We start from the raw sequence: 57,671 nt of genomic DNA on the forward strand, positions 1-57,671 counted from the left end.
TGGGTTTGCCTGGGTTGGAGCGTTTTGGTTGTTCCGGGGGGGGGGGCGGGGGGGGGGGGGCGGGGGGGGGGGGGGGGGCGGGGGGGGGGGGGGGGGGGGGGGGGGGGCCGCGGCCCGGCGCGGCCGGCCCCCGACGGGTCACTTGGCGAGCTTGAGCCCGCGGTCCTCGATGCCCGACTCCGCCTTGCGCTGGCCGGCGACGACGCCGCCGCTGAAGCCGCTCCTGGCCGAGGCGTCCTGCACCGCCGTGTAGACGTCCATCTGGTTCGGGCCCCAGGTCCAGCCGGGGACGATGGTGTCGACCTGCTCGGAGGCGAGCTTGTAGATGTCCTGCCCGTTGAAGTACGCGGTGTCGAACTGCGCGGCGGCGACCTCACGCATCTCCGGGTTGGCCGGCAGGGCGCTGCTGGGGGACTTCTTGTCGCTCAGCCGGGCCTTGACCGCGGCGCCGTCGGTGGTGACCCACTTGATGAACTCGGCCGCCGCCTCGGTGTGCTTGCTGCCCTTGAGGACGCCGTAGGAGGTGCCGCCGTAGTTGCCGCTGGCGGCGGTGCCCCAGTTGGGCATGGGCGCCGCGGCCCACTTGCCCTCGAGGTCGGGCAGGGAGGTCTTCATGCCGCCCGCGGACCAGGAGGCGCCGAGGAAGCTGAGGGTCTTGCCCTCGATCCGGGCCTTGGTCTCCTCCGGGCTCCATCCGGTGAAGGTCTGCACGAGGTCGTTCTTGATCAGCCCGTCCCAGTAGGCGGCGACCTTCTTGGAGCCGGCGTCGTCGACGGCGGGCTTCCACGCCTCACCCTTGATGGAGAACCACTTGCTGTCGGCCTGCCAGGCAAGTGCGGCGAGCAGGGCGGGGTCCGACTTGGGCATCGAGGCCAGTCGGACGCTCTTGTCCTGCTGCTTGACCTTGGCGGCGGCCGTCTCGAACTCGTCCCAGGTCTTGGGGACTTCGATGCCGTACTTCTTGAACAGGTCGGTGCGGTAGTAGTACAGCTGCGGCGCGGCGTCGAAGGGGACCGTCCAGGTCCTGCCGCCGAAGTTGACCAGGTCCTGGATGGGCTGGGGGAACTTCTCCTTGACGGTGTCGCCGGCGAGTTCGGTGAGGTCGACCAGGTTTCCCTGGCTGGCGAACTCCGGGACCATCTGGTACTCGATGGTGGCCACGTCGGGCGCGTTGCCCGCCTTCACGGCGTTGGCCAGCTTGCTGTAGCCCTCGGCGGAGCTCGGGATCTCCGTGAACTTGACCTGGATGTCCTTGTGGGTCCGGTTGAACTCCTCCGCGGTCGCCTTGGCGCCCAGGGTCCAGGTCCAGTAGTTGATGGTGACCGGCTTGCCGTCCGAACCGGCTTCGGTCGAGCCGTTGTCCCCGCCGCAGGCTGTGGCGAGCAGCCCCAGAGCGGCGAGGGAGGACACGGCGGCTATACGGAACGAACGTGAAGTGCGCGGCATTGCACGGCTCCTACGAGACCTCGTACGGGCGAGAGGCGAACGAGGAACATCATTTGCGCAACATCGATCACAGTCAAGAGAGAACGCACACAACAATCAAATCGATCAGGCAACGATCACTTCGATGCTTGCTTCGTCCCTTCGCTTGCTCCGCAGGAGGCCCTGACCCTCAACTCGGGCAGCAGATCGAGGTGCTGGCGCGGCGTCGGTGTCCGGCCCGACGAGCGCTCGGCCAGCCGCTGCAGGAGGAGCTTCGCCGCCAGCTCACCCACCGCGCGGGTCGGTGGCGCGACCGCGGTCAACGGCACGTCGGACAGCCCGGCCACCTCGTCGTCGTACGCGATGATGGCCAGGTCGGAGGGGATGGCGATGCCGCGCGCCTGCAAGCGCGGCACGAGCACGACCGCGTCCTCGTCGCTGTGGACGAGTACCGCGGTGACCCCCCTGTTCTCCACCGCGTCGACCAGGTAGTCCGCCATCTCGTCGTACTCGCCGTGCCCCCTGGTGGCCGGCGATCCGGGCACGGGCGTCAGCCCGAGCGCCTCCACGGCGGCCAGGTACCCGGCAGTGATCTGCGCGGCGTGCGGACCTTCCTGGAGTACGGCGGCGACCGCGCGGTGGCCGAGTTGCGCGAAGTGACCGACGGCTTCCGCCGCACCGTGGGAACGGTCGGTGCGCACCCGGTCGAGGACCGCGGCGGGGTTGCCCGCCGGCGCCGAGCGCTCGATGAGGACAGCCGGGACGGAGCACTCCAGCAGCCATTTCTCCTGGCCGTCGGCCGGCACACCGCCGAACCAGCTGGGAGCGATGAGCAGGCCCTCGGCCCCGCCCGCCAGGAGGTGTTCGGCCTGCACCGGGTCCTCGGTGTCCACGTAGCCGGACATCCCGAGCACCAGGCGGCCCCCCTGCGCCTCAACGGTCTCGCGGGCCCCCCGCACGATGTCGGCGAAGATCAGCGTGGTGGTCGGCACGATCATTCCGATCACGACGCCCTCGGCGGCCGGCGGCTGCGGCACCGCCTCGGCGGGGGCCTGCTCCGTCGGCCACACCACGGCCCCGTGCAGACGCTGCACCCTCCCCTGGGCCGCCAGCGTCTCCACGTCCCGTCGCAGGGTCACCGCGGAGACCCCGAGCTCGGACGCCAGTTCGGCAACCCTGAGGCTGCCACGTTCCCGGACGAGTTCGAGCACCCGCTCGTGGCGCTGGTCGACGTGCAGACGCATGGGTTCCCCCTGGGGCAAGGCCGGGACGAAAGCGGAGAGTGCCTCCGCGCAGGTCACTGTATGTCGAATAGCGTATCGAACGTTTGCGTTCAATACGATCGTTCCGGTGCGCGGCTCCGTCGCTTCATCGAGCCGGCCCGTACGGTCCCGGAGACGGGCCGCGCGCTTGCCGGCAGACCTGGCCGAAGGCCTGACGTGCCTCGATGTACACGACGGCGGCCGCGGGACACGGGACGGAGCGGTTCACAGCGGGGGGCCGCCCGGCGACCCGCTCCGGGGCTGTCCGGCTCAGCCGGACCGACAGGGCGGTGAGAATTTACCAGCAGTGGTGATCAGGACCCACGCGCCCGGCCGGGTCGGGCTCCTAGCGTGGACGCAGGGCGGGACCGATCAAGGGCCCCGACCGACCCGCGGGTGCGGCACCGCGCCCGAAACACTCGTCCCGCCCGCTCCTTCCACGAGAGAGTCACCGTGCCCATTCGCCCCACCGCCGCGCAACTGGCCTGGCAGCAGGACGGCTTCGGGCTGTTCCTCCACTTCGGGATCAACACCTTCAACGGGAAGGAGTGGAGCGACGGTTCGCTCGACCCCGCCACGTTCGATCCGACGGGACTCGACGCCCGGCAGTGGGTCGGGACGGCGGTCGCGGCAGGCGCCGCGTACGTCGTCCTGACCGCCAAGCATCACGACGGCTTCTGTCTCTGGCCGACCGGCACCACGGACTACTCCGTCGCCGCGTCGCCCTGGCGCGAGGGCAGGGGCGACGTGGTCGCCGAGCTGGCCGAGGCGTGCCGCGAGGCAGGCATCGGCCTCGGGCTGTACCTCTCGCCGTGGGACCGCCATGCCGACTGCTACGACGATCCGGAGGCCTACGACGCCTTCTACCTGCGGCAGCTGACCGAACTCTGCACCGGCTACGGCCCGCTGTACGAACTGTGGTTCGACGGTGCGGGCTCCGAGGGGCGTACGTACGACTGGGACGCCGTCATGGCCGTCGTCGACGAGCACCAGCCGGACGCCATGGTCTTCAACATGGGCCGCCCGACGATCCGGTGGGTCGGCAACGAGGACGGGCTCGCCGCCGATCCGTGCCGGTACACGGTCGATGCGACGGGAATCAGTGTGTACGACGACGGGACGACCCGACTGGACGAGCTCCAGTACCTGCCGCCCGAATGCGACGTACCGATCCGCCGGAACTGGTTCTGGCAGCCGGACGACCTGGACACGCTCAAGAGCCTCGACCACCTGCTGGCCATCTGGTACCACTCGGTCGGACTGGGCGCCGGACTGCTCCTGAACGTTCCGCCCGACCGCAGCGGACGGATCGACCCCGCGGACCGGCAACGGCTGCTGGAGCTTCGCGAAGAGCTGGGGCGCCGGTTCGCACGGCCGGAGACCGCCACGCTGGTGGCCGGGGCGGACGGCACGGTGGTGGCCCGCTTCCCGGAGCCGGTGGTTCTGGACCATCTGGAGCTGCGGGAGGACCTGTCCGACGGGCAGCGAATCGACGGGCACGAGGTATGCGCCGACGACCGCGTCCTTGCCTCAGGCCACAGCGTGGGTGTGCGTCGGCTCCATGCCTTCCCCGCCGTCGAGGTCTCTGAGCTCCGTATCCGGTTGGCGGGAGCGCACGCACGCCTGCTCGCCGTCCACGGCTTCCGCACGGGCTACGGCACCGATCCCGTTCGACCGGAGCCGCACACACCCGTGGAGAAGCTGGACGCCGGACGTCCCAGCTGAAAGCCTCACGGCCGGGGCACGGAGAGCACGGCGACAGAGCCATATCCTGCTGAAGCACCGGACCGCGGCCGACGAGGAGGACACGATCGACACTGCCGAAATGGGCCGGCACCCGCTGGACTCCGCCAGCATCATGAACGCGAGGAACACCCTCCTTGAACTCCTGGGCCGCGCGGGAGTCTTCCGGGACGAGGCCGAGGAACTGATCGCGCTCGTCGAGGCCGGCGCGATCGCGGACGCGCACCACGAGGTCGGGAAGGCGGAGGGCCTCCCGGACGAGAAGGGTGAGCCGTACGACGTCGGCCGGCACGACGGCGCCCGGGCCGTCCGTGACGAACTCGCGCGCATCGCCGAGCGGGCCCTCGATCGTGCCATCGGCCCGGCGATGTCCGGTTCCGAAGGGGGCACCGTACGGGGCCATCACCCCGTCGGGCAGGTGGACGTGGAGCGTGCGAAGGTCGCCGTGACGCCGCTCAGTCGCTCCTTCAGCGATGTCTCGGGCCTCGACCCCGAGGTGTCGGACGAGGTCCTCACCGCGGTGCTCGGCACGATGAGCGTCGTGGGACGGGTCGGGTACGCGGGACAACTGGAGCAGTTCACCGAGTCCCATCGGGGGCGGCTCGCCCAGGTGTACGCGCAGTACGGGCCCGGCAGCCGCATCGCCGTCCACGGTCGCTACTCCCTCCTCCACTCCCCCACGAGCATCGCCGTACTCGAACGCCTCACCGCCGCGCCGGCAGCGCTCCGGGCGGAGTGGGACCACGCGGAACTGCCCCCGGCGTGGCTGGAGGGACTCGCGACCGCCTGGCACGCATCACAGGCCCCGCCGGGATGACGCCGCCGCCCCGGGGCCGGCGGCGTCCCGGTTCAGGGGTTCAGATCAGGTCGGCCTGCGCGGGGGTGTCGTCCAGGAAGCCGCCCGACTGGTGCTGCCACAGCTTCGCGTAGGTGCCGTCGGACGCGAGCAGCTCCTGGTGCGTGCCCTGCTCGACGATCCGCCCTCGGTCCAGGACGACGAGCCGGTCCATGGTGGCGACCGTGCTGAGCCGGTGCGCCACCACGAGTGCTGTCCTTCCCTCCATGAGGTGCCACAACGCCTTCTGGACGAGGACCTCGCTCTCGGAGTCCAGGGCGCTGGTCGCCTCGTCGAGCAGCAGGATCGGCGCGTCGCGCAGGATCGCCCTGGCGAGGGCGACCCGCTGCCGCTGCCCGCCGGACAGCTTGACGCCCCGCTCGCCCACCATGGTGTCGAAGCCGTCCGCCAGGGCGTCGGCGAACTCCGTGACGTGGGCCGCCTCGGCCGCGCGGCGGATCTCGGCTTCGGTGGCGTCGGGCCGGGCGAACGCGATGTTGTCCCGCAGCGTGCGGTGGAACATCGCCGGGTCCTGCGGCACGTAGGCGATCAGGCTGCGCAGATCGGCCTGGCGCAGCTTGGTGATGTCCTGCCCGCCGATCAGGATCCGGCCGGAGTCGATGTCCGTCATGCGCAGCAGCAGTCTTCCGAGCGTCGTCTTGCCGCCGCCGGACCGGCCGACGAGTCCGGTCTTCGCGCCACTGCTCACATCGAGGTCGAGGCGCTCGAAGAGCGGCTTCGCGCCCGCGTGGGCGAAGGTCACCTGCTCGAAGCGGACATCTGCGGCCTTCGACAACAGCGGTTCCGGCGACGGCGGGTCGAGCACGACGGGCTGTTCCAGCAGCAGTTCGGTGAACTGCCCGGCCTCCGTCATCGAGCTCTCGAGGCGGCGGTAGATCTGGTTGAACTCGAACATGATCCGCGTCGCGTTGGTGTAGTACGTGAAGGCGACGACGACCGCCTCCACGCCGTGCCCGCCCCCGCCGAGAGTGACCGCGAGCAGCAGGCCCATCGCGTTGGTCAGCACGGACATCGGAGCGACGAGCGTGTCGATGCGCAGGTTGCCGTAGTCCCAGGACCGCAAGGTGAGCCGGCGCGACTTCGCGACGCGTGAGCGGTGCTCGGCGGCCTCGCGCTGCTCGGCGCCGAAGGCCCGGACGGTGTCCATGTTCATGAGGCTGTCGGCGACGTGGCCCGAGACCTGGGCGATCGCCTCCTCGCGCTGGTCCACGAGCGCCTGCCGGCGGCGGATGAGGGGCATCACGCACAGGGCGGTGAGCACGATCATCGCCAGGAGACCTACGACGAGCAGCGGTTCGTAGCTCCACAGCACGACCGACCCGAACAGCAGCGGCACGAAGCTGCCCACGACCGAGAAGGTCAGCGTGTCGACGAACTCCTCGAAGCGGGAGGCGAAACTGAGGACCCGCTTGGTCAGCGACCCGGCGAAGTTCTCATGGAAGAACGTGGCGTCCTTGGCGAACAGTTCGTCCATGCCGATCACGTAGAGGTGCTCGATGCCGCGGGCGTCGAGGCGGTTCAGGAAGTGCAGACCGATGCGCCAGAACGCCTCCGCGAGCAGCAGTACACCGGCGAAGCCGAGCACGTAGGGCATCATCGAGGTGACGGTGGTGCCGCCGCCGTCGGCGATGTGGCCGACGAGTTTCGCGACGATCAGCGGCGCGATGTAGTTGATGCCGATGTTGCCCAGTGCCGGCGACAGCATGGCGGGTGCCGTGAGCCACCGGAGCCGGACCAACTCCCTTCCGTAGTAACGCAGTGCCAGGAGCACGGACCCCTTGCCCGGCGATTCCTCGTGTGCTTCGGTCAGTCCCATTGCCACCCTGTGCGGTCGTGCGGCGGGCCCGCCCACGCGCCTCGGGGGAGGCGTCGTCGCGGTGCCGGCCGCGGGGCGATCGGGTTCGGCTGCATGCCTCGGCGGGATCGCCTTCCGACCGAGCAGGGCATGGCTGCGGAGCCCCCACACGGCTCGCGGTGATGTGTCCGCGCGAGTACGGAGGGCCAGGAATCGCAGTCTCCCGCGTCGGCGTCGGGGCGGTCCACGCGTTTTTCTCGGCCACGGGCGACGCCGCAATCGGGTCAGCGCCACCTCTGTCGACGGGGCGCGGAGCGGTGATTCAGCACCGGGACATGCGGAGCCGACGGGACTGGGCAGGCAGCGACGCACGGGGTGCACCGGTTCGGGGGTGCACCGGTTCGGGGGTGCACCGGTTCGGGGGTGCACCGGTTCGGGGGTGCACCGGTTCGCCCTGTCCGGGGAGCGGGCGCCGGTGCCCGGTGGCACGCTGCTTGTGTACGAGGTGCGTGACCTTTCATAACCCTCCGTGACTGTCCGCGCCGTCCCTCGCGACCCTAGGAACCACCGTGATCACTACTGACTTCGTTCCCGGCTCCCCGTGCTGGCTCGATCTCGGCTCGCGCGACGTCGCGGCGTCGGCGGCCTTCTACGGCGCCGTGTTCGGCTGGGAGTTCCAGGACCTCGGTCCCGGTGCGGAGGACTACGGCGCCTTCAAGCTGGACGGAAAGGCAGTCGGTGGTCTGGGCAAGCTCACCGAGGAGGGAGCACGTCCGGCGTGGATGATCTACTTCCACACGCCGGACGCCACGGCGACGACCGAGACCGTACGGCGCCTCGGCGGCACCGTGCGGGTCGAGCCGATGGACGCGGACGGAGCAGGCCGGATGGCGCAGTACACCGATCCGAGCGGTGCCCAGTTCGCCGTCTGGCAGCCGGGGGAGATGAACGGGCTGGAGGTCGCGGACCAGCCGGGATCCCTGTGCTGGACCGAGCTGTACACGACGGACGCGGCCGGCGCCAAGGACTTCTACGGCAACCTGTTCGGCTGGACGACCGAGGACATGCCCCTGCCGGGCGGGGGTGGAACGTACTCGATGATCACCCCGGCGGGCCGGCCGGCGGAGCGCATGCACGGCGGCCTGATGGAGATGCCCGCCGACCAGCTCGTCGCGACCGGCGGTCGGTCCTACTGGCATCCGGTGTTCGCCTCCGCGGACTGCGACGCCACGGTCGACCGGGTCAGGACCAACGGGGGTTCGGTGCAGATGGGCCCCGAGGACGCGGAGGGAGTCGGGCGTCTGGCGCTCTGCGCCGACCCGGCGGGCGCGGACTTCGTGGTGCTGACCCCGGCCCCGATGTAGGCCCTGCCCCGGTCGGACGCGGCGGTGCCGACCGGTGGCGGCCGGCACCGGCCGGCACCGCGGGGAGCTGCCCGCGGTGGCAGACAGTGGGCCGAACCGGCGGGGAATCGCCCTGCGGCTTCCCTTGTACGGACCTACCGCGGTTGTGCGCGCCCCGGGGACGGCGGATTCTGTAGGGGATGGATGGGGCTGATGTGGCGCCATTGACTGCATGGAACGCTGAGCAGAGTGCCGACTTCCGTGGTCCCCTCGATGTCACCAGGGCCGCCACGGCGGTGGTCGACGCCCAGGACACGGTCATCGGATGGAGTCCTGCGGCGGAGCGGCTCTTCGGTTACCCCTCGGACGAGATCATCGGCCGCCCACTGGCCACGTTCCTGTCACCCGGCCCGTCGCCCTCCGTTCCCCCTCTCCGTTCCCGCTTCCGGGGGAACGAGACCCACGTCGCCCGGCACCGGGACGGGCATGAGCTGGTCGTCGCCACCGCGGTGTGTCCCCTGTCGGGCGGCGGCACGGCGGAGCGCGTCCTCGTGGCGACGGAGCTGAAGGATCTCCGGCTGTGGGAGTCCCAGCTCGCCCTGTTGAACGGGCTGGCCACCCAGTCACCCCTCGGCCTGGCCATCTACGGCACCGACCTGCGCCTGACCTGGTGCAACGCGGCCTACGAACAAGAGATCGGACGACCGTTCGCCGAGTTCCGCGGCCTGCGGGCCGATGAGCTGTACTCCGACGGAACGTTCCTGACCAGGGGGCATCCGCCCACCCTCGACGCGGTCATGCGTCATGTACTGGACACGGGTGAACCCTTTCTGGATTTGCATTTCCAGGGCCGCCCGCCCAGCGACCCGCAGACGGACCACCTCTGGTCCTGCGCCTACTACCGGCTCCAGGACGCCGACGGACACGTGCTCGGGGTGTGCGAGGACGCTTTCGACATCTCCGATCGCTACAAGGCCCAGCGACGGCTGGCCCTGCTGGTCGAGGCGGGCCGCGGGATCGGCACCGCCCTCGATGTCGTGGTCACCGCCGAGAAGCTCACCGAGGTGGCGGTGCCGGGGTTCGCCGCCACGGTCGCGGTCGACCTTTCGAGGGCGGTACTGGAGGGCGAGGTGCCGGCCACCGGCGGCCCGGCGGCGATGGCTCTGGTGCGGGTCGCCCACCGCTCGACCGAGGAGGCCGACCAGGACAGGCCGGGACAGCGGTCTCCTCCCCCGGTGAAGCACTCCCCTCTGGAGTACCCCACCGGGTCCCCGCAGTACCGCAGCCTCTCCTCGGGCGGGCTCGTGCTCGACGACACGACACTGGTCGTGCCGCTGCGGGCCGGGAACAGCACGCTGGGGCTGGTCACCTTCGTCCGCAGCACCGGTGGGGCCACCTTCGACAGCGGCGAAGTGGCACTGGCCGACGAGCTGGTCGCCCGTACGGCCGTGTCCATCGACAACGCCCGGCGCTTCACCCGTGAGCGCACCGCCTCCCTTGCCCTCCAGCGCCAGCTGCTGCCGCAGCACGTGCCGCAGCAGTCCGCTGTCGACCTGGCCTACCGCTACCTGCCCACGGACGCCGTGACAGGGGTCGGCGGTGACTGGTTCGACGTCATCCCGCTGTCCGGGACCCGGGTCGGACTCGTGGTCGGGGACGTGGTCGGCCACGGCCTGCAGGCAGCGGCCACGATGGGGCGGCTGCGTACGACCGTGCGCGCGTTCGCGCAGATGGACATCGATCCCGACGAACTGCTGTCGCGGCTCGACGACCTGGTGGGGCAGTCGACGGAGGAACCGTGGGGTGAGCTGGGCACACCCGAAGCCGATGTGACCATCGGTGCGACATGCCTCTACGCGGTGTACGACCCGGTCTCGCGGCGCTGCGTCATGGCCAGGGCCGGGCACCTGCCACCGGCGGTCGTCGACCCGGAGGGCCGCGTGTCCTTCCCGGACCTGCCGGCCGGCCCGCCGCTGGGCCTCGGCGGCCTGCCGTTCGAGTCCATGGAGATCGAGCTGCCGGAGGGCAGCCTGCTGGCTCTCTTCACCGACGGCCTGGTCGAGTCCCGCGAACGGGACATCGATCAGGGACTCGCCATCCTGGGCGGTGTACTCGGCGACCGGAACGCGTCACTCGAAGAACTGTGCGACCGGTCCGTCGCGGAACTCCTACCGGACGGCACGACGGCCGACGACACCGCCCTGCTGGTCGTCCGCACCCGCGAACTCGACAGATCACAGGTCGCCGAGTGGGAGCTGCCCGCGGAGCCGATCGCCGCGCACCGCGCCCGGGACCTGGCCAACGAGAAGTTGCTCGACTGGGGCCTGGAGGAGCTGTCGTTCGCGACGGAGCTCGTGGTCAGCGAACTGGTGACCAACGCGGTCAGGTACTCCGAAGGACCGCTCCACGTACGCCTCATCCGCGACCGCACCCTTCTGTGCGAAGTCGCGGACACCGGCCACACCTCACCGCACCTGCGCCACAGCGGCGAGGACGACGAAGGCGGGCGCGGTCTGTTCATCGTCGCGCAACTCGTCCAGAGGTGGGGGACGCGCTACACCCGCTCCGGCAAGACCATCTGGACCGAGCAGGCCTTCCCTTCGACGGAAGAGCCATCGCAACGCCAGGAATAGGTTAGGTTAGGCATGCCTAAGTAATAGCACCCGGGCCCCGCCGACCGCTCCCCTGGAGAATGTGGATGCACCCCTTCAGCGCCCGCCCCACCCGGCCGACCCCCGCCGAACGCGTGCGGTCGATCCTGACCGCGGCCCATTCGATGACGGTCGTGAGCGACGGCCTTCAATCCGAGGTACGCCACCTCGACGGCAAGGGCGCCATGGGTCACATCCACATGCACGAACCGTCCGAGGCCGGCCCCTCCCTGCCCGCCCCGCGCGTCCCCGTACGGCTCGAGTTCACCGACATCGCACCCACGCCGGTACGCGACCGGCTGCGCGCCCGCGTCACGGTGACCGGCCTGCTGGCGGCCCCGTACACGGCCGAGTCCACGGAGAGCACCTGCATGGAGTTCGGCCAGGCAGTCCTCCATGACTCCGGCGGCCGCGCGTTCGTCACCCTGGAGGCACTGCAGGAGACGGACCTCGATCCGATCGCCACGAGCGAGGCGGGCATGCTGACCCATCTCATGGACAGCCACAGAGAACTGGTTCCCCTGCTCCTGCGCCTCGTGCGACCGAAGCTGACCAGGGGGATCGCGCGCGCGGTCCCGGTGGCGATGGACCGCTACGGCGTGACGCTGCGGCTGGAAGGCCCCAGCGCCCACCACGACGTCCGGCTGCCGTTCGCGACACCCGTGACCGACATCGCCCAGGCCCGCCCCCAGATCCACGCACTCCTGGCCGCGGCCCGCCGCGCCTCCCACCCCAACCGCCTGCTCGCCTGATCCGCGGCCATGGGCCCTCACGTTCGAAACGCCGCCCCGTTCCTCCGGGTCGCCACCGGAGGAACGGCGCCGGAATGTGCTCCCCTACCGGGCGGCCCGGTCCATCAGTTCGAAGAAGGTGTCGCCCCTCACCACCTCGAACGGGTCCGTGAGCAGTTCGCCGAGCTCGGCGATGTCGCTCGGCGTCCAGTTCCACGCGTTGACCGCTCCGGCGATGAACAGCGGACCGTTCCCGTCCCAGCCCTCGATGTGCTTCACCAGGCCGTCCCGGTACTCGGCCGCGTTGCCCTGCGGCCAGTAGTTGCCGATCACCGGGAGCCCCGCGGGCCGGATCTGGAGGTCACCGGTCTCCCAGGACTGGATGATGCCGCGCAGCGGGGTGTGGTCCCGGTAGGAGCGGACGATGCGCTCGTCGAAGGGGACCCAGCCGTTGCCCTCCTGGAGCCGTTGGTTGTAGGCGTAGACGAGGTCCATGCCGGTGCGGCGCAGGAAGCTCCCGGTGAGCCGGGTGTACGCGTCCAGCGCCTCCTGAGGCCAGGAACCCGGGTAGGTGTACCCGGCGCCGGACGGGCCGCAGATCAGCAGGTCGTTGGCCGTGGCGGTGCGCTGGTAGTGGGCCAGCAGCGCGGGGCCGATGTCGGCCAGGAGCGGGCTGACCGTCCAGTTGACGGGCACCTGTCCGCGTGCGGGGTTGTCCCAAAGGTCGCGCATACGGCGTTGGCAGTACTGGACGTTGTCGCCCTCGCCGACGGTGAGCGTGAGGTACACCCGCTTGCGAAGGGTCGCCCGCGGACGGGGGCGTACGCGGTCGGACACCTTCGCCCCGGTTCCGGCGTGCACCGTGCCGTTCATGTAGAAGTCGGTGGGTACCACCTCCACGCCGTGCTGCGAGGCCCGGTCGACCCCGCCCCACTCCCCCGCCACGTCGTTGGAGAACCAGCCGCAGTACGGGGTGGTCGGCTCGACCCGGCTGAACACCTCGTCGAGCAGTTCGCCGGTGGCTCCCGAGGGCGGCAGCCACACCACCATGGCCCGTGAGGCGACCGCGTAGTCGCGGAAGTACGGGAAGGGCTCGACGCGGGTGGGCGAGGTGGTCGTGGCGGTGACGAGGTACTGGTTCCACAGGTCGGCGTCGACGGTCAGGCTGGTGGTCCCGGCCGGTGCGGTGAACCGGTAGATGAAGTAGCCGCCTCCGTCGCAGAAGCGGTTGCCGTCGCTGCCGACGGAGGAGTTGAGGCCGTCGAAGAGGTACGGGGCCTCGGCGTCCGTGCCCGGCGCGAAGGACGCGACCTCCTGGCCGTCGGCCCGTACGGTGATCCGTCCCACCGAGGCGCCCCAGCCGTCGTCCCCCAAGGAGTCCTGGAAGCGGAGGAACGCACCGTCGGAACCGGGGAGTTCGGTACTGAGGTCGAAGGTGCGCACGGCCCGGTTGGAGGAGTCGCGGACACGGTTCGGCTCGCGGGCGATCTCCCGCCACCGGACACCGTCCACCTTCACGGTCCTGGTGGGCGGCAGTCCGGCCAGCAGGGTCTGGGCGCAGCGGGGGAAGAGGTTGTCGAGTTGCCAGCGGTAGACCGCGTGCGGGTCGTCGGCGGCGAAGCGGCCCCGCAGATCGGCGACGACCTTCAGGCCGTACCTGGCCGCCTGTTCGGCGGTGGCCGCGACGGCGTTCTCCAGGCCGGCCAGCGTGGTGGCGACGTTCACCGAGTCGGGGACCTCGGGGTCGTGCAGGACGGCGCCGCGGACCTCGCCGCGGTAGCGGCCGATCAGGTCGAGGGCGTTGTCGTGGCGGGTGATGTCGGCGCCGGTACCGGGCAGCCAGCGCATGTCGAGACCGCTGGCGTCGTAGGCGAAGTAGAGGCGGGGGCGGCGCCGGTTGACGACTCCTTGGAGGGTGGTCAGCAGCAGCTGATCGTCACCGTGGAGCGTGCTCACGTCGGCGACGTCGAGCGTGGTGGCGCGGCCGAAGGACGGCAGCAGGCGGGTGGGACTGCTCTGTCCGGCGGCGGCCCGACCGGGGAGGCCGAGGCCGAGTCCCGCTGCCGCCAGGATCGTTCCGTTGGTCAGCAGGAAGTCTCTTCGGGAAACCATGGACGATCACTGCTCCTCAGGTGCGGAGTTGACATCGTTGTCATCAGCCAGTGAAGGTAGCGACGCCCGTGGCACGTGTAAAGGGTCCGGACACGGGTGCGGAACATCAACGCGCGCCAGGAGCTGCTCATTTGGGGTCAGAAAGGCTCAGGTCGGCAGTGTGGGCGCGTAGGTCGAGTGGAAGACCAGGGAGGCCGCACCGATGGCCGCAGCGTCGGCTCCCATCGGCGCGATCTCCACCCGCACCTCGTGCAGACGGCGGTTGAACGAGCGGGTGTTCACCGCTTCGGCCATGGCGTCACGGAAGGCATCCGCGGTCTCGCGCAGGGCCGGGCCGCCGATCAGGAGGAGGTCGACGTCGAGCAGGTTGACGATGCTCACGGCAGCATCGGCCAGCCGCGCGGCGACGCCCCGGATCGTCCCCCTCGCGTCGGTGTCCCCGGCCCGGAAGGCCGCACAGATCCCGGCATGGGTCAGCCGTCGGCCGGTGCGCGCGGCGTGCAGGGCCTCGATCGCGGCGGGGCTGCATTCGGCCTCCAGGCACCCACGGTTGCCGCAGTAGCACTCGGCCCCGCCGGGGACGACGGTGAGGTGGCCGAACTCCGCCGCGCTGAAGGACCGCCCCCGGTAGATCTGGTGGTCGAGGATGAGGCCTCCACCGATTCCCGTACCGAAGTACAGGTAGGCGTAACTGGGCACGGATCGGCCGGCACCGGCCCAGCGTTCGCCGATCGCGGCCGCTGTGGCGTCGTTGTCGAAGGCGACGGCGAAGCCGGTGGCCTCCTCAAGGAGGGCCCGAAGGGGGATCCGGTCCCAGTCGTTGAGCTGGGGCGGCGAGTGCATGGTGCCGTCCGCGTCCAGCGGGCCGGGGCACGCGAGACCGACACCGAGGATGCGGGCGTCGGGGACCTGGGCGGCGTCCAGCAGGGACCGCGCTGCCCGTGCCATGACGGCGATCACGGCCGCGGGCCGGATGCCGTGGGTCAGGGTGCGGCGGCAGGTCCGTACCGGAATCCCGGCCAGGTTGGCGAGGACGACGGTGATCTCGGCGGGGTCGAAGTGGATCCCGATCGCGTATCCGGCATCGGGATCGATCCGCAGGATCGTGCGTGGTTTGCCGCCGGTCGACGGCAGCGTTCCGCCCTCGCGTACGAGCCCCTGGCCGAGGAGCCGTCGCACAATCACGGAGACGGTCTGCGCGGTGAGGCCCGTCCGGTCGGCGATCTGGACGCGGCTGATTCCGTCCGAGGTCTGGATCGCCTCCAGCACGACGGCCTGGTTGTAACTCCCCATACCTGGGTGGTTCGTTCCCATCGGCATGCGAGGCAATATCACACAGCGTATTGACTTAGTAAATCAGACTGACTTACGTTTCCCGGCACTTGAGGCACGACAGCGCGCAACACCGTCACTTGGAGGACGAGTTGAAAAGGCGCACTCTGCTGGCCGGGGCACTCGCGACGACAGCCGCCGGAGCGACCGCAGTCACCGGTTGTTCGAGTGGTTCCGGTAAGAATTCGAACGAGATCGAGGTCCTCTACCGTGTGGAGCCCACCTGGCCCCACCTGGAGAAGTCCCTCAAGGGAGCCAGAACCGAGTACGAGGCCGCCCACCCGGACGTCAAGATCAAACTGACGGCCGTCCAGGGCTCCAACGAGGACTACTACACCAAGCTCGCGCTGCTGAACCGGTCCGCCGACTCCGCACCCGACGTCTACCTCCACGACACCTTCCAGGTGAACGCCGATGTCGCCGCCGGGAAGCTGGCCCCGCTGGACGACTTCCTCGCCAAGTGGCCCGACTGGCAGGAGCAGTTCCCCGAGTCGGTCCAGAAGGCGGCGCAGGGACTCGACGGGAAGACGTACGGGGTGCCCATCTCGACCGACACCCGCGGTCTCTGGTACCACAAGGATGTCTTCCGGTCGGCAGGTCTGCCCGTCCCCTGGACCCCGAAGACCTGGGACGACGTGCTGGAGGCGGCGCGTGCCGTCAAGCGCAAGGTCCGCGGGGTCACCCCGTTCTCCATGTACTCGACGAAGATCCTCGGCGAGGCCGCGACCATGCAGGGCTTCGAGATGCTGCTGTACGGGACACCTGGCGGGACGCTCTTCGACAAAGAGAAGTGGGTGACGTCCGGCAAGGGAATCACCGATTCGCTGAAGTTCGTCGACACCGTCTACCGGGAGAACCTCGGCCCGAAGAAGGCCGACGCGCTCAACGCCAAGCTCGGCGACAAGGTGCTCCTGGAGTGGTTCCCCAAGGGCAAGCTCGGTATCGCGCTGGACGGCGCATGGGCTTCGAGTGCCTGGACGCCGACCAGTCCCACCCCTTGGGCCGACTGGACGAAGAAGATGGGCTGGACGCCCATGCCCACCCAGAACGGCGAGGCGCCGGGTGCGGTGAGCATGTCGGGCGGCTGGGTGATGGCGGTGAGTTCGTACAGCAAGCGCAAGCAGGACGGCTTCGACTTCATCACCTTCGCGATGAACAAGAAGCACGCCATGGAGTACTCGATGGGCACGGGTGACCTCGCCGTGCGCAAGGACGTGTCGGCCGACCCGAAGTACATCGCGGGGAACCCGGCGGTGGAGTTCTGGACCGGTCTCGCGAAGGTGTCGCACTACCGGCCGGCGTACGAGGCGTATCCGAAGGTCTCCACGCAGATCCAGGAGGCGATGGAAGCGGTCACGCTCGGATCGAAGTCGCCCGAGGAGGCGGCCGAGCAGTACGCGGAGGGTGTGGAGCGGGCCGTAGGTGCCGACAACGTTGTCGGCAAGGCGTCGTGACGCTCACCGCGGCGGCCGGACCGAAGCGGGCGCCGGCAGCGGACGTGCTGCCGTCGCCCGCGCGGCGCGGGAGGACCCTGCGCTGGCTGCTCCCCCTGAGCCCCACGCTCGTCCTGCTGGCGATCTTCCTGGTGGGCCCGGTCGGGTGGAGCGTGTACGTCGCGTTCACCAACGAGACGCTCACCGGCTCGGCGTCCGTCAACGCCCGCTTCATCGGGCTCGACAACTTCACCCGTCTCTTCGACGACGAGGCATTCGTCAGCTCGCTGTTCCGCACCCTCGTCTTCGTCCTCGGCTCGGCCGTCATCGGGCAGAACGTCCTCGGCATGCTCATCGCCCTGCTCCAGCGCGGCAAGAGCCGCATGACGCGCGGCGTGGTGAACGGCGTGGTCATCGCCGCGTGGGTGATGCCCGAAGTGGTCGCCGCCGCCTGCTGGTTCTCCTTCCTCGGCGACGAGGGCACCCTGAACTCGCTGTTCGGGATGCACCAGGAGTGGCTGGTCTCCGCACCGCTCTTCGCGGTGATCCTCGCCAACGTCTGGCGTGGCACCGCGTTCTCGATGCTCGTGTACTCGGCGGCGCTCTCCGAGGTCCCGCGCGACCTCCTGGAGGCCGCGAAGGTGGACGGCGCCTCCACCCGCCGTACGTTCTTCAGCGTCACGCTGCCCCTGATCCGCCGATCGGTTCTGTCCAACCTGATGCTGACGACCCTTCAGACGCTGGCCAGTTTCGGCCTGATCTACGCCCTGACCGGCGGCGGACCGGGCGAGGCCAGCCAGACCACCCCGCTGTACATGTACGAGCAGGCGTTCCGGTACTTCGAGATCGGCTACGGCAGTGCCATGGCGCTGGTGATGCTGGTCATCGGTGCCCTCTTCTCGCTGGTCTACCTGCGACTGATCAAGGTGGAGTCCTGATGACCCGCTGGGGCGCGCGCTGGTCGGCCCACGCCGTACTCGCGCTGATCACCCTGTCCTTCCTCGGCCCCTTCCTCTGGGTGCTGCTCTCCTCCGTCCAGCCCGGCTCCTCTCCTGCCGCCAAGCCCGCCCTCTCCTTCTCGCTCGACAACTTCAGGGCCGTCCTCACCTACGACACCGTGTACGGTCCGCTGCTCAACTCCGTGGTCATCTCCGGAGGGACCGCCGTCCTCACCGTCGTCGTGGCGGGTCTGGCCGCCTACCCGCTCTCCCGCTACCGGCTGCGCTTCAAGCGCCACTTCATGCTCACCCTGCTCTTCTCCACCGGCCTCCCGCTGACCGCGATCATGGTCCCGGTCTATGCGATGTTCTTCCGCTTCAGCCTGTACGGCTCGGTCCCCGCGATGGTCCTGTTCCTGACGGCGAGTTCGCTGCCGTTCTCCATCTGGATGATGAAGAACTTCATGGACGGGGTGCCGATCAACCTGGAGGAGGCCGCCTGGGTGGACGGGGCCGGGTGGATGAAGTCGCTGCGGTACGTCGTGGCCCCGCTGATGGCCCCGGGCATCGCGGTCGTCGCGATCTTCGTGTTCGTCGGGCAGTGGGGGAACTTCTTCGTCCCGTTCGTGCTGCTCGACTCCCCGGAGGAGCAGCCGGCGGCCGTCACCATCTACACGTTCTTCTCCCAGTACGGGCGGGTCGCCTACGGCCAGTTGGCCGCGTTCTCCGTCATCTACACCACTCCCGCGGTCCTGCTCTACGTCGCGGTCAGCAAATACCTCTCCGGCTCGTTCAACATGGCCGGCTCGGTGAAGGGATAGCACGGTGCGCATCGTCGAGGTCGAGTCGACCGACCTGTTCGTCGGATCCGCGGACGATCCCCTGCAGGTCGTACGTGTCACGCTGAGCGAACCGGGACGGGTCGTCATCACCGGCCCCGGTGTGCACGGGGAAGGGAGCGCCGGCGAGATCGGCGTACGGTGCGGGGCCGCCGTGCCTGGAACCGTCGTGCCCATCACCGTCCGGGCCGGCGACGCGCGGGTGGAGGCGGAACTCACCGTGGCCGAACCGGGGTGGACGGTGTGGATGGTGCCGCACTTCCACTACGACCCGGTGTGGTGGAACACCCAGGCCGCCTACACCACCACGTGGGACGCGGCGGGCGACACCGCCCAGCAGTTCCGGATCGACTTCCAGCAGACCGGTTTCGAGCTGATGCGACTGCATCTGCGGACCGCCCGCCGTGACCCCGACTACCGGTTCGTCCTCGCGGAGATCGACTACCTCAAACCGTACTGGGACGCCCATCCCGGCGACCGCGCACTGCTGCGCCGGCTGCTCGCCGAGGGGCGGATCGAGCTGATGGGCGGCACGTACAACGAGCCGAACACCAACCTCACCTCCGCCGAGTCCACCGCCCGCAACCTGGTCTACGGGATCGGCTTCCAGCGCGGTGTCATGGGCGGCGACCCGCGGACCGCCTGGCAGTTGGACGTCTTCGGCCACGACCCGCAGTTCCCGGGCCTGGTCGCCGATGCGGGTCTGACGTCGTCGTCGTGGGCGCGGGGCCCGTACCACCAGTGGGGTCCGATGCTCACCGACCGCGACCGGGAGAAGGACGGCTGGGGCGACCCGTCGGGGATGCAGTTCCCGGCCGAGTTCGAGTGGCTGTCGCCCAGCGGGCGCGGAGTACTCACCCACTACATGCCGGCGCACTACAGCGCGGGCTGGTGGATGGACAGTGCGACGACCCTCGGCGAGGCGGAGGACGCGGTCCTCGAGCTGTACCGGCTGATGCGCGGAGTGTCCGCGACCCGCAACATCCTGCTGCCGGTGGGTACCGACTACACACCGCCGAACCGCTGGGTCACCGAGATCCACCGCGACTTCGCCGCCCGCTACACCTGGCCGCGCCTGGTGTGCGCGCTGCCCCGCGACTTCTTCGCCGCGGTCCGCGCCGAACTCCCCGCGCCCTCGCCTCAGACCCGGGACATGAACCCGGTCTACACCGGCAAGGACGTGTCGTTCATCGACACGAAGCAGGCTCAGCGCGCGGCCGAGAACCTGCTCACCGACGCGGAGAAGTTCGCGACCGTCGACTCGGTCGAGACCGGGGCCGCGTACCCGCACGCCCGTATCGACAAGGCGTGGCGGCAGCTCGCGTACGGCGCGCACCACGACGCGATCACCGGATCCGAGTCCGACCAGGTCTATCTGGACCTGGTGACGAGCTGGCGGGAGGCGTACGACACCGGGCGCGACGTGCTGGACGCGTCGCTGAGGAGCCTGGGCGCCGACGGCGCGATCAGCGTGTTCAACCCGTCCGCCTGGCCGCGCACCGACCTGGTCCGCACGCGCCTGACCCTTTCTCAACATGGTTTCCATGGCTGGGAGTTCGAGGACGGGACACCGACCCTCGTGGAGAACGCCGTACTCCACGAGGACGGCTCGCTCGCGGAGGCGGACCTCGTCTTCCTCGCCCGTGATGTGCCCTCGCTCGGCTACCGCCTCTACCGGCCGGTCCCTTCGCGTACGGGCTCCGGCTGGACACCGTCCGAAGGCCACCGGATCGCGAATTCCACCCACACCCTGGAGGTCGACCCCCGGCGGGGCGGCTGCGTCTCCCGGCTGGCCGTCGAGGGCCGCGAGCTGCTCCAGCCGGGGCGGGTGGGCAACGAACTACTGGTGTACGAGGAGTACCCGGCGCATCCCCGGTACCACGAGGGCCCCTGGCATCTGGTCCCCAGCGGACCGGTGACCGGCTCGGCGTCCTTCCCCGCCGAGTCGGTGACGGTCGAGGCGAGCCCGCTGGGCGAGCGGATCACCGTCACGGGCACGGTCGGCCCGGTCTCGTACACCCAGCGGCTGACCCTGTGGCACGGGCTGGACCGGCTCGACGGAGTCACCCGCATCGACGCCTTCGACGGGGCGGACCAGCTGCTACGGCTGCGCTGGCCGGTACACGTGCCGGGTGCGCTGCCGGTGAGTGAGGTCGCCGACGCGGTGATCGGGCGCGGCTTCGGGCTCATCGACGTCGACTCCGAGGAGCACCCCTGGACCCTGGACAATCCGGCAGGCAACTGGTTCGCACTGTCGTCGACGGCCCGGGTCCAACTGCCGGGCGGGGCACGGGCGATCGGCATCGCGGAGATCGTCACACCGGACGGGGGCGGGGCACGCGACCTGGCGGTGGCACTGGTCAGGTCCGGTGTGACCAGCACCTGTTCGGCCGCGCCGGGCGCCCGGTACGGGGATCTGGCGATCGACTCCAACCTGCCCGATGTACGCATCACGGTCGGCTGCCCCGAGGAGAACCCGTTCACCGCGGAGGTGCTGAGCGGTGCGTACGCCGACGCGTTCGCGGAGCAGCTGGCCGCCACCGGGCGGGTGCGGTTGTGGATACCGGCCGACACGCCGCTGGAGAAGGTGTGGGTGCCCGGCGCCGATCTGCGCGGTGCCCGCACGCTGCCGGTGCTGGTGATCGCCGGCGAGGGTGCGGTGGAGGCTCTCGTGGCGGACCTCGACGACGCCGTGATCGAGGTCGCCGAGGCCGGATCGCTCACCGAGCCGCCGCTCGACGACTACACGGTCGCCCTCGTCAACCAGGGCATGCCGGGCTTCGCCGTGGACACCGGTGGCGCGCTGCACCTGTCGTTGATGCGCTCCTGCACCGGGTGGCCGTCGGGTATCTGGATCGACCCGCCGCACCGCACCACCCCCGACGGGTCCGCCTTCCAGCAGCAGCACTGGACCCACTCCTTCGACTACACGCTCCTGGCGGGCGCCGGGGACTGGCGGGCCCGGGGCGTCGTACCGCTCGCCCATGACATCAACCACCCGCTGCGCGCGGCCCACGGTGAGCGCCACGACCAGCCCGAGGAGCGCTCCTACCTGTCGGTGGAACCGGCCGGGCAGGTCGTCCTCACCGCCCTGAAGCCCACGGGCAATCCCCTGTCCGACGGGCATGTCGCCGGCCCGGTCGAGAGCCTCACGATGCGCTGGCACGAGGCGGTGGGCCGGGATGTGCGGGCCGCCATCACCACGGGCCTTCCGGTGGCCGAGGCCCACCGCGCGGACCTGCTGGAACACCCCGGCAGTGTGCTCCCCGGCCTCACCCTGGACCTCGGCGGCATGGACATCGCCACGGTGGTCGCCCCTCTCACCACCCCGGGCGGCCCTCCCGCTCCCGGCCGGGAGCCTCACCAGCCGGTCTTCACCCGGTACTGGCTCAACAACACGGGCCCCGCACCGATCGGCAACATGCCGCTCGCGCTCCACCTCGAACCGTCCGTCCTTCGGGACGCCGACGACGAGATCACGGTGACGGTCGCTTCGACCCTCGCCGACCGGCAGGCCACGGGGAACGTCGAGTTCATCCTCCCCGAGGGCTGGTCGGCCGGGACCGGACCGCTCCCGTACGACCTCGAGCCGGGCGGTCACACCTCCCGTACGGTCAGGATCACTCCGCCCGCGGCGGCCGAGCCGGGCACGTACTGGGTGCGGGCGCGCACTGCTCATGACGGCCAGGTCTTCGAGGACGTGACCCGGGTACTGATCGGCGACGCGCCGGCCGACGAGCCGGTGGCGACACCGGGGACGACCGAGGTGCGGCTGGCGCCGGGCGAGTCCGGGGCCGTGGAGGTGACGCTCACCTCCCAGGTGCGCACGCCCGTCTCCGTGCAGGCTCAACTCATCAGTCCCTGGGGCACGTTCGAGCTCTTCCCGGAGTGGGACAAGGGCGCCGAGGTGCCCGCGCTCGGTGCGGCCGTGGTGCGCTTCCCCGTCACCGTCCCGGCCGGCACCCACCCCGGCCGCTGGTGGGCCGTGGTCAAGCTGGCGGCGGCGGGCTGGCTGCACTACACCGAGGCGGTAGAGATCGAGGTGACCCCGTGACCGGGGCGGGGGTGGCCGCGCGCGTCGGGGAGCGCACCGTCACCGAGGAGGCGGTGGAATCACGGGTCACAGCCCTGCGCCGGGGGCCGCTGGCCTCCCGGCTGCCCCGCCCGGGCACGGCGGACGCCCGCAATCTGCGCCGCTGGGTGGTCCAGCTGCTGACGTACGAGGCGGTGGTCGAGGAGGCGGCGGCGAGCATGGGGCTGACCGCCGAAAAGACGTGCCGACGAAGGGAGTTCAGCCTGTCCGCCGCGCTCGGTACAGGGGGCGTCACCGCAGCGGTCCTCGCCTCGCTCCCGGTCGCCACGGCCGTGTACGACCGGATCACGGCCGACATCACCGTCGCCCCGTCCGAGGTACGCGCCTACTACGACCGCAACCGCGACCAGCACCCCGGTCCGTACGACACCTCCCGACCCGCCATCTCGGATGAACTGCGCCGAGCGGCAGCGGACCGCCATTTCACCTTCTGGCTCGAACGGCGCCACGCGACGACGGTCACCCTCCACCCCGGCTTCGAGCACCCGGCCGACCCCCGCCACGCCGACGCCACCCACCGGCACTGACGCGGCACGGACCCAGTACTGACGCCGGCAGGGCGCTTCACCTCCGAGCGCCCTGCCGCCGGCTGCTCAAAACTGCCACCCTGACGCGGTGACGATTCTCCGTATTCGGCGCAGCCTGTCGTGTCCGGCGCCGAAGCGGATGAACTCCGGCCGAGGGGGCAGCACGTGAGGAAGTACCTACAGCGGGCTCGGATGGTCGAACCGAAGGTCTCCCCGGCCGAGCAGGAGCTGTTCGGCGGCCCTCTGCGCTACGACATGGCCTTTGCCGAGCACGAACGGGCACGGCTGGACCTGACCCTGCTTTCGGCGATCCGAGCCATGCCCCGGCTGGTCGCCGGCACGCTGCGCCGGGCCTGGGTCGCCGACCGGCCGGCGCTGCTGACCGTCGGCATCAGCGAGGTCGGACAGGGCATCGCGGCAGCCGTGGGTCTGCTGGCGGTCAACTCCGTGATGCACGCCCTGCTCGGCAGCGGGGACCCCGTCGACCGGCTGCACTCCGCGGTACCCGCGCTCGTCGTGGGCGCGGTGGTCGCGGTGGTGAACGCCGGCCTCGCCGGTCTGTCCACGTCTCGGGCCGGCCGCTTGGAGCCCCTGGTCGAGCGGATCGCGACCACGGAGTACCTGGCCGCGACCACGGTGGTCGAGCTGGAGGCGATAGAGGATCCGGAGTTCCGCCGGCTCATCGATGTGGCCCAGTTCGGTGCCGCCTCCGCACGCCGCATGATCAGCGCGTGCGTGGCCGCGTTGAACGGCACGATCTCCCTGATCGCGACGGCGAGCATCCTGACCGTCCTGCACCCGGCGCTGCTTCCGATGCTGCTGCTGATCGCGGCACCTCGCGGCTGGGGAGCGATGCGGGTCGCCCAGGAACGGTACGTGTCGGTGATGACATGGGTGGAGCACATGCGCGCCAGTCGTCTGATCGGCAACCTGCTGACCGAGCGCGGTGCGGCCCAGGAGGTACGGATCCACGGGGTGGGTGCGTTCCTGCTGGAGAAGTACCGCGGCATGGCCGAGAGTGCCGAGACCGAACAGAAGCGGCTCGCGAACGGCAAGGCACTGACCGAGCTGGTGGCCGCCGCGCTGTCCGGGCTCGCGATGGCCTGTACGTACGGCGTGATGCTCTGGCTGATCATGGCCGGGCACATGAGTCTGGCCGTGGCCGGTACCGCGGTGATCGCCGTGCGGTCCGGGTCGGCGAGTCTTGGTGGGCTCGTCATGAACGTCAACCAGCTGCACGAGGAGAGCCTCTACGTGCAGGACCACGACCGGTTCCTGTCCGAGGCCGCACGACGAGCCATCGCCGACGGCGGGCAGGACCTGCCCGAGCGGGTGGGCCAGGTGGTGCTCGACGAGGTCACCTACCGCTACCCGGACCGTGAGACTCCCGCGCTGGACGGGGTCTCGATAGCACTTCCCATGGGGTCGGTGACCGCCGTCGTGGGCGAGAACGGATCGGGCAAGAGCACTCTGATGAAGATTCTCGCCGGGCTGCTGCTGCCGCAGAGCGGCACGGTGCACTGGGGTGCGGAAGAACTCTCCAAGCTCAACCGCTACCAGGTGTTCGAGCGTGTGGCCCTGCTGACCCAGGATTTCCAGCGCTGGCCGGTGACCGCCGCGCTCAATATCCGCATCGGCCGCCCCGGCCGGCCGGCCGGGCACGAGGATCTCCAGCCCTCCGTCGACTACGCCGGCGCGGCCCCTGTCATCGCCAAACTCCCCCATGGCCTGGGCAGCCTGCTTGCCCGTATGTTCCGTGGAGCGTCCGAACTCTCCGGCGGCGAATGGCAGAAGATCGGCCTCGCCCGCACCCACTGGCGCACCGAGACCTCTCACTCGGACACCGTCCTGATCGTCGACGAACCCACCTCGGCGCTCGACCCGGAAGCCGAGATCGCAGCGTTCGACGCCATCCGCCGGCTCGCCGGCCCGCACCGGGCGGTCGTCCTGGTCACCCACCGCATGTCCGGCGTCCGGCACGCCGACACCATCTACGTCCTCGACCGGGGCCGTCTCACCGAACGCGGCAGCCACGACGAGCTCATGACCGCGCGGGGGCGCAACGCGGCCATGTTCACCACGCAGGCGGCCCAGTACGCACCGGAGCCGCAAGCCGCGGTACCGCACCCGAGCGCACCGCCCCGAGCGAGCACGGCCGTCTCGCCCGCACCGGACTGATGCTGCAGATCTCACCCTCCTTCCCGCACCTCACACGTGGGAGTGAACTCCTGCCGTTGCCATGCCGGTGAGCGCTTCTCGGTGAACGCCCGGGCGCCTTCGGTGGCGGCAGCGGCATTCGCGGTGCCGTATCGCCCGGACGAGAACCGCCGTAAGAGAGCTGCGCCTGCGAATCGACACCCTCATGTCCGCTCTCGCCGCCGACACGCAGCCCTGACTCAGTCCCCCGCCCGTGAGGCGGACGCGTCGACGCCTGATGCCCGCAGCTTGCGGGCCAGGAACTCCATCTCGGGCAGGGTCCCCGAGTACTGTCCGGTCAGGACCTGCTCCAGCACCGCCTTGATGCCGTCCAGGCCGATGCCGAGTTCTGCCCGCAGCACCCGCATGACGGTGGCGTTCCTCGTCGGCGGACCGACCTGCAGCGTTGCCCACCCGTGCTCGGAGAGCAATCGGCCACGCAACTCATCCGGCAGGTCACCGCCACAGACGGCCAGGGCAGACCCACAGGCCGGACACGTCGACTCGACATCCCACCGCAGTTCCTCACCCACCAGCGCCTGGACGCCGCACCACTTCGCCTCGGCACCGCACTCCTGGCACACACCGTCGTACGTGATGGACTCGACCAGGATCGGTTCCACCAAACCCCCCTCACGAGCAATGGCCGGACGGCTGGCGCCGAGAGCCTTCCGGACTTCGCCAGGACACGCTCGGGCAGGCTCTGTCATATGCCGACGGTTCTTTCGTGCACGACCCTGTTGATCCCGCCGGACCGGTGGCAGTGTGTCAGCTACGCGGTCCCCGTGGTCAACCCCCGGACACGGGATCGCACCTGCCCCGCCTGCGCGCCGACGCCGACGGTGCCGCGCCGCCCCTTCCCGGCTCCCCACGGGAAGGGTCCTGGCGTGTCCGCACCGCCGACCCATGCGCAGACTCGCGGGCCGGCGGCGCTACTTCTTCGACCGGAGGCCGCGCATACCCCCCACGGGATGCGCGGCCTCCGGCGTTCTGGGGGTCGACCGGTCAGCGCACGTGCACCGCGTGGATCACGGTCTGGTCGATGCTGCTGCCCGCGGCGTTCTCCCCGTGGATCCGCAGGGATATCCCCTTGGAGCCCTTCGGGGCCTTGAGGACTCCGGTGACCGTGCCCTTGTACGTCACGGCCGTGACCTTCTTCCAGGTCGTCCCCTCGTCGTAGGAGACCTCGACGGTGCCCTTAGTGAGTGCCGCCCGGGTGCCGTCGGGGTTACGGAAGGACACCGATACCGGGTGGTACTTCCCTGCGGTGACGCTGGAGTCCAGGGCCACACCCTCCAGGTGGTAGTCGGCCTGGAGTAGGGGGAGTCGAGCCGCGGCCTCGCCATCGACGTGGGCCGAGGAGAAGTTCCAGGCGGTGTGCTGCTCGGTGGAGACCGACCACCACTTGTTGTTCCGCTTGGCGTCCGTCTCGATGCGGTACTGCGAAGCCTCCTGCGGCAGGTTGTTGACCGCGACCCAGGCGTTGGGAGCGGAGCCGAGCAGGGTGCCGTTCCGGTAGAGACGGAACGCGGTCTCGTCGCCTTCGGCGTTGCGGCCACCGTACTCGTAGGAGTCGGACCGTCCCGTGACGTACTTCGGGATCGCGATGATCATCGAGTCGCCCTTGCGGTACGGCTGAGTGCTTCCCGACGGATCGGTGCCGGGACCGGGTGTGCCCGCGTGCAGAACCGGCTTGAACCACTCCTGGGTGGAGCGGCTGCCCGGCTTGTAGGAGGCTCCGGCCGAAAAGTACGGCTGTGCCGAGAGGTAACCGGAAAGGTAGGCCGTGCGGGACCACGTGGTGTCGGCGGCGAGGAGGTAGGAGTGCTGCGTGGCGCCCAGGTTCACCTCGCCGAACGTGCCCGCACCGTCACCGGTGACGGTGCTCAGTCCCAACCAGGATCCCTGCGAGTAGAGTTCGCCCGCGCCCGCCGGTGCGGGTGAGTAGTCCTTGGTGAGAACGTCGGCGAACTCCGACTGTGCGGGCGCGGTGGTCCAGCTCCCGGGCAGCGCACCCTTGTGGCTGTTCACCGTCTGATAGGTGTACGAGGTTGTGAGTTCACCGGTCAGCCGCACCGTGACACGTCCGCGTGCGACAGCTGCCAGGACACGGTCGCCCTGGGATTTGGGCACGGTGAACATGGGTGTCCTGTTGATCGCGCCGGTCGTCAGTACGTCGTCGGAGCTGTTGACCAGCATCACCGCTGCGGCTCCCGCGTCCGCCACCCTGGTCAGGGCAGTGAGAGGCAACTCGCTGCCCAGACGGACCATCGCGAGCTTCCCGGTGACGTCGTGCGCGGCGAGGTCCTCGGCCGTTCCGAATCCCGCGTCGACTGCGGTCGGTCTCCTGACACCCTCGAACCGACCAGAGCCCCCGACATGCTGGGCGGTGAGGTCGACACGGCCTGTCGGCAGCTGCGCCTCCGCGGAGATCGGCCGGGACCGGAAGCTCTCGACGACGGTGGAGGCGAGCCTGCCGTCCTGGGCGGCGGACGAGGGCAGCAGGTAACGCTGGCCCGGTCCACCCAACAGCCCGGCCATCACGCCGATGCTCTGCTCGGCCGACTGGCGCCCGACCATCACGGCCGAGCCGACCGGCTCAGTGGGCTTGGGTGTCTTCGTCAGGATCCGAGCCGCCTTGCGGCCGTCGGCGGTGAGAGCCAGGTCGTGATCGGTGACATTGACGTCCGGCAGCACGAAGGTCACGCTTGTGCTGCCCTTGAACAGGTGGCCGAGGATCGCGTAACGGCCGGGCTTGAGCCGGGCGTTGACCACCCCGGCGGCATCGACCGGGAGCCGCACCGGAGGGGCGTTCTTCCGAAGGTCGTACACGGACAGGGACGCACTGCCGGGCGCGGTGCCGTCCGGCATCAGGGTCTGAAGACCGATCTTGTAGGTCGGCAGGTCACGACTCAGGGCGACGGTGGCGTGCGCGGTGACGCCTTCACCGGCGGCCGTGATCGTGCCGGTGTAGGTGCCGCCGGTGGTGGCGAGGTCAGGGTCGACGGTGACCTCGACGTCCTGACTGCCGCCCGCGGGCAGGGTGATGCCGGCGCTGCCCAGGGTGAGCGCCCCGGCCACTTCCGAGCCGCCGTCCCGAGAGAGCGCGCCCGACAGGGCGAGGGTGATCTCCTTGTCGGCGGTGTTGTGGAACGTGACGGTCCTGGTGACCGGCTCGGAGGCGGCGCCCTGTGCGTAGGCGCCCATGGAAGCGTTGGTGGCCCAGACACCGGCGTGGATCGCGGTGGCCAGGTCGACCCGGCCCGAGCCCTCCTGGAAGCCTCCGTTGCCGCTGGTCCTCGCGCTGGACATGAGGGCGCCCTTGAGGTCGGCGGCGTCCCAGTCCGGGTGTTCCTGCGCGAGGATCGCGGCGGCGCCCGAAACGTGCGGGGTGGCCATCGACGTACCGCTGGCAGACGTGTAGCCGGCTTCGGCCGGGGCGCCCATGGCGGTTCCTGCTGCACGGGCGGCGACGATGTTCACGCCCGGGGCGGCTATATCCGGCTTCATGGCCTTGTCACCGAAGCGCGGGCCCCGGCTGGAGAACGAGGCGATCGTGTCCCGGTCGTCGACCGCCGCCACGGTCAGGGCAGCGTCGGCGGCGCCGGGCGTGCCGATGGTGCCCGCGTCGGGGCCCGTGTTGCCCGCGGCGACGACGAAGAGGGCGCCGGTGTCCTTCGTCAGCGTGTTGACGGCTTGGCTCATCGGGTCGGTGCCGTCGGTGTAGCTGTTCGCCCCGAGGCTCATGCTGACGACCTTGGCGCCGCTGTGCGCGGCCCAGTCCATGCCTGCGAGCACCCCTGACTCGCTCCCGGAGCCGTTGTCGCCGAGAACCTTGCCGATCAGCAGCTTCGTGCCGGGGGCGACACCCTTGTACTTCCCGCCCGATGCCGCGCCGGAACCGGCGATCGTGGAGGCGACGTGGGTGCCGTGTCCGTGGCGGTCGACCGCGTCGGCCGAGTCCGAGAAGTTGCGGGCCTCGTCGATCCGGTCCGAGAGGTCGGCGTGGGTGGCGTCGATTCCCGTGTCGAGGATGGCGACCTTCGTGCCCGAGCCGTCGTATCCGGCCGCCCACGCGGTGGGGGCCCCGATCTGCGGCACGCTCTTGTCGAGGGTGGGGGTGACCTTGCCGTCGAGCCACACCTTCCGCACACCGTCGGCCAGCCGCTTCGCCGTGGCACCGTCCTGCTTGTCCCGCAGCCCTGCCCAGAACTTCTGCGCCTGCTCCGGATCGACCGCGGCGGCCGTGGCCTTGATGGCCGGCAACCGCCGCACCTGTCTGGAGTTGGCCGGTGACTTCGCCGACGCACTGGAGTTCTGCACGATCAGAGGCAGATCCCGGCCGTCGGCGTATCCCTGCTCGATCAGCGCGCCGACCTCGAAGAGCCGCGGGTCCAGCACGCCGGAGTCCAGCAGTGGCCGGGCTTCCTCCGGGACGACGGTGATGTCCTTGCCGTGCTGGAGGATCGATGCGGTCCCGGTCGGGCTGTCGGAGTCGGGGGCGAACGACACCTGGCGGTCGACCCCGCTGCCGTTCACCACGACCCGGTCTCCGGTCACCAGTCGCACCGTATGGGCGGAACTCGCCACCGCCGAGGGCTTGAGGACGGACACGGCCGGAACATCGTCCGAGGAAGCACCTGCCGGAGAGGCGAGGCCTGCGGCCAACAGAGCCGTAAGCACCGCCACGGCGGGCAGGGATCCCTGTCTGAAGGGTCTGCGCATGGTGAGGAAACTCCTTCGCATCGGGTGGGCAGGTACGCAACTCTTCCAACCGTCACCCGCCGTGCATAGGTGATTCCGTGGCGTACGCATGTCACTGTCACGAGCACGCCATTTGGCCCCCAACAGGGCCCACCTGCAACGGATTTCATCCACGGCGAGCCCGGAACCGACGGTGCCACCACCCCTCCGGGGGCAGTGGCACCGTCATGTCCTGCCGTGCGGGGTCAGCTGACGGGGATCGCCCGGGGAAGGGCAGAGTCCACGGTGTTGCCGTGCCTGTCCTCGGCCGTCACGCGGACGCCCAGGAAGCCACCCGACTTCAGCGCCGTGTGGGGTGCGAGGAACCGGTACTCACCGTCGTAGCCGAGGATCACGACCTGCTTCCAGGTCACGCCGTTGTCGGAGGTGACCCAGGCGCGGACGTTGCGCAGGCCGTCGACCGCACCGGTGACATCGGCCTGGACCAGCAGCGGGAGGCCGGCCCGTGCCTGGTTGAGGTTGTTCAGCGGCGCGTCGAACGACACGTTGAGGAGGTTCACCGGTGTCGCCGTCTCACCCGTGCCGCCAGCGGTGAAGGTCCACTTGGAGGTGGCCTCGCCGCCCATCGGGAAGATCCCGGCGGAGGTGTAGGTGCGCCGGAGTTCGTACGACGCCTTGTCCGCGTCCGCGAACGTCTTGTCGATCTGCGCACCGCGGTCGACGACCAGCGTGCCGTTGCGGTAGAGCTGGCTCGTGGACTGGGTGCGCTGCGGGAAGTTGAAGTCGCCGAGCTGCGGGGCGAACCCCTTCGGGTTGACGGCGTCGTCCACCTTCAGCTGGAGACGGGCACCCGTGGCCTGGCCCGTGGCGCGCACCGAGAGCGGTCCGGCGAACCAGGAGTCCTTCGTGGAGGTGCCCGGCTTGTAGGTGAACTGGGCCGGCGAGTAGTTCATCGCCACGCCCCCCTGGTTGCGGTAGGTGAACCGCAGCCAGGTCCTGTCCTCGGCCTGGATGTACTCCGTGCGCTCGCGCGGGACGGTCAGGTAGGACGGCGAGGAGGTGTTGAGACCGTTCAGCCCGGTCCCGTAGACCGTGCTTCCCTCCTGGTAGCGGAGCTTCTCGTTCATGCCCCGGTACGTCGTGCGGACCTTGGCGAACTTCTTGATCTCGCCGCGCGTCAGCCGACGCTCGGGGTTGTCGGCGACCTCGTCCCGGGCGTACGCCGCATCGTAGAGGGCGGACGTGTCGCCCACGGTGATGTCGCTGTCCGCGTCGGCGAGGCGCCAGCGTTCGTTGAACACGACCTTGCCGAGGTGGGCCTCGGTGGTCGGCGTGATCCAGAGGGCGTCCTTGGAGAAGGCCCCGTAGGCACCGCCGGCCAGCATGCTGTGACGGATGCCGAACCGGCCGTCGTCGGTGGTGCGGGACAGGTTGCCCGCCATGAACTCGGGGCGGGTGTCCTTGCCTTCGACCGAGGCGGTCCAGCGACGGGCCTTGCGGGCGTCGAAGACGATCTCGTTCGTGTCGGCCTTGAGGTCGGCGCTGACGATCGCGATCTGCTGGATGCCGTCGATGGTCATGCGGATCATGGCCAGGCCCATGTAGGTGCCCTCGGGGACCCGCAGGTCACGGGTTCCCTCGGCGCGGACCTCCGCGTTCAGCGAGGCGCCGCTCTCCGCGTTGAGCAGGGAGATCTGGGCGGGTGCGGGCTTGCCCGCGCGGTCGAGCGTGGTGACCTTGACGGACTGCGCCCGGTCCAGGAGCAGCGGGATGCGCAGCGCCTGGCCGCCGCCGGCGGGGAGCGCCGTCAGCGCGCCGCTGTACGTACCCGTCGGAGTGCCCGTGGCGTCGACGGTCAGGGTGACTTCGGAGGTCTCACCGGCGCCCAGCGTCACGGAGGAGGCGGACAGCTCCAGCAGGCCGGCCGGAGGGGGCGAGCCGGCCGGGGCCAGCGTGCCGGTGAGGTCCAGGGTGACGGCCGCGGCGCCCTTGTTGGTGAGCTTCACCGTGCGGGTCCCGGTGCCGTCGGACACGTCCAGGCGCCCGAAGTCGACGGCGCCGGTGTCGGCGACGACGGTCTGCTTGAGGGCGGCGGGGAGGTTCACGACGCCGCTGCCGACGTCGTACAGCGACTGACCGCTCTGCGGAGCCGTCGTGGTGCCCATCAGGGTGTGCTTGATCTGGTCCGGGGTCCAGTCGGGGTGCTCCTGGGAGAGCAGGGCCGCGGCGCCCGTGATGTGCGGGGCTGCCATCGACGTACCGGACAGTGCGGTGTAAGCGGGGTCGGCCTGTACAGTGCCGAGGTTCGTGCCCGTGGCGCGTGCCGCGACGACATTGACGCCGGGGGCGGCTATTTCGGGCTTGACGGTGCCGTTGAACGACGGTCCGCGGCTGGAGAACGAGGCGGTTCCGCCCGTGAAGTCCACCGCGGCGACCGACAGGGCGTGCGGGGCGATCGACGGGGCGGACACGGTGCTGATGTTGGGACCGTTGTTGCCCGCCGAGACCACGAACAGGGTGCCGGACGAGGTGGCCAGCGCTTCGAGCGACTGCGTGACCGGGTCCTGGCCGTTCGTCGGGCCGCTGCCCAGCGACATGTTGACGACCTTCGCGCCCTGCGCGACGGCCCACTCCATACCGGCGATGACCTGCGAGTCCGAACCGGAGCCGTCGTCGCCGAGCACCTTGCCGACGATCAGGTCGGCATCCGGCGCCACACCGGAACGGAGGCCCGGTGCCCCCGCACCGCTGCCGGCCACGGTCGCCGCGACGTGCGTGCCGTGGCCCTGCCTGTCGAGCGTGCTGCCGCTGCCCGAGAAGTCCTTGGTCTCGCTGATCCGACCCGCCAGGTCCGCGTGCGTCTGATCGACACCTGTGTCCAGCACGGCGACCTTGACGCCCTTGCCGGTACGGCCGGCCTGCCAGGCACTGTCGGCACCGATCTGGGTGAGGTTGCGGTCCAGCGCGTCCGCGTGCACCTTTCCGTCGAGCCAGATGCTCTTGACGCCGTCCAGCTCGCCCTTGCTGTCGAGGGCGTCGCCCACCTCGGCCGCGTCGTCCTTGTCGAGGACCGCCGTGCTCGCCCTGAGCGCGTGGAAGTCCCGCTTGGCGGGCATCAGTCCGTCGCTCTCGAGGGCTTCCGGACGGTCGGCGCCGGTGCGCCGCACGATCAGCGGCAGCGCGTCGACGCGGGAGTCGTCGTAGCCGTCGCGGACCAGTCCGTCGACGTTGAACAGCTGCGGGTCCAGGAGGGAACCGACCTTGCCGATCACATCGCTCGGGTAGAAGTACGCGTCGCCGTCGATGTCCGTACGGGCCAGCACCGTGCGCGGGGCGGAATCCGCTGCGGGCACGGCACTGTACGACTTCCGGCCGTCCGGTGTGGTGGTGACCGTCACCCGGTCACCCGTGATCAGCGTGACCGTGTGGCTCACCGACGCGCCGAACGCGGCGGCGGTCGGCTCCGGCACGGGCGTGGCGGTAGCCGTAGGCAGAACGGCGGGCGAGCACAGGGCGGCGACGGTGACCGCCGCAACGAGTCTGGCGCGGGCAAAGGGTTTCACGGGGACTCCGGCTTCGGGACGGTGTACGGTGTCGGTGTGCCGTGCACGGGGCGCGCCGGCAGCTTGATGCGGTACGCACTCACGTCGCCCGTCTCCTCCTCGGCGAGCAGAGTGGAACCGGTGAGCCGGCACCACCCATGGACGGAGGAGCGGACCTGAGGGTTGGCACTGTGCAGTTCCAGCACGCTGCCGAGCGGCAGCTCGCACCGGCGCCGCTCCAGCAGACCGAGGATCCGTGACCACGGTTCGCCACCCGCGTCCACGACGGCGCGGACCGGGTCATCCGGACCTGTCGCGTCGAACGACGCGGCGGGCGAGGCAGGACACATAGGCAGTTCATCCTCGGCGGGCGGAGCGGGCACACACCCCGCGGTTCGGGGTTGGCCAGACCGTAGGCAACCGTCGTTACCCGCGAATTACCGCCGGAGCGACCATGTCGTCCCTGGCGCAGCAGGGCTGCCCGCCGGGTCTGTGTCGGCCGCCGGGTCGCTGGGTGCAGCACCGGGCCGAACCATCACCGCATGGGCCGCCTGCCCTGTCGGACACCCCCGTCGTGGCAACGCCCGGGTAATGGGCGTGGTCTAGCGTCCGCCGCCCGAGGAGAGAAACACGGCAGGAACTGGGGTGGGAGATGCGGCGTGCACTACGCCGGAGCGGGGAGACCACAGACGTCGGACTCGCAGCCCTGGGGGTGACCGTGGGAGAGGAAGAGCTCTACCGGCACCTGCTGCGCTCGGGCCCGGCGTCCGCCGAGGAGCTCGCCGCTGCGCTGCATCAGCCGCACGCGGAAGTGGCACGACGGACCGAGGCATTGGCTGCGCTGCAACTGGTCGCCCTGACTGCCGGCGCGCCGGAGCGGTGGGTGGCCGCGGCTCCGGAAGTTGCGGTGGAGCGGCTCATGGAGTGCCGCCAGCGGGAGCTGAACCGGGCCCGCGGTGGGCTGGCCCGGCTGATGGACGAGTACAGGTCGGGCCACCGGCCCGGTGCGGTGGCAGGCCCGGTCGAGGTGGTCGAGGGCGCGGAGCGGTGCGGGCGCCGGTATGCGGAGACGGTGGCGAACACCGCCCGGGAGCTGCTCGTGCTCAGCAGGCCTCCGTTCGTCATCCACGGTGGTGTCTCCCTCGATGTCCTGGGCACCCTCGACCGGAACGTCCGTTGCCGGTCGATCTACGACCGGCGTGCCCTGGACCAGCCGCACTCCGTCGCCGACATCACCTCCTACCAGGCCGCGGGCGAGCAGGTACGCGTCCTCGACGAACTTCCCTTGAAGCTGCTGATCTCGGACCGGACCACGGCGCTTCTCCCCGGCGGCGACGACCGGCCCGGCGAGTGGTTCGTGGTGTCCGGCAGCACGCTCGTGGAGGGCCTGGTCTCGTTGTTCGAGCTGCTGTGGGAACGCAGCGTCCCGCTCGTCCCGGTGCACGCCGAGACGGACGTGACGGAGGCCGGACTGCCCGCGTCAGACATCCAACTGCTCGGGCTGCTCTTCGCCGGGCTCACGGACGCGGCGATCGCCCGCCAGCTGAGCACCAGCGTGCGCACCGTGCAGCGCCGCCTGACCCGGCTGATGGAGCGGGCGGGCGTGGGAAACCGCGCGCAGCTCGCCTGGCACGCGGCGCGCGGCGGGTGGCTCACCCATTAGGGCGTGTATCGAGTCGTGATCAATCGCCTGTTGAACGTCCGTTTCATGGCCGCCCGTTCTGGCGCGGGGTTCGGTGTGGCGTCAGCTTTGGAACCACACCGAGCCCCGCGTTTCAGATCAGGAGCCGTCGATCAGTTTCTGCACCTCGGGCGGGAGCTCTGAGCCGGAGTCGACGGCGAAGAACGTGGCTGTCTTCGGTGTGTCCCCGATGGCGATGGCAACCTTGGGAGAGATGCCGTCCACTTCGTAGGCCGTCGCCGTCGTATCCGGCTCCTCGCTCCTGTCCCGGCCGCCGGTGTCTTCGCAGGGTGGTTTGGTGGCGACGCCGAGCTTCCTCCCGGGTGTGAATTCAACGTTCGCCACGTCACGATACGAACTGTGCTGGTAGGTGTACCGATTGACGCAGGAGGCCCCACCGCCACCGCTGTCGGCCGTGCACGCGGCCACTGACATCACCATGGCCGCCGCCCCCAGCAAGCCGGCGGATCGCCCGGTCCAGCTCATGCGTGTCCCCCCTCAGTAGATGCAGCAAAGAAGAGGAGTGCCTCCTCCCTGCCACATGGCCTCACCATCGCTCAGCACGGGAATGAGACCGTGCCCATGGTGAGGTCTTCGTGTTCCGAAATCCGACGTCGGCAATTCGGATCAGGTTCCCTTGCCACGCTTCTTTCGACCCGAGATGTGATCTTGCAGCCTGGGGGCGGGCGGCAAGGATCACACTCAGGTCAGCCGAGCGGTGGCAGCCGCTGCTCCTGGTACACCGGCGGCGCGGCAAAATCCGAGCAGGCATGCGAAGCGCCAGCTGATGTGCAACTCGGCCCAGCGGAACCGCTCAGCCGCGCCCTGTCGTCGAAAGTGCGTCACACGGGTTCGACGGGAAGCCACAGCTCGCAGGTCGCAGTGCTGAAATCGTCCGCGCGCTCGAGGACCGCGACGACCGAAGGTCCCGGCCGTAGCCGCCACGGGTTGGAGGGGAACCACTCGGTCGCGGTCGCGGCCCAGGTCGTCTGCAGGGCATGCGGATGCGGTCCGCTGGTACGGAAGACCGCCCACATTCCGGCCGGTACCTCGATGGTGTCGAGCCCGTCCGGGACCGGTGTGTCCGGGCTGAGAGCGACTCCGTGCAGGTAGGTCAGTTCGCTGCCCTCCCGGCCGTCGGGGTCGAGGTCGTCACTGACCTGCAGCAAGCCCGCGGGTTCGGTGTCGCTGAGGGCCTTCAGTCGCACATGCTCCTCCTGGGGCAGCGCGGTGATGTGTTCCTGGATATGAGGGTTGACGCCCCGGTGAATGAGCGGAACCCGGGCTGCGTGTCCTACCAGTCTGAACGCGGGGCGGTCGGCGAGGCGGGTGTCCATGGGGAGAATCCCTTCGACGGTCAGGCGGAACCTGAGTTGCGGTTGCGTGCGCAAGGGGCCTCCGTCACGGCGCGCGTCACCGGGGCCGACACCGTGGACCGCTCGGAACGCGCGTCCGAACGCCTCACTCGAGCCGTATCCGTGGCGGACGGCGATGCCCAGCAGGTCCTCCTCGCCCCGGACGACGTCGGCGGCGGCGACGGTCATGCGGCGCCGTCGCACGTACTCCGACAACGGCATACCGGCCAACGACGAGAACATCCGGCGCAGGTGGTACTCGGTCGTGCCGAGCGCTCCGGCCAGCCCGCCGACGTCGAGCTCCTCGACGAGGTGCTCCTCGACGAGATCGACGAGCTGGTTGAGTGCCGAGATCACGAGGCCTCCCTTTCGACTCCAACCCTGGCAGCAGGTACCCCGGCCGTACCCGACCGTTGCGAACCGATCCGATCAGGTGCCTGGACGGACACGCCAGTGGACACACACTCCTGCCACAGCAGTCCTTCCGACGGCTGCAAAACGTTCCGCCCGCCGACGGGAGCGCTCAGTCACGGCTGGGCGGGGCCCGCCCGGCAGCCGTTGTGACAACCCGCCTGCCTTGGTGACGACCATCGTGCTTCGGCTCACCGGACAAGCCCTCTCGACAAGATCTTCGTCAGCCTTCTGGTGCGCGTTCTCGCCGGACCCGTCACGCGAGAGGGCCGTCGCCCGCACCAGCGGTCGGCGGCCCTCACTGTCACCGTGCGTCGCGGCATGTGCCTGCCGCGACGCACGCTCGGTCACTTCAGCGCGTACGCCTTCGTGATGTCCTGGACCGTGCTGTTACCCGCTGCGTCCCATACTTCCGTCCGCAGGCTCACGAAGCCGTCGGTGGAAGCGAGTTCAGGGTGTACGTACGTGGCCTTGAAGGTGTTGCCGTCCTTACGGCTGACCGGCACCCGCTGCCAGGTGGCGCCGCCGTCGTAGCTGACGGACACCTTCGCTCCGGCCATGTCGGTGGATCCGGTGAAGCCCTTGGAGCGTGACGCGTCGACGGTCAGGGTGTAGTCCTGATCGGCGTCGACCCTGTTGAGGATGTCGGCCTTCATGGCGTAGTCGAGCAGTACGACGGGCAGCGCCTCGCACAAGGTCGCCTTGGGCACGGTGACCTTGCAGTCCTTGACGGACATGGCGCTCGGGGCTGCCGATCCGAAGGTGTACTCGGTGTGGATCTTCGACCCGAGTGTCACGCCAGGGTAATCCTTGGACCTGACCGAGTCGTCCTCGAACCGGTACGTGGCCCTCTCCGGGACCATGATCGCTTCACCGGCCGGGATGGGCTCACCGTCGCGGTAGTACGTCCACGCCCGAGCGCGACCCCCTCTGAGGTAGTGGTCGCTCTGTCCGTCCCCGCCCAGCTGCGGCTGGAACACCGTTCCGGCGTCAGTGCGGCAGAAGTTGCAGGCGTAGTCGGTGGTGTTGGCGGTGTGCATGGCCGGGCCGAACCAGTCGCTGCGGTGCGTCGCGCCCGGTCGGTAACTCTTGACCGTCTCCGTCATCTCGGCACCGTAGTTGGTGCCGGCCGTCACACTCTGCCTGTACGTGGCGCCCTCGGCGGCCAGGATGTAGTCGTCCCGCACTTCTCCCTGCTGCAGGAACTGGGCCGAGCGGAACGAGGTCATGGGGAACGGGCCCCAGGAGTGCAGCGTGTGGTATCCGACCCGTTCCTCCCCGTCCGTGTGGTAGGCGTTCATGACCTTGGCGAACTTGTTGGCCCGGACAGTCATGCGCATGTTCGCGGGAATGCCCTCGTTGAAGTCCCACTCGCCCGCGTAGGTGTAGCGCGACTCCTTCACGCCCTCCAATGTGATGCTGGTACGCGGCGAGTTCCCGACGGCGGTGGCGAGGTCCCGGCCCTCCCGGTAGGTCGTGGCGAGGTAGGGCACGGTGACTCCGGTGGCGAGGAACATCTGCGGGGAGTCGTCGTTCGGCGCGACGACGATGGCCTCGGCACCCGCAGCTTCGACGGCCCGCAGTGTCGTGCCCGCTCTCTCGGTGCGGTCGACGTGCACCAGGGCGGCCTTGCCCCTGACGTCGGTCGCGGCGAGGTCGGCAGCCGAACCACTGCCCGCATCCACCACGTCGTACTTCCGCGTGCCCTCGAAGCGCCGGAGGTAGTTGGACGTCTTCGCCGACAGGGTCTTCGTCTCGGGCCGCGTCACGGTGGCCCGGATGAGCGGTTCGCGCTTGGAGTAGTGGACGGATATCCACAGCTCGCCGGTGGCTGGTTCGGCGACCGGGATCGCGCCGTAGCGCTCGTCGGACCAGTTGAGCAGGCCTGCTATGCCGGACACGACGTGCAGGGCACGGTTCTCGGTGAACCGGACGGTCTGGAACGAGAAGTCCGAGCGTTCCAGCGCCCGGCTCTCGTCGGGCAGCCGCACGTCGAAGTCCGTGGCCTTCGTTCCGTCGACGGTCACCGCGACGTCGCCGTCCCTGAGGTCGATCTCCGGCTGGGCGAAGAGGTCGGTGGCGTAGCTCTCGGTCGCGTTACCGGTCCCGGCGGTCTCCAGGCGGCCGGTGACCGAGTACTTTCCGGCGGGCAGACGGAGCTCCTTGCTTCCACCGGCGGCCGACGTGCTGGCGAAGTAGCCGTTGTCCAGCCCCAGTACGAGGAAGGAGGCCAGGTTCGCCGGCTTGCCCTTGCGGTCCTTGAAGTTCAGCGTGAGGCCGTGGCGCTCCGCCTCCTTGATGAAGCCGATGGCCGTGTGCGCGCTCGCACCGCTCGCGGTGGTCGCCGTGAGGTGGCCACTGTACTGACCGTTCGGGACAGCGTTCGGGTCGAGGACGACCGTCACCTCGGTGGAACCGCCGGCCGGGACGGTGACCGGCTCCGACGTGACAGTCAGCGCTCCGGCGGGCAGCGTGCTGCCCGCTTCGGCACGGAGCGTCACCGTGGTGTCTGCGGAGGTCGGATTGGTGAGGGTGACCTTGTGGGTCTCCTTCTCGTAGCCCGATTCCTGCCACTCGATGAGGCCGAAGTCCGCCGTGCCGGACATCTCCAGCTCGGGGTCGAGGGCCGCGGGTATGTCGACGCGCCCGTTGCCCTGCTGGTACACCGTCGGACCGGTGGCGGTCCTGGAGTGCGTGGTGAGCGCGTCCTTGATCCGCTGACCGCTCCAGTCGGGGTGGCGCTGGGCGAGGATCGCGGCGGCGCCCGCGACGTGCGGGGTGGCCATGGAGGTGCCGCTGGCCGACGTGTAGTACTGGTTGACCGGGGTGCCCATGGTGGTGCCTGCGGCGCGGGCGGCCACGATGGCGACTCCCGGGGCGGTGATTTCCGGCTTGATGGCACTGTCCCCGACCCGGGGGCCCCGGCTGGAGAAGCCCGCGAGGACGTCGGACTTGTCGACGGCGCCCACCGTCAGGGCCGAGTCCGCGGTGCCGGGCGTGCCGATGGTTGTCTCGCCGGGGCCCGCGTTGCCGGCCGCGATGACGAAGAGCGTGCCGGTCGAGGCGCTCAGACGGTCGACCGCTTCGGTCATGGCGTCGTCGGGCGATGAAGCAGCTCCGCCGAGGCTCATGCTGATCACGTCGGCACCCTGAGCCGCGGCCCATTCCATGCCGGCCATGATCCAGCTGTACTGGCCGCTGCCCCCGTTGTCGAGGACCTTGCCGACCAGGAGGTCCGCGCCGGGAGCAACGCCCTTGAACCGGCCCTCGGAGTTGGCCCCGCTGCCGACGATGGTGGAGGCGACGTGGGTACCGTGGCCCTGCCCGTCGTCCACCGGCAGTCCGGGAACGAAGCTGGCCGTCGTGGTCAGCCGGTCCTTGACGTCGGCGTTGGTGAGGTCGATGCCCGTATCCAGGACGGCGACCTTGGCACCCTTGCCGTCGTATCCGGCCGCCCATGCCTCGGGGGCGCCGATCTGCGGGACGCTCCGGTCCAGGGTGGCCTTCGCCTTCGCGTCGTACCAGAGCTTGGCCACGCCTGCGCTGCCGGGCGCGGTGACCGGGGTGCCCTCGTGCGGCGCCTTGCTGACCGGTTTCACCTTCTGCCAGAAGGAGCTGGCACCCTTCTTGGCGACCGCCACTCCGGTCATGTCGAGCCGGTCCAGGACGGCGCCGCGATCAGCGCCGGGCAGCGCGTCCGCCCGCTTCTTCAGCGTCGCGGCGGTCGGCTTGTCCTGGTAGGCGACGATGACCGGCAGGGTGTCGGCCCGGCCGTCCGCGTAGCCGTCCTTGATCAGTTGCGTGACGTTGAACAGACGCTGGTCCAGCGCACCCGAGGCAATGCCTTCGACCGCGTCGTCGGGGTAGACGAAGAGGTTCCCCTGAGGGTCCGTCATGGTCTGGAACGTCTTGGCCTTGCCGTCGGCCGCCGTCGCCACGACGGACTGACGGCCGCCGGCGTCGACGTCGACCGTCACCCGGTCCCCGGTGATGAGGGTGACCGTGGACGGCTTCGCTGCTCCCGCAGCGGGTGCGACCAGACCCGTGGGCGAGGGTGTCGCCTGGGCTCCGGTCACGGCAGGAAGGGTGACACCGACTGCGAGGGCCAGACAGGTGGCCAGCAGTCGATTTCTCGTTCTCCCCTGGGGGCGCTTCATGGGCTCCTCCTGGATGAGGCTCGGATCGCGCCGGAGCGCGCCGCGGCCGGTCGGCCACGGCCTGGTTCCAGCGCGTGTGTCCGAGACGCTACCGGCGGTGATCGGGCCCGCAGAAGGTCGAGGCGCGGCGCATAGGTGACACCGGCACCTATGCGTCACGGAGGCTCATGGACCACCAACGCCCGGGCGGATCCCACGAGTTCACGCACGAGGGCCGGACTCCGGTGTACTTCACCGTGAGTCCGGCCCTGTTCACGGCCGGGCGCTCCCGCCGGCCGGCCTCGGCGTTCCGTTCACGTCACTCCGCGACGCGTACCGCGTTGATGACGGTCTGCTCGATGCGACTGCCCGCTGCGTTCTCCCCCATCACGCGGAGGGAGACCGACGCGGCCCCCTTCGGAGCCCTCAACTGCACCGTCGCCGCCCGTGAGGTCGTCTGCGCGGCCGAACGCTGCCATGTCTTCCCACCGTCGTACGAGACCTCGACCGACGCGGACCTGAGAGGCGACCGCGAACCGTCGGCGCTGCGGAAGGAGACGGTGAGCTTGTATGCCGCCCGCGGCTTGATCGAACTGTCGAGCGCCACTCCCCGGAGGTCGTAGTCGGCGTGGAGCATCGGCAGTGTGTGCCAGTCGACGCCTTCCGGTTGCGCGGAGTCGAACGTCCAAGCGGTGTGCGTCTCGGTACTGGCCTGCCACCACTCCTGGGTCCGCTTCGCGTCGAGTTCGAAGCGGTACCGGGACTTCTGCGCGGGCAGTCCGGTGATCGAGGCATAGGGGTAGGCGGCGGTGCCGATGAGTGCGCCGTCGCGGTAGACGCGGAACTCGTCCACATCACCCGGCGCCATGGAGCCGCCGCCCTCGTAGAAGTGGCCGTCGGGCGAGGCCCACACGGGGATCTGGACGAGCATCTCCTCGTCATTCCTCGACGGCGTCATACCGCTCCCGGGGGCGTATACGTCGACGGGCGACGTCGGGCGCTGCACCGGCTTGAACCACTCCTCCGTCACCTCCTTGCCCGCCGTGTACGGACGCAGCATGGAGACCATGGAGGCGCCGTTACCGGGCACGACGACGCGCTGCCACTTGGCGTCCTCGGCGTTCACGTAGACGTGCTGCGTCGTGCCGAACGCCATGTCGGCGAACGACCCTGCGCCGCGCTGCGCGACAGTGCTGTAGCCGAGCCAGCCGTCCTGGCTGTTGCGGACGTCGTCGGGGTTCGCGGCCGGCGAGTAGTTCTTGATCGCGATGTCCGCGAACGTGCGCCGGTCCGGATCGAAGGTCTGGTCGGCGGCGATGCCGTCGTCCTCGCCGCGCACAAGACCATAGAGGTACGAGGGGTTGCTCTCGACGGTGAGCCGGACACGGACCGGCCCCCGGGTGAGGGCCTGGGTCAGCAGGTCGCCCCGGCTCTTCGGGACGCCGAAGACGGGCACCGTGGTGCTGATCGCACCGGGAAGCCGTTCGTCGGCCGAGTTGACCACCATGATCGCGGCGGCGCCCGCCTCGACCAGTCGGGGCAGGACCGTGTACACGTCGACGTCAGCGGTCCGCCGTACCATCGCCAGCCTGCCCTTGACATCGACGGCCGCGAGCTCCGCGGCCGATCCGGTGCCGACGTCGGCGACGGCCAGTCGACGCTGGCCGTCGAACCTGCCGGAGAAGGTGAACGACTCGGCCTGCAGGTCCACGTCGTCGCGCAGCTGGGCCTCGGCGACGATCGGAGGGCTCTGCAGGATCCAGTTGACGTTCGTCCCGAAGGTGCCGTCCTTGGGCTTCGCGCTCGGCAGCGCCCACTGGTGACCACCTGCGCGGCCGAGCACGAAGGTGGAGGAGGCGCCGGTCGACTGCTCACCGGATCGGCGTCCCACCGACAGGATCAGGCTGCGCAGTTCGCTGCGCAGGGGTGTCCGGGCCTTGATGGGCCGCGCCTTGCGGCCGTCGGCGGAGACGGCGACGTCCTGGTCGCCCACCTCGATGTCCGGAATCCCGAAGGTGACGAAGTCGCTGTTCCTGCGGAGGTGTCCGAAGATCGTGTAGCGCCCCGGCTTGACCTGGGCCGTGGCCACACCGTCGGCTCCCACCCGGATCTGGACCGGCGGGCCGGAGTCGGTGAGATCGCGGAGGGTGACGGTGCTGGCGCTGGTCGCGGGGCTTCCGTCGGGCATCAGACCTGTGAACGTCAGCTTGATCGCGGGCTGTTCGCGGTTCAGTGCCACGGTGGCGTGCGCGGTGACGCCCTCCCCCGTTGCCGTGATGGTCCCGGTGTACGTCCCGTAGGCGGTGGCGAGGTCGGGCGCGACCGTGACGTCGACGTCCGCGCTGCCGTGGGCAGGAATGGTCAAGGTGTCGGCACCCAAGGTCAGCGCGCCGGCGGCGACGGCGCCGCCGTCGAGCTTGAGGGATCCGGCCAGCGAGACGGTCATCTCCCGGTCGGCCGAGTTGTGGAACGTGACCTTGCGGGTGATCGGGGCCGCGGCACCACGGGCCGCGACCGTGCCGAAGGACGCGTTGGTGGCCCAGACCGTCTGGTCCAGGGCCGCCGGGATGTCGGCACGCCCGGAGCCCTCGGCGAACGCTCCGCCCGCAAGCGTCTTCGCGCTCGACATCAGCGCGCCCTTGAGCTCGGCGGCGGTCCACTCGGGGTGGGCCTGGGCGAGGATGGCGGCGGCTCCGGCCACGTGCGGGGTGGCCATCGACGTGCCGCTGGCCGAGGTGTAGGACTCACCGGTGGGCGTACCCATGGTGGTACCCGATGCCCGGGCCGCGACGATATCGACTCCGGGCGCCGCGATGTCGGGCTTGAGCGCGTTGTCGCCGAGGCGCGGGCCGCGGCTGGAGAACGAGGCGAGCTTGTCCTGCTTGTCGACGGCGGCGACGGTCAGCGCCGCGTCGGCGGCGCCGGGCGAGCCGATCGTGGTCTGGTCCGGGCCGGCGTTTCCGGCGGCTATCACGAACAGCGTGCCGGTCTCGGCGGTGAGTTCGTCGACGGCTTCGCTCAGCGGATCGGTGCCGTCGGAGGCTGCACGGCTGCCCAGACTCATGCTGATGACCTTGGCGCCGCTGTGCGCAGCCCATTCCATACCCGCGAGGACCGACGAATCGCTGCCCGAACCCTCGTCGTTCAGGACCTTCCCGACGAGCAGTTCGGCGCCGGGCGCGACCCCCTTGTTCCTCCCTCCGGAGGCTGCCCCCGAGCCCGCCACCGTGGAGGCGACGTGTGTGCCGTGGCCGTGGTGGTCGACCGCGTCCTCGGTCTCCGTGAAGTTGCGGGCTTCACCGACCCGTCCCGCCAGGTCGGGGTGGGTCCCGTCCACCCCGGTGTCCAGCACGGCCACCTTCACGCCGCTGCCGTCCTTGCCGACCGCCCATGCCTGGGGTGCGCCGATCTGGGGCACGCTGTCGGCCAGGGTGGCCCGGACCTTGCCGTCCAGCCAGACCTTCTCGACGCCGGTGGCGAGCCTCTTGGCCGAGGCGCCCTTCTGCTTCGACCGCAGCCCCGACCAGAACACGCTGGTGCGGCCCGCCTCGACATGCGTCGCTGCCGACTTCAGCCCGCGCAGCTTGCGCACCTTCCCGGCACCCTGCGGGAGCGGCACGTCCGCCTTGGTGCCCCGGACGATCAGCGGCAGTTCGGCGCCGTCGGAGTAGCCCTGCGCGATCAGCGCGTCGATGTCGAAGAGGCGGGGGTCCAGGGTTCCGGCGTCGAGGAGCGGGCGCACCTCGTCGGGGATCACGGTGATCTGGTCACCGGTCTGATCGATGCGCGCGATGCCCTCGGGGCTGTCACCGTCAGGCTTGAAGGACACGTTCTGTTCGGCGCCGGTGCCGGTGACCACGACGGTGTCACCTGTGATGAGACGGACGGTGTGGATGGCCGCCGACGTCGAGGGGCTCAGGGCGCTCACCCGGGGTTCCCGCGCGGTGTCGGCGCCGAGGGCGGCGGGCGCCGTGGCGCCTATCAGCGCGGCGAGCGCGACGGCTGTCGATGCTCTGAGTATGGGTCGGTGCATGGCAGTGATGTCTCCTGTAGGAAAGAGTGGCCGGGGCCGCGCACCCCTGCGGGGCACGGCCTCGGACGGTCGTCGGGATGCGCATCGCTCACGCCTGTGGGCCGGTCGAGGTCATGCGGGCGAATGCGCGGGACGGTTCGCCGTGCGCACGCACGTGGCGAGGGCCGCTCGACGACCCCGGATCGCAGCTGACGTGCCGGCTGATCCGGGAGGAACGGTTCCAGTTCGGCGCCGCTCCGTACAGACATTCCTCTGGCACATCGGCGTCAATGACCCTGATACGCCACGTGCTTGCCCCGGGACCCTGCCGAGGTGAGCCTTTACCGGCCGCCTGCCCGGCCTCTTGGGCGCAGGGAGGCGGCCGGCCGATGAGGTGCCGCTCCAGGGGCTATTTCAGCGCGTAGGCACGGCTGATGGTCTCCACCGTGCGTCCGCCGTCGCGGTCCCAGACCTCCGTGCGCAGCGTCACGTACCCGTCCGTCGCAGCGCGCTCGGGGTGGGCGACCGTGACCCGGAAGGAGTCGTCGTGCGCGCGTCGCGTGCGCGCTTCGTTCCAGGTCGTCCCGCCGTCGTAACTGACGGAGACCTTCGCGCCCGCCACGTCCGTACCGCCGTGCCGACCACGCGGCCGGGAGGTACGGACAGTGAAGTCGAACGGGCGGCCCGCCGGGGCCTCGTTGAAGAGGTTCAGCGGCATCGTGTAGTCGAGCAGCAGCACGGGAAGCGGCTCGCACCGCGTCGCCCCCGCGACGACGTCCCCACAGCCCTTGATCTCCGCCTTCCGCGGGACCGCGGAGCGGAAGCTCCACTCCGTACGGGTCGTGGAGCCCAAGGTCACCCCGGTGTAGTCGCCGAAGCGCTTGGTGTCCATGACGACCCGGTAGTCCGCAGGCTCCGGGACCATGAGGTGCTCGAGATCGGTCGCCTTCTCGCCGTTGCGGTAGTACGTCCAGGTGGGAAGCCGCCCGGCGACGATCGCGTGGCCGGGGTCCGAGTCTCCTCCGGAGTTGGCGGTGAAGAAGACGCCCTTGTCCGTACGGCAGAAGGAACAGGCCAGCTCCGTGTGGGCCGACGGATGCATGGGGGCGGCGTACCAGTCCGCACGATAGGTGCGGCCGGGCCGCTCGTAGACGGTCTCGGGGCTCACCATCTGCGCGGCGTACGAGGTGTGCGGGGCTACCAGCTGCTGGTACCTGACCCGGTTGTCGGCGAGGATGTGGTCCTCGCGGGTGCCTCCCTGGCCGAGCGCCTGGCCGGTCTGGAGCGAGGGGATGCCGTACGGGCCCCAGGCGTTGAGTATCTCCCAGCCGACGCGACGGACGCGGTCCGAGTGGAAGGTGTTCCTGACGGTGACGAAGTCCTCGGTGGACGCGCGCCGGGCCGCCCGCACGGGCAACGCACCGGTGTCGTAGTACTGCGCCGAGTAGGTGTAGCGGGACTCGTTCACCCCGGTGAAGGCGATGGTCACGCCGCCCCGCCCGGCGAGTTCGACCAGACGCCTACCGTCCTCGTAGCCCGCGACGGTGACCGGGATGGTCAGACCGGTGCCGACGAAGCCGGCGCGCGGGCCCTCCCGCGGAGGTACGGCGATGACCGCCTCGGCGCCGGCCTCGGAGGCCCAACGCGCCTGATCGGTGATCCCGACCAGGTTGTCCGAGGTCACCAGGACCGCCTTGCCCCGCACGTCGGCGTCGGCGATCTCCGCCCGGCCGCCCGCGCCCACGTCCACGAGGCCCAGATTCTTCGTTCCGGAGAATCGCGCGGTGTTGACCGGGGCGCGCACCGCGATGTCCTCGCGCACGGGGCGGGTGACGGTAAGCTTCTGGAGGGGCTCGCGCACGGCGACGAAGGTCGAGAGCACGAACTCGCCGGTGACGGCCTTTCCGCTGGGGATGACTCCGTACTTCTCGTCGGAGGCCGCCTGGACGTCGGTGTAGCCGCGCATCTGGGTCATCGCGCCACCGGGCGACGTGCGCTGCATCGTCAGGGTGAAGTGCGACGCCTCCAGGGGTCCGCGCTCATCGGCGACGTCCAGTGACAGGTCCTTCGCCCGCGCCGCGTCGACGTGGAGTGCCTGTGGCTCACGGGTGAGGTCGATCTCGGGGAAGGCGAACACGTCGGTGGCGTACTCGACGGTCTCGATACCGGCAGGATCGTCCGTGATCAGGGTGCCGATGATGGAGTACCTTCCCAGGGGCAGGCGCAGGCTGAAGCTGTCCCGGCCTCGGAGGCGATGGCCCGTCACATACGTGTTGTCCAGGCCCTGCACGGTCAGTTCGACCATGGACGGGATCTTGCCGAGCCGGTCCTTGAAGTCGACGGTGACGGCCCGCCGCGGGGTCTCCTTGATGAAGCCGACCGGGGTGTGGACGGTCCGGCCGTCGGGTGCGGTCGCCGTGAGGGCGCCGGTGTACCGGCCTGCGGGGACGAGGTCGGGGTCGAGCGTCGCGGTCAGCTCGGCGCTTCCGCCGGCAGGCACGGTCACCTTGCCGGCTGCCGTCCCGTCGCCGCCGCTCAGGCTGAGCGCGCCGGCCGGAAGGGGCGTGCCGGCACGTTCCGTGACCGCCAGATCCAGCGTCAACTCGACCGCTTCGCTGCCCTCGTTGGCGATCCGGAGCTTCTGGGAACGCTTGTCGAACGTACCGTCCTGCCACATGACCAGGCCGTAGTCGACCGTGCCGGCGAGCGAGAGGTCGGAGTCGACGGCGGCGGCGATGTCCAGCCGCCCGTATCCCTGCTCGTAGACCGTCTGGCCGCTGATCTGCCGGGCGTGGGAGGTGAGGGCGGCCTTGATCTGCTGCCCGTCCCAGTCCGGGTGACGCTGCGCCATGATCGCGGCCGCACCCGCCACGTGCGGGGTGGCCATCGAGGTGCCGTTCATCGCTATGTGGTGGGCGTCGACCGGTATACCGAGGGTCGTACCCGCGGCGCGGGCTGCCACGATGCCCACGCCCGGTGCGGTGATCTCGGGCTTGATGCCCGCGTCACCGATCCGGGGGCCACGGCTGGAGAACGGCGCCATCACGTCTGCCCGGTCGACCGCACCCACCGTGAGCGCGGAGGGTGCGTTCGCGGGAGTGGCGACGGTCACCTCTCCCGGGCCGCTGTTGCCGGCCGCGATGACGAAGAGGGTTCCGGTCGAGGCGCTCATCGAGTCGACCGCCTCGGTCAAGGCGTCGCGCGCGGCGGTCGCCGCGGTTCCGAGGCTCATGTTGACGACGTCGGCGCCCTCCGCCGCAGCCCATTCCATGCCGGCCATGACGTCGGAGAAGTCGCCGCCACCGCTGTTGTTCAGGACCTTCCCGACCATCAGGTCGGCGGCGGGCGCGACTCCCTTGTACTTTCCACCGGACGCTGCGCCGGTGCCCGCGATGGTGGCGGCGACGTGCGTGCCGTGACCGAAGCCGTCCTGGACGTCCTCGCCGAGGACGAAGCTCCGGCTCAGGCTCACCCGCCCTGCCACGTCGGGGTGGTCCAGGTCGATACCGGAGTCGAGGACGGCAACCTTCGCTCCCTTGCCGTCGAAGCCCGCGGCCCAGGCCGCGGGGGCACCGACCTGCGCGGTGCTCCGGTCGAGGGTCGCCTTCACCTTGCCGTCGTACCAGAGCCGGGTGATGGCCGGGTCGGTGGACTGCGCGCGCCTCCCCGGCGCCCTGCCCTTGGACCGCACGGCGCGGAAGAAGCTCGCGGCCTCCTCCTTCTCCACGGTCACCGCGGTCATGCCGAGCCTGGGCAGCGTCGCGTTGCGCTCGCTGGCGGGGAGGTCGTCGGCCGCCTTGCTGAGCTTCGGCGTGACCGGTCTGCCCGCGTAGGCGACCAGCGCGGGGATCTCATCGGTGCGTGTGTCCGCCCGGCCGTCCTTGATCAACTGGGTGATGTTGAAGAGTTCGGCGTCCACGAGGCCGGAGTCGACCGCGTCGGTGGAGTCCTGCGGATAGACGTAGAGGTCGCCGTCGGCACCGGTCGACGTGTGGAACGTGGTCGGCCGGTCGCCCGCCGAGAGGACGTTCACCGCCTTGACGCGTCCGGCCTCGAGCGTGGTCGTGACGACATCGCCTGTGATGAGGGTGATGCGGGACGTCTGGGCCACCGGCTTCTGCGCCGGGGCACCGACCACGCCTGTCGCCGTCGGCGCTTGTGTCCCGGCGGCTGCCGGCGAACCTGGCGTACTGGCGACCGCGGCCAGCACGATCGCCGCGACCGCGAGGGTTCTCAGCCTCGTTCGGCCGGCGGTGGGGAGGGGATACACATCAGCTCCGTATGTGTAGGGATCGATACCGTTCGCCGGGGGGCACTCTGCGCGCCGGGTCAGGTCGTACGAACGGCCGCGGGCCCGGCCTCCCGAGCCCACGGCCGCGGTGTCGTCAGCAGCGGGTGCGGTGGGCGTCCCGGGTCACCAGGCTGGTGTCGCCGAACGTCGAGTCCAGCCACAGGACCCGTCGGCCCTCACCCAGCACCGGTGCCTCCTGCGCGCCGGGATTGCAGCTCACCGGTTCGGCGGTGCCGCCCTTGATCGGCATGATCCACAGGTTGGGCAGCGTGTCCTCCGTGGCGGTGTTCGAGGTGTAGTAGCCGCGGTAGTCGCTGTAGACCAGCCACGTGTCGTTCACCGTGATCTGGGGCGCGAAAGGAGTGTCGGGAGTGCCCTGGGGGACGAGCACCCGGTCGTCGCTGCCGTCCGCGTCGGCGCTGCGGAGCTGGAGGTCCTCGTCGAAGTCCGTCTCCGACCAGACGATCCGGGTGCCGTTGGTGTCCACCTGCACCGCGTACGCCATCGGGTTGCCGGAGGAGTCCTTGCCCGCGGGCAGGATCGTGCGGCGTCCGCCGGACAGGTCGTACGTCGCGGCGTTGCGGCCGTTGAAGGCGCCCGCCACGTGGATGTAGGCGATCATGTCGCCGGAGATCCGGGGGAAGTAGCCCTGGACCTTCAGTTCAGGAGTGAGGTTGGTGACCGGCGCGTCGCCGGACTTCGTGAACAGGTCGTTGTGGTCGCCCGTTCCCCCCAGGGGTTCGTCCCCGCTCCACACGAACGTGTCGCCCGAGACATCGGCGTTGCCCTGCATGCCGCCGCCGGGGTGCAGGTCGGTGACCGTGCCGCCGTCGAAGGAGCCGCGGACGACATCGGCGTTCACCCAGTACGGGCTGACCCGGGTCAGCCGGGTCCACACGACGGTGTTGCCGCTGATCCGCGGGGCCGTGTTGCCGATGACGCCGTTCACCGTCCTGGATCCGGTGACGGGCTCCGAGATGACCCGGGTTCGTGTGCTGCCCAAGGTGCCGACCCTGATCTGTGGGTCACCCGTCTCGGGGTCCGTCTCACCGATCACCCAGCGCTTGCCGTCCACGTCCGGGGCGCTGCTCGGCTGTACGCCGCTCAGCACGGTCCGTGAGTCGTGCGGCAGCCGCAGCTGCCAGGACTTGGTGATGCCGTGGCTGTCGAATGCCTTGGATATGGCAGTGAGTTCGCGCTTCCCGGTGTCGAGGGACCGGGCCGCGTCGAGGACCGCCAGCCGGCCTGCGTAGAAGTCCGTGAACGGGGTGAAGTACTGGGTGAGCGCGGTGTAGATGATCTTGTCCGCGCTTTTCGGGTCCAGCTTCTCCCTGATGTCCCACAGGGCTCCTGAGAAGATGGTCGAGTTGAGGTGCACTCCCCCGTTGTCGACATCGGGCGGGAGCGACAGGTAGTCCCGCTCGGCCCTGCGGCCGTCGTTCATGTCGCGCAGCGCGCAGCCCTGCGGTGAGGTCTGCGGGGAGGTCTGCGGGGAGGTCTGCGGGCAGAGGTCCTCCCCCAGGAGTCCGGCGGCCGGATCGCCCATCGGGGTACGGGAGTCGGTGACGTCGATGGCGTTTCCGAAGTAGTCGGAGACGGCCTCGTTGATGGCTCCGGACTGCTGGAGGTAGATCAGTCCGCCGGAGTGGTCGGTGACGCCGTGGGTCATCTCGTGCCCCACGACGTCCAGGTCCGCGGCGAAGGACCGTCCGTTGGACGATCGGCCGTAGACCATCTTCGTGCCGTCCCAGAAGGCGTTGTCGAACGGGCGGCCCCCGTAGGTGACGTCGACGACCGAGCGCATGGAGCCACCCTTGCCGTCGATGCCGTCGCGGCCGAGGGAACGGTAGAAGTCGTACACCTGGCCCGCGCCCCAGTGGGCGTCCACCGCACCGGAGTCGGTGTTCCTGCCGTCGAAGTGCGCGGCGCCCGAGAGGGCGAGCTCGGCGTCGGTGGGCATGGTGCCCTGGTACTTGGTGACGCTGGCCCCGGCCGCGTCGTAGGTGAGGATCTCGCCGCCCTGACCGGCCCACATGGGCTTGGAACGGTCGCGCAGCTCATACCCGCTGTCCGTGTCGTACACCGCGAGGGGCTTGGTCACGCCCTGCTGGTTCACGCCGGTGCCGTCGGCCGGGCCGGCGTGCTGAAGGTTGTCGTAGTCGAGTGCGAGGGTGCCGTGGTGAGCGTCCAGGTACACCTCGCGGCGGCTGGGCTTCCCTGCCGGAGTCAGCCCGGTGACGGTCAGGTGGTAGGCGAGCGTGCCGGTTCCGTCGGGAAGGACCACGAGCCCGTGTCCCTCGGTCTCGCGGGTGCCGTCGGTGTACGCGGTGGTGTCCACGAACGGGAGGAGGTCGATGGCCGCCTGTTGGGTGAAGGCCGGTTCGGTGTCCACGGTCAGATCGGTGAAGAGCGATCCGGCGGCGCTGGTGACGCCCGATGTGTCCGCGTGCACGAGATACGTGCCGCCGAGCACCGGAACACCGTGGTGGCGCTGGGTGAAACGGACGGTCGTGGTGTCCCCGGCCACGGACGTCCCCGCGGCGGCCAGGCCGAGGCCACGTGCGTGATAGACGTCGTCGTTGTCGGCGAGATGCCGGCGGGCCCGCTCCTGCGGCGAGGCCGAGACGGACGGGGCCTCGCTCTCCAGACCCGCGACGTGGGTGGGCGTACGGGAGTTCAGGCCGGAGATGATGTCCGGCGGCGGCTCGTCGGCTGCGGCAGGGGAACCCCCGAGTACGAGGGGCACAGCGAGTGCGGCGGCCATACCGGCACCGGCAAGGCGTCTGAGACGCATGGCTTGTTCGGCCTCCAGGTCGGGAACAGTTGCCGCACGCTAGGCAGCCGCCATTACCCGGCAATTACCGGCGCCGCTCCATGGAGGTCTCCGAAAGGGGGCCGGGCCGTCACTCACTCCGTGCCGGGCTGCGGGGCGCGCACCGGCGGCGCTTGTCGGGAAGTACCTGGGTGATGCCCTGGGCGTCACAGTGCTCCAGCAGGGGGACGGTGACGCGTCGGCTGGTGTCCAGGGCGCGGCTCGCCGTTCCCACGGTGAACGGTTGGTCGAGTTCGCTCAGTCGGTCGGCCGCCAGCCGGGGCGCGTCCGGTAGCAGCACCACGTGGTCCGCGAGCCGAAGCACCGCTCCGTGGCGGACCGCCGTGGCGAGCTCACGGCGGCCGAAGCCGAGTTCCGCGAGCCGCTGGGCATGGGGAGCGGCGAAGGGCCGCCCGTCGAGTTCGGCGGTGAGCCGGCGTACCGCGTCCGCCACAGGGGCCGGCTGTGCCGCGGGCCCAACGGTCACTCGCCCACGGCTCATCCGCAGGGGCGGCGTGACCAGTGCCTCCACGAGGGAGACGGCCGGCAGCCCCAGACGGTGCCGAGCGGCCTCCACCGGTATGCCGTCCTCGGTGGGCCGCTCGGAGAGGTTCGCCGCCACCAGTTCGGCCAGCCGGGCGCGCAAGGTGGTCCAGTGTGCGGGGTCGGCGAGCCAGTCCCCCGCAACGGGTGCGGTATGAACGGCCACCCCCATCGCGGTCAACTCCGCCCGCCTGACCAGCAGTCGGCGACGCAGCTCGGACGCCTCGCCCGGGGTGCCGTCGGCGTCACCCAGCTCGGCCGCCCGCCGCGCCGCCGCGCCGCGTCGCCGCAGTTCCGGTGGCTGGGGGTCGAGCACCGTCAGACCTGCGAGCACGCGCCGCAGCCCGGGATCGCGCAGCACCGCGCGATCGCCGATGCGCAGCGGCAGTGCTTCCGGGAGGGTCAGGCGGACGATGTCCGGACCGAGCGGCCGTACGCGTACGGGCACGGCCGCCGAGCCGATGTGGGCGACAGCGGTGCGGGGCAGTTCCGAGGCAGGCGTTCCGCCCTGTACGCGCACGTCACAGCTCACGCAGGGGAGGAAGCTCTCGGGGGTGAGCAGGGCGTCACCACGGCCCGTCGACTCCTTGTCGAGGCCCCGGAGGTTGACGGCGACCCGGGCGGTGGCCCGCACCAGGCCGGTCTCCTCGCCGAGGGCCTGCAGCCCCCTGACGCGCACGGGACGGCCGGAGCGGGCGGTCACCAGGACGTCGCCCCTGCGGATCTGCCCCGCCCCGAGCGTGCCGGTGACCACCAACCCGCTGCCGCGCACGGTGAAGGACCGGTCGATCCACAGCCGTACCGGGGATTCGGCGTCCCCGTCCGGCAGCCGCGCGACCAGCCGGTCGAGGGCGGCGCGCAGCTCGGCGAGTCCCGCGCCGCTGCGGGCGCTGACGGCCACGGCCTCGATGCTGCCGAGGGTGCTGGACCGGATCCGGTCCTGTGCCTGCGCCGTGGCGGGACCGGGGTCGGCCACGTCGCAGCGGGTGATGACGAGCAGTCCGTGCCGTACGCCGAGGGCGTCCACGGCGGCGAGGTGTTCGGCGGACTGGGGCTTCCAGCCCTCGTCGGCGGCGACGACGAACAGCACGGCGGGCACGGGCCCCACGCCGGCCAGCATGGTGGGCACGAACCTCTCGTGCCCCGGTACGTCGACGAATGCCAGCCGTTCGCCCGATGGCAGATCCGTCCATGCGAAGCCCAGGTCGATGGTCAGGCCACGGCGCCGCTCCTCCGCCAGCCGGTCGGGGTGGGTGCCGGTCAGCGCGTGGATCAGCGTGCTCTTGCCGTGGTCGACATGCCCGGCCGTCGCGATGACCCGCATGATCAGCGTCCCGCCGCGCGCAGCACCGCGGCGAGGACGTCGCTGTCGCACTCCTCCGGTACGCACCGGAGGTCCAGGAGGAGCCGGCCGCGCACCACCCGCCCGAGCACGGCCGGTTCTCCGGTGCGCAGCGGTTCTGCCAGGTCGTCGGGGAGGCTGAGCGCGCAGGAAGGCAGAACGGTCCCGGGCGCGCCGCCTCCTCCGACCACCGCCTCGTGGGGCACGACGCGTGCGTCCAGACCTCGGCGGGCGGCGTCCTCGGCCATGCGCAGCGTGCGGATGCGCAGCTGCGGCAGCGGCATGTGCACGGCTGTGTGCACGGGGGGCTCGGGACCGCGCAGTGTCGCTTCCAGCGCGGCCAGGGTGAACTTGTCCACCCGCAGGGCGCGGGCCAGCGGATGGCGGCGCATCCGTTCCACGACGGCGGCACGGCCGAGGACCATCCCGGCCTGCGGCCCGCCGAGCAGCTTGTCCCCGCTGGCGGTGACCAGGGTGGCCCCGGCGCGCAGGGCCGTGGCCGCGTCGGGCTCGTCCGGCAGCACCGGGTCGGGAGCGAGGAGGCCGGAGCCGATGTCGACGACGACGGGCAGGCCCAGCGACGCCAGTTCCCCGGGGCCCACTCCCCCGGTGAAGCCGCTCACCGTGAAGTTCGACGGGTGGACCTTGAGGATGAAGCCGGTGTCCGGGCCTGCGGCGTCCGCGTAGTCGCCGAGGCGGGTCCGGTTGGTGGTGCCGACCTCGCGTATCCGGGCGCCGCAGGAGGCCAGCAGTTCGGGTATCCGGAAGCCGTCGCCGATCTCCACGAACTCGCCCCGGCTGAGCAGGATGTCGCGCCCCGGGGCCAGCGTCACCGCCGCCAGGGCCAGGGCGGCGGCTCCGTTGTTGACCACGTGCACCGCCTCCGCGGCCGGAACCGCTTCCCGCAGGGCAGCCATGGCGCCGCGGCCACGTGGCGCCCGTCGGCCGGTGCGGAGGTCCAGCTCGACGTCCGTGTATCCGCCTGCCTCCGCCATGGCCTCCAGTGCGGACCGTGACAGCGGGGCCCGTCCCAGATTGGTGTGCAGTACGACGCCGGTGGCGTTGTGCACGGGGCTCAGTCCGCCTGTGTGCGCGGGGAGCGCGGCCAGCGCGGCGTGGACGGCGTCGCCCGGGCCGATCCGTCCTTCACGTACGAGCTGTTGGGCGGTGCCGACCGCGGCCTTGACGATGGGCCTGCCCAGTCGTGCGGACGCCTCGCTCAGCCGGGGGTCGCCGAGGAGCACCGTGGTGCTCGGCACCTGCCTCCGGATGTCCGCAGGCGGCTCCTCCGTCTTGTCCGCCACCCGTGCCACCCCGATCGAAGTCAGCGGAGGCGGACGGGAATCGAACCCGCCTGGCCCGGTTTCCGGACCACACCGATTTTGAAGATCGGGAGGGGCACCAGCCCGCCCAACGCCTCCGGAGCAAGATTGTGGTCCCCGCACACTGCTGGGGCAAGAGGTGAAATGATCGCCGTATGACGACAGTTGGCCCCGCCGTACCGGCCGCGCCCGTGCGGCTGACCCAGTTCGCACACGGCGGCGGCTGCGCCTGCAAGATCCCTCCGGGGGAACTCGAGGCGATGGTCGCGGGACTGCTGCCGCCCCGGAACCCCGGACGGGCCGTCGGCAGCGACGAGGACCGGCTGCTGGTCGGACTCGACGACGGTGACGACGCCGCGGTGGTACTCACCGGTGACGGCACCGCCCTGGTGTCGACGGCGGACTTCTTCACACCCGTCGTCGACGACGCCCGCGACTGGGGCCGGATCGCCGCGGCCAACGCCCTGTCCGACGTCTACGCGATGGGCGGACGGCCCGTCGTCGGGCTCAACCTGCTGGGCTGGCCCCGTGACGTACTGCCCGCGGAACTGGCCCGGGAGGTCCTGGCAGGTGCGCTCGAAGTCGCCCGCGACGCCGGCTGCTTCGTCGGCGGCGGCCACAGTATCGACAGCCCGGAACCGCTCTACGGAATGGCCGTGACCGGCCTGGTGGATCCTGACCGGCTGCTGCGCAACGACGCCGGCCGGCCGGGCGTGCCCCTGACCCTGACCAAACCGCTGGGCGTCGGAATACTCAACAACCGTCACAAGCGGACCGGTGAGGTCTTCGCGCACGCCGTCGCCACCATGGCGGCGCTCAACGACAAGGCCTCTGCGGCAGCGTTGGAGGCCGGCGCCGTGTGCGCCACCGATGTGACCGGATTCGGGCTGCTCGGCCATCTGCACAAGCTGGCCAGAGCGAGCGGCGTCACGGCCGTGGTGGACGCAGCCGCCGTCCCCGTGCTCGACGGCGCCCGGGAGTCCCTGCGGGCCGGGTACGTCAGCGGGGGCACCCTGCGCAATCTCGAATGGGTCCGCCCGCACCTCGACGCGGGACGGGCGGGCGAGGACCAACTGCACCTGCTTGCCGACGCCCAGACCTCCGGCGGCCTCCTGGTAGCCGGGGAAGTGCCCGGACATCCCGTCATCGGGGAACTGGTTCCCGCCGTGGCCGGCACCACACTGGTGATCCGCTGAGCGCTGCGGACGGCCGCGGGGCCCCGGGCAGGGCCCGGGGTCCCGCGGCCGGCTCGCTACCGATAGCGGATGTGCAGGTGGTTGTCGTGGTTCGCGTAGCTCGTGGTCAGGCCTTCCGAGATCAGCTGCGGGTCGTTGAAGAAGATCAGCTGGACATGACCGGGGGCCTTCGCACGGATCTCCTGAACGAGCCTGCGGGTGGCCGCGCGGTCGTACGTGCTCGACTGCCAGGTGATACGCCCCGCGGTGCACTGCGCCGAGTCGGTGCGGGCGGGCCACACGTCGATGTCCATCCCGACTTCGTGGCTGCCGTGGCCGGGGATGTCCCCGCCGTGCTCGAAGCCCGCGTCGCCGACCGGCAGTCTGCCGTTCCCGGTGGCGGCGAAGGTGGCGGCGGCGGCCTCCAGTTGGCCGACGGCGCCGGCTGTCGCCCAGTGGGCACCGGCGTTGCCGTCGGGGCTCTGCGCGCACATCGTGCTGCCGCCGAAGTTGATGTTCTCGTAGTGCCAGAGCAGGTTCTGCCAGGTGGTAGGCCCGACGACACCGTCCGCGCCGATTCCCGCATGGGACTGGAAGGTGCGCACGGCGGTGCCGGTGGCGGGTCCGAATGCCCCGTCGGCCGAGAGGCCTGCGCCCCGCTTGGCGTTGAGCAGCGACTGGAGGGCCGTCACCGCCGGCCCGTTGTCGCCCTGTCGAACGGTGAGGGCGAGCGCGCCCCAGGTGGCGGGCCCGACGATGCCGTCCGCGGTCAGGCCCTTGGACTGCTGGAAGCCCACCACGGCGCTGCGGGTGCCCGATCCGAAGGCGCCGTCCACCGCCACGGGGCGGCCGTGCGCGGCAAGCAGGTGCTGCAGCGCGACGACGTCGGAGCCTCGGCTGCCGTTGCTGGTCAGCGGGAACGCTGCCTGCGGGAAGGCCTGCGCGGGGACGCCCAGCCCGAGGAGCAGGCCCGCCAGCGCGGCGAACAGCGTGATGATGCGTGCGAGTCGCCTCATGGTTTCTGCCTCACTTTCCTGTTCATTCGCCTGCTCACTTTCCGGACTGGAGG

Annotated in this window: 32 protein-coding genes and 1 tRNA gene (1 of these 33 cut by a window edge); 13 read left to right on the top strand and 20 right to left on the bottom strand. The window is 70.4% G+C overall.

Annotation, left to right across the window (positions count from 1 at the left end; genetic code table 11):
* Positions 1 to 138: 138 nt before the first annotated feature.
* Together ACFQ6X_RS18460 and ACFQ6X_RS18465 are read right to left on the bottom strand one after the other, a co-directional pair.
* Entirely contained in the window at positions 139 to 1,446 is a 1,308-nt protein-coding gene (locus ACFQ6X_RS18460) for an ABC transporter substrate-binding protein (protein WP_383182679.1), read from the bottom strand.
* Positions 1,447 to 1,562: 116 nt separating this feature from the next.
* Complete coding sequence (locus ACFQ6X_RS18465) at positions 1,563 to 2,669, bottom strand: substrate-binding domain-containing protein (RefSeq protein ID WP_383182681.1); 1,107 nt, start codon at positions 2,667 to 2,669, stop codon at positions 1,563 to 1,565.
* A 471-nt stretch (positions 2,670 to 3,140) separates the two neighbouring features.
* On the opposite strand from ACFQ6X_RS18465, the gene ACFQ6X_RS18470 reads away from it, so the two are divergent.
* Positions 3,141 to 4,412 carry an alpha-L-fucosidase gene (locus ACFQ6X_RS18470; protein WP_383182683.1) on the top strand — a complete coding sequence of 424 codons (1,272 nt, stop codon included), beginning with the start codon at positions 3,141 to 3,143 and terminating at the stop codon, positions 4,410 to 4,412.
* A gap of 100 nt (positions 4,413 to 4,512) precedes the next feature.
* On the top strand, positions 4,513 to 5,247 hold the full coding sequence (locus ACFQ6X_RS18475; RefSeq protein WP_383182685.1) for a hypothetical protein: 735 nt from the start codon (positions 4,513 to 4,515) through the stop codon (positions 5,245 to 5,247).
* Between the two features lie 40 nt (positions 5,248 to 5,287).
* Here ACFQ6X_RS18475 and ACFQ6X_RS18480 read toward each other — a convergent pair whose 3' ends face one another.
* Positions 5,288 to 7,102 carry an ABC transporter ATP-binding protein gene (locus ACFQ6X_RS18480; RefSeq protein WP_383182687.1) on the bottom strand — a complete coding sequence of 605 codons (1,815 nt, stop codon included), beginning with the start codon at positions 7,100 to 7,102 and terminating at the stop codon, positions 5,288 to 5,290.
* Between the two features lie 548 nt (positions 7,103 to 7,650).
* On the opposite strand from ACFQ6X_RS18480, the gene ACFQ6X_RS18485 reads away from it, so the two are divergent.
* The 3 genes from ACFQ6X_RS18485 (at position 7,651) to ACFQ6X_RS18495 (ending at position 11,827) form a co-directional block, all read left to right on the top strand.
* The gene (locus ACFQ6X_RS18485) at positions 7,651 to 8,445 is read left to right on the top strand and encodes a VOC family protein (RefSeq protein WP_383182689.1); all 795 of its coding nucleotides are present in this window, start codon (positions 7,651 to 7,653) and stop codon (positions 8,443 to 8,445) included.
* A gap of 203 nt (positions 8,446 to 8,648) precedes the next feature.
* Positions 8,649 to 11,057 (top strand): SpoIIE family protein phosphatase, encoded by a 2,409-nt coding sequence (locus ACFQ6X_RS18490; protein ID WP_383182691.1) that lies wholly within the window; start codon positions 8,649 to 8,651, stop codon positions 11,055 to 11,057.
* Positions 11,058 to 11,122: 65 nt separating this feature from the next.
* On the top strand, positions 11,123 to 11,827 hold the full coding sequence (locus ACFQ6X_RS18495) for a DUF2470 domain-containing protein (protein ID WP_383182693.1): 705 nt from the start codon (positions 11,123 to 11,125) through the stop codon (positions 11,825 to 11,827).
* Between the two features lie 84 nt (positions 11,828 to 11,911).
* Here the strand turns inward: ACFQ6X_RS18495 and ACFQ6X_RS18500 are convergent, their stop codons facing one another.
* Together ACFQ6X_RS18500 and ACFQ6X_RS18505 are read right to left on the bottom strand one after the other, a co-directional pair.
* The gene (locus tag ACFQ6X_RS18500; protein WP_383182695.1) at positions 11,912 to 13,918 is read right to left on the bottom strand and encodes a GxGYxYP domain-containing protein; all 2,007 of its coding nucleotides are present in this window, start codon (positions 13,916 to 13,918) and stop codon (positions 11,912 to 11,914) included.
* Positions 13,919 to 14,065: 147 nt separating this feature from the next.
* Positions 14,066 to 15,238, bottom strand: coding sequence for an ROK family transcriptional regulator (locus ACFQ6X_RS18505; protein ID WP_383182697.1), 1,173 nt, complete (start codon positions 15,236 to 15,238; stop codon positions 14,066 to 14,068).
* A 104-nt stretch (positions 15,239 to 15,342) separates the two neighbouring features.
* Here ACFQ6X_RS18505 and ACFQ6X_RS18510 point away from each other — a divergent pair, with 104 nt between their 5' ends.
* The 6 genes from ACFQ6X_RS18510 (at position 15,343) to ACFQ6X_RS18535 (ending at position 25,258) form a co-directional block, all read left to right on the top strand.
* Positions 15,343 to 16,704, top strand: coding sequence for an extracellular solute-binding protein (locus ACFQ6X_RS18510; RefSeq protein ID WP_383182699.1), 1,362 nt, complete (start codon positions 15,343 to 15,345; stop codon positions 16,702 to 16,704).
* Positions 16,701 to 17,621: a sugar ABC transporter permease gene (locus ACFQ6X_RS18515; protein WP_329204560.1), complete on the top strand. Its 921-nt coding sequence runs from the start codon at positions 16,701 to 16,703 to the stop codon at positions 17,619 to 17,621. Before ACFQ6X_RS18510 ends, ACFQ6X_RS18515 begins: the two co-directional genes overlap by 4 nt.
* A complete protein-coding gene (locus ACFQ6X_RS18520; RefSeq protein ID WP_329204562.1) occupies positions 17,621 to 18,442 on the top strand; it encodes a carbohydrate ABC transporter permease in 822 nt (273 codons plus the stop codon). The genes ACFQ6X_RS18515 and ACFQ6X_RS18520 overlap by 1 nt, the downstream gene beginning before the upstream one ends.
* Before the next feature lie 4 nt (positions 18,443 to 18,446).
* Complete coding sequence (locus tag ACFQ6X_RS18525) at positions 18,447 to 22,514, top strand: NEW3 domain-containing protein (RefSeq protein WP_383182702.1); 4,068 nt, start codon at positions 18,447 to 18,449, stop codon at positions 22,512 to 22,514.
* The gene (locus ACFQ6X_RS18530; protein ID WP_383182704.1) at positions 22,511 to 23,080 is read left to right on the top strand and encodes a hypothetical protein; all 570 of its coding nucleotides are present in this window, start codon (positions 22,511 to 22,513) and stop codon (positions 23,078 to 23,080) included. The genes ACFQ6X_RS18525 and ACFQ6X_RS18530 overlap by 4 nt, the downstream gene beginning before the upstream one ends.
* A gap of 192 nt (positions 23,081 to 23,272) precedes the next feature.
* Positions 23,273 to 25,258 (top strand): ATP-binding cassette domain-containing protein, encoded by a 1,986-nt coding sequence (locus tag ACFQ6X_RS18535; protein ID WP_383182706.1) that lies wholly within the window; start codon positions 23,273 to 23,275, stop codon positions 25,256 to 25,258.
* A 218-nt stretch (positions 25,259 to 25,476) separates the two neighbouring features.
* Here the strand turns inward: ACFQ6X_RS18535 and ACFQ6X_RS18540 are convergent, their stop codons facing one another.
* The 4 genes from ACFQ6X_RS18540 to ACFQ6X_RS18555 all read right to left on the bottom strand — a co-directional run bounded on the left by ACFQ6X_RS18540 (position 25,477) and on the right by ACFQ6X_RS18555 (position 33,872).
* Positions 25,477 to 25,899 (bottom strand): hypothetical protein, encoded by a 423-nt coding sequence (locus tag ACFQ6X_RS18540; protein ID WP_383182708.1) that lies wholly within the window; start codon positions 25,897 to 25,899, stop codon positions 25,477 to 25,479.
* A 382-nt stretch (positions 25,900 to 26,281) separates the two neighbouring features.
* Positions 26,282 to 30,001 carry a S8 family serine peptidase gene (locus ACFQ6X_RS18545; RefSeq protein WP_383182710.1) on the bottom strand — a complete coding sequence of 1,240 codons (3,720 nt, stop codon included), beginning with the start codon at positions 29,999 to 30,001 and terminating at the stop codon, positions 26,282 to 26,284.
* 224 nt (positions 30,002 to 30,225) lie between these two features.
* A complete protein-coding gene (locus ACFQ6X_RS18550) occupies positions 30,226 to 33,450 on the bottom strand; it encodes a S8 family serine peptidase (protein WP_383182711.1) in 3,225 nt (1,074 codons plus the stop codon).
* Between the two features lie 89 nt (positions 33,451 to 33,539).
* Positions 33,540 to 33,872 (bottom strand): sulfurtransferase TusA family protein, encoded by a 333-nt coding sequence (locus ACFQ6X_RS18555; protein WP_383182713.1) that lies wholly within the window; start codon positions 33,870 to 33,872, stop codon positions 33,540 to 33,542.
* A 368-nt stretch (positions 33,873 to 34,240) separates the two neighbouring features.
* On the opposite strand from ACFQ6X_RS18555, the gene ACFQ6X_RS18560 reads away from it, so the two are divergent.
* The gene (locus ACFQ6X_RS18560; protein WP_383182715.1) at positions 34,241 to 35,185 is read left to right on the top strand and encodes a LuxR C-terminal-related transcriptional regulator; all 945 of its coding nucleotides are present in this window, start codon (positions 34,241 to 34,243) and stop codon (positions 35,183 to 35,185) included.
* A 117-nt stretch (positions 35,186 to 35,302) separates the two neighbouring features.
* Here ACFQ6X_RS18560 and ACFQ6X_RS18565 read toward each other — a convergent pair whose 3' ends face one another.
* The 9 genes from ACFQ6X_RS18565 to ACFQ6X_RS18605 all read right to left on the bottom strand — a co-directional run bounded on the left by ACFQ6X_RS18565 (position 35,303) and on the right by ACFQ6X_RS18605 (position 55,526).
* On the bottom strand, positions 35,303 to 35,689 hold the full coding sequence (locus ACFQ6X_RS18565; RefSeq protein WP_383182717.1) for a DUF6281 family protein: 387 nt from the start codon (positions 35,687 to 35,689) through the stop codon (positions 35,303 to 35,305).
* A gap of 356 nt (positions 35,690 to 36,045) precedes the next feature.
* On the bottom strand, positions 36,046 to 36,915 hold the full coding sequence (locus ACFQ6X_RS18570; protein WP_383182719.1) for a GyrI-like domain-containing protein: 870 nt from the start codon (positions 36,913 to 36,915) through the stop codon (positions 36,046 to 36,048).
* A gap of 401 nt (positions 36,916 to 37,316) precedes the next feature.
* Positions 37,317 to 41,126, bottom strand: coding sequence for a S8 family serine peptidase (locus ACFQ6X_RS18575; protein ID WP_383182721.1), 3,810 nt, complete (start codon positions 41,124 to 41,126; stop codon positions 37,317 to 37,319).
* Positions 41,127 to 41,424: 298 nt separating this feature from the next.
* The gene (locus tag ACFQ6X_RS18580) at positions 41,425 to 45,138 is read right to left on the bottom strand and encodes a S8 family serine peptidase (protein ID WP_383182723.1); all 3,714 of its coding nucleotides are present in this window, start codon (positions 45,136 to 45,138) and stop codon (positions 41,425 to 41,427) included.
* 388 nt (positions 45,139 to 45,526) lie between these two features.
* Positions 45,527 to 49,387 carry a S8 family serine peptidase gene (locus ACFQ6X_RS18585; RefSeq protein ID WP_383182724.1) on the bottom strand — a complete coding sequence of 1,287 codons (3,861 nt, stop codon included), beginning with the start codon at positions 49,385 to 49,387 and terminating at the stop codon, positions 45,527 to 45,529.
* A 115-nt stretch (positions 49,388 to 49,502) separates the two neighbouring features.
* On the bottom strand, positions 49,503 to 52,202 hold the full coding sequence (locus ACFQ6X_RS18590) for a M4 family metallopeptidase (RefSeq protein WP_383182726.1): 2,700 nt from the start codon (positions 52,200 to 52,202) through the stop codon (positions 49,503 to 49,505).
* A gap of 109 nt (positions 52,203 to 52,311) precedes the next feature.
* Positions 52,312 to 54,087 carry a selenocysteine-specific translation elongation factor gene (gene selB, locus ACFQ6X_RS18595; RefSeq protein WP_383182728.1) on the bottom strand — a complete coding sequence of 592 codons (1,776 nt, stop codon included), beginning with the start codon at positions 54,085 to 54,087 and terminating at the stop codon, positions 52,312 to 52,314.
* Between the two features lie 2 nt (positions 54,088 to 54,089).
* Positions 54,090 to 55,409, bottom strand: a complete 1,320-nt coding sequence (gene selA / locus ACFQ6X_RS18600; RefSeq protein WP_383182730.1) for an L-seryl-tRNA(Sec) selenium transferase — start codon at positions 55,407 to 55,409, stop codon at positions 54,090 to 54,092.
* 23 nt (positions 55,410 to 55,432) lie between these two features.
* A tRNA-Sec gene (locus ACFQ6X_RS18605) sits at positions 55,433 to 55,526 on the bottom strand.
* Positions 55,527 to 55,582: 56 nt separating this feature from the next.
* Here ACFQ6X_RS18605 and selD point away from each other — a divergent pair.
* Positions 55,583 to 56,623, top strand: a complete 1,041-nt coding sequence (gene selD / locus ACFQ6X_RS18610; protein WP_383182732.1) for a selenide, water dikinase SelD — start codon at positions 55,583 to 55,585, stop codon at positions 56,621 to 56,623.
* A gap of 56 nt (positions 56,624 to 56,679) precedes the next feature.
* Here the strand turns inward: selD and ACFQ6X_RS18615 are convergent, their stop codons facing one another.
* Together ACFQ6X_RS18615 and ACFQ6X_RS18620 are read right to left on the bottom strand one after the other, a co-directional pair.
* On the bottom strand, positions 56,680 to 57,618 hold the full coding sequence (locus ACFQ6X_RS18615) for a penicillin-insensitive murein endopeptidase (RefSeq protein WP_383182734.1): 939 nt from the start codon (positions 57,616 to 57,618) through the stop codon (positions 56,680 to 56,682).
* A gap of 34 nt (positions 57,619 to 57,652) precedes the next feature.
* On the bottom strand, positions 57,653 to 57,671 hold the final stretch of the coding sequence (locus ACFQ6X_RS18620; protein ID WP_383182736.1) for a glycoside hydrolase domain-containing protein. It continues 1,730 nt past the right edge of the window; only the last 19 of its 1,749 coding nucleotides appear in the window; the start codon falls outside the window, past its right edge; the stop codon is at positions 57,653 to 57,655.

The organism is Streptomyces sp. NPDC056452, assembly GCF_042796085.1.
Lineage (GTDB): Bacteria > Actinomycetota > Actinomycetes > Streptomycetales > Streptomycetaceae > Streptomyces.

Coding starts and splice junctions, on each gene's coding strand:
- ACFQ6X_RS18495 (WP_383182693.1), top strand. CDS start 11,123: ATGCACCCCTTCAGCGCCCGCCCCACCCGGCCGACCCCCGCCGAACGC.
- ACFQ6X_RS18480 (WP_383182687.1), bottom strand. CDS start 7,102: ATGGGACTGACCGAAGCACACGAGGAATCGCCGGGCAAGGGGTCCGTG.
- ACFQ6X_RS18535 (WP_383182706.1), top strand. CDS start 23,273: ATGGTCGAACCGAAGGTCTCCCCGGCCGAGCAGGAGCTGTTCGGCGGC.
- ACFQ6X_RS18460 (WP_383182679.1), bottom strand. CDS start 1,446: ATGCCGCGCACTTCACGTTCGTTCCGTATAGCCGCCGTGTCCTCCCTC.
- ACFQ6X_RS18565 (WP_383182717.1), bottom strand. CDS start 35,689: ATGAGCTGGACCGGGCGATCCGCCGGCTTGCTGGGGGCGGCGGCCATG.
- ACFQ6X_RS18505 (WP_383182697.1), bottom strand. CDS start 15,238: ATGCCGATGGGAACGAACCACCCAGGTATGGGGAGTTACAACCAGGCC.
- ACFQ6X_RS18475 (WP_383182685.1), top strand. CDS start 4,513: ATGGGCCGGCACCCGCTGGACTCCGCCAGCATCATGAACGCGAGGAAC.
- ACFQ6X_RS18500 (WP_383182695.1), bottom strand. CDS start 13,918: ATGGTTTCCCGAAGAGACTTCCTGCTGACCAACGGAACGATCCTGGCG.
- selD (WP_383182732.1), top strand. CDS start 55,583: ATGACGACAGTTGGCCCCGCCGTACCGGCCGCGCCCGTGCGGCTGACC.
- ACFQ6X_RS18465 (WP_383182681.1), bottom strand. CDS start 2,669: ATGCGTCTGCACGTCGACCAGCGCCACGAGCGGGTGCTCGAACTCGTC.
- ACFQ6X_RS18615 (WP_383182734.1), bottom strand. CDS start 57,618: ATGAGGCGACTCGCACGCATCATCACGCTGTTCGCCGCGCTGGCGGGC.
- ACFQ6X_RS18555 (WP_383182713.1), bottom strand. CDS start 33,872: ATGTGTCCTGCCTCGCCCGCCGCGTCGTTCGACGCGACAGGTCCGGAT.
- ACFQ6X_RS18580 (WP_383182723.1), bottom strand. CDS start 45,138: ATGCACCGACCCATACTCAGAGCATCGACAGCCGTCGCGCTCGCCGCG.
- ACFQ6X_RS18575 (WP_383182721.1), bottom strand. CDS start 41,126: ATGAAGCGCCCCCAGGGGAGAACGAGAAATCGACTGCTGGCCACCTGT.
- ACFQ6X_RS18590 (WP_383182726.1), bottom strand. CDS start 52,202: ATGCGTCTCAGACGCCTTGCCGGTGCCGGTATGGCCGCCGCACTCGCT.
- ACFQ6X_RS18520 (WP_329204562.1), top strand. CDS start 17,621: ATGACCCGCTGGGGCGCGCGCTGGTCGGCCCACGCCGTACTCGCGCTG.
- ACFQ6X_RS18545 (WP_383182710.1), bottom strand. CDS start 30,001: ATGCGCAGACCCTTCAGACAGGGATCCCTGCCCGCCGTGGCGGTGCTT.
- selB (WP_383182728.1), bottom strand. CDS start 54,087: ATGCGGGTCATCGCGACGGCCGGGCATGTCGACCACGGCAAGAGCACG.